This is a genomic window from Candidatus Brocadia sapporoensis, assembly GCF_001753675.2.
GTDB classification, from domain to species: Bacteria; Planctomycetota; Brocadiia; order Brocadiales; family Brocadiaceae; genus Brocadia; species Brocadia sapporoensis.
The window spans coordinates 1-50,446 of the sequence record NZ_MJUW02000044.1 but is presented as its reverse complement, the minus strand read 5'-3'; the positions used below and the strand labels follow the sequence as shown (position 1 = coordinate 50,446).

The following is a 50,446-nucleotide window of genomic DNA, read 5'->3' as shown; positions in this document are numbered from 1 at the left end:
CGATTCATGCCTAAAAATAACCTTTTTTCAGCTCGAATTGCGAAAGTCGGGTTACCTTAAGCACCCGGTTTGAGAAGTGGTAGTTCTGCAAAAGTTCTCAGACATCTGATCTTATCCGGTTGTTTGAGAATAAGAGCTACGGTTGAGGCAACAAGACTCATCGATAGGTGTGCAATGTCCATCTGATTTTGAACAATCCGCAGTTTATAATGGGTAGTTTGCTCGGCCCCCCGATCACCAAGACGGCTGAAATGCGAAGCTTACGAGTCTCTTTGAATAAGTCTGAGTTTCGTAACACCTGAGAGCGCGCATCCACGGATAATATCGAGATATTTAGTACAGCCGCAGGCCTTTGTCTGAATGAAATGAGGATGATGAATGTGACACCCCTGAGGATAGTTATCAGCGACCATGCGGTCAGTCTTGAGAGGGCATCGGAATTTGATGCGAACTCGTGATCCTTCAGTTCATAAGCCGGAGGATTTCATCTCCAGCCCGGCATCACACAAGGGACATCCGTGAGGTCCAAAGGTTTTATCTAGGAACGTTAAAAGAGGCAAACACTGAAAGATCAGAAAATACTTACGGCAGGAAAATGATGTTTCAACGATAACTTGCAGATTGTAGAAAAGTGGCAATTGGAATTTTTTTTATAGACTCTCCCCTCATAATTTATTTTAAGCCAGCCATTATCAAAAGGTTATAGTATAATCAGGTTGGGAAAAGGTTAACTGCAAAATACATATGAGTCACCTGTTATCAATAGCCTATAAATTTTGCGGAAGCCTTGCGTCAAGAAGAACAAAAGGAGATTCATTCATAAAATGTCGGCTGGCATAGTCACCTTCTGGTTGGCCATTGGATTATTTTTCACCTCCTCCACCTTCACAAACCAAAAATCTTTTTAGTGTTGCGGCTGCGGGGTGTAAATAGATGTACTCCAGGAAAGACCTGTGATACAAAGGAACGGGCAGATGCATAAGAAAAATATAATCGAGTTTTTTTCATTTTCTTCCTTCTTTAAATAGAAAGAACCTTTTTGGGTGTTTGCGTTCGGTATAAAATCCAAGGATTCGATCAAAAATGAAACGGCGGATAAGCGATCCATCAAACGCTGTAAAACTACGTCCATGATTCAGATCATTGCTCAATCAGTATATTACGCTAATAAGTTTGCTTGACATCTTGAACCCTTATTGATATGTTATCGCAATTCTTCTTCATCGTACTAGTATCACCCTGTAAAAACTTCTTTTTTTAAGAAGTTTTTTACCACTCCATTTTCCCCTCCATTGCAAGGAGGAGATGACGGGCTGGTTAATCCCGTCCCTGCGTGTATTGCACAGGGACTGGTTACAGCTATGCTGTGCTGTGTATCATGCGCCTTGTAGCTATTTTACCAAGATTAAGAAATACCAATGAAAAAAGAAACCATGGGTTTTAAAGGTGGGTTTCATCTGCTGGATGCTTACCCATTATCGGTTTGCAATATTATAGACGAGATATCCTCTGACAGCACGCCGGAAACGTTTCAGTTTCCAGTCTTCGGCCAGAAGATCAAGCATGTTATTGTGAATCTTTGCCCTACAGAACCGTGGGCATTGCCCAACTGGGTAATCCTGAAACATAAAACTATCGTATTCTTCAACATGATAAAAGAGATACAAAAGACGTATTTTTCGGATGCAAGGCTTTATCTTGCAATCACAGAGAAAGAAGACAGGGTTGTTGAGGAAGCAAGGAATTTTGCCGGTGGTGAAGATTGGATAAGGGTATTTTCGCTTTCTGCAAAATATCCCCAGGATGACCCCGTCATCCTGACAAAGATCGTTTTGGGTATGGATGTGAATTTTGGCCAGGATACGAAGCCGTTTGGAATCTTAATACTAGACCCACAAACCATATCAGCCATGCATGAGCAGGGTATTATGAGAAAAGACGTAACTTCTCGCTATCTTGCCCTATCGGGCACCGGTTTGCGGGAAAACGAAATTATTCACGTTGAACTGGGTACCTCTGTTGAAAAGATACTGAAAAATAAGGTCAGAGAGGCGGTTACGTTCCGTGTGTTCATAAACGGCCCCTTACGGGGTAAAGAAATAACCGATTTTTCGCAGAAAATTGACTGGTCTGTTAACAACATCGTAGTTTTGGAAGAGAAGAATCGGAAGGCACTGTTTCCCATGTTCAAGGCGGATGAGTTGGCATTTACGACAAACCTGATCGGGGAATCGCGACGGTGCGTCTATTGTAATTTCTGCGATGATATTTGCCCGGTAGATTTAGAACCTGCACTTTATTATCACAGTTATGTGCGAGGGGAAAAACACAAGGCAAGGCTTTATAATATGGGAAAATGTATTGAATGCGGACTGTGCAGTTTCATTTGTCCATCGAAATTAGAACTCCAGAAAATAATCATAGAGTGCAAGGCACTGGGTAAACACGAATGAAAAAGTTCCTTAAGCCAATAGAACCCTTCCTGGACAAGGGTCTTAACATAGCAGAGTCTTTTATCCACACCCATCGTACTGCTCATTTTCTTTTTGGAGGTCTTTTTGATGCATTTGACGGACTCCTTCGCAGTCCAAAGGAGACAACACAGACACTGCCCTTTATCAGAAACAATTATGACGTGAAACGGTTTATGGGCGCCGTTCTGGTGGCATTAGTGGGTGGCTGGGTATTGCCAGCAATGTATCTGTTCGGTTGGCAATGCGTAATCCCCAAACTACTCATTTCTTTTATTGCGGGTACTTTTATTGTTGATGTCCTTTGGGTAATCATTGCGCGGGAGGACCATATCAGCGAAGGAGGCTTTGTTACCTGCCTCTTTATTCCTGCTATTCTACCGCCTCAGGCGCCGCTTTGGCTGGTTGGTTTAGGGGCAGCACTGGCTATTCTTTTCAGAAATATTCTAGGTGGGGTAGGAAACAACCTGGTAAACCCGGCACTCTTCAGTCGTTTGTTTTTGACTATTTGTTTCCCCGCATTTCTGGTTACCGGTTATCAAATGCCACTTGCCGGCATGCAGGGGACGTATGCAGGGTTGGATGCCGTTACCCATGCCACCCCATTCACAGCATTTAAGACGAACGGAGAAATCCCATCATACCTTTCTCTGTTGTTGGGTACGGAAACAGGCTCTCTCGGCGAAACTTGCCGCCTTGCATTGATAATATCCGGATTGTGGCTGATGAAAATAAAAGTGGCGAATTGGAGAATACCGGTGTCCTATCTAGGAAGCGTATTTGTCCTTTCCGTATTTTTTTCCCTGATTATGGGGAAGACTGTTGCACCACCTCTCTTTCAACTCCTGAGCGGTGGATTAATCTTCGGGGCTTTTTTTATGGCTACAGACCCGATAACCACGACGTATAATCAAACGGCAAAATGGATCTTTGGAGCAGGGTGTGGATTTGTTACCGTGCTGATACGTGACTTTACCACATTGCCTGAAGGTGTTATGTATTCCATTTTGCTTATGAATCTTCTGGCTATCCCAATTCAATCGCTTATGGTAAAAATACGATATCGTCTATGAGAATACCATTGAAATATCCGGCAGAATTAAAAATAATTTTATCCCGGATCGTGTCTATCCTCTTCATTACCTTTTTACCCTGTGCGGGGCTTCTTATCGTATATGTTTTTACTGCCCCAAAAATTGCTGAATACTACGACACAAAGGAAAAAAAGGCAGTGTTAGATATTTTTAGTATACCGTATCATGTCAGAGAACGTAAGATTGCAGGTTTTACTTTCAAGAGCATTGATAAAAAAGACATCCAGGACGTTTTTCGAAAAAACATAACCGTTGAAGAACCAAAGGCAACATGGGAAGTTCAGCCGGCTGGAACACAGACAGTTGAAGGAAAACCGAAAGACGAACATGCGAGAAAATTTTACAAATATATGAAAGACGGACATTTGCAGGGTATTGGTTTTGTCGAATCCAAGATAGGATATGGTTATAATAAATCGAGCACCATGTCACTTTTTATCTGTGTTGAGCCCGATCTGGAAACGCTCAAGGGTATTGAGGTACTGGACCATAGCGAAACGCCGGGTTTGGGAGGAAGGATCATTGAAGATTCGTTCAAAAAGCAATTTATCGGCAAAAAGGTGCGACCCAGAATATTCGTTATAAAGGGGAAAAAGGCTGAAGGCGCTAACGAGGTTGAAGCGATTACCGGTGCTACAAATACCAGCAGGGGAATAGAAGAGTTTATTAACGATGCCATGAAAGAATTTTGGGAAGGTCAAAGGGACGTAAAATGGTAGGTTTAAAGCGAACCGCACGGAGAGTTTCCAAATATTTTATGAGAGACAATCTCATTTTGACTGCAGGTGCCGGTCTTGGATTTTGTTCTTCTCTGGCTGTAACGAACAAACTGGAAAATTCTCTGACTATGGGCATTGGTGTAACCCTGGTAACAGCTGGCAGTTTTTGCGTGGTCTATCCTTTCAAACGGCTGATATCTACCGCAGGAACGCATCATAAAATTTCCCTTTTAATGATTATCATCTCCGTCTTTGTAGCGATCTTTGGATTTTTTGCGCAGGCCTTTGTTCCTACAATTACAGCAAACATAAAGGCATATATCGACCTGATTACCACAAATTGTATCGTGCTTGCGGTAATCTCCGAGGGATTAACGATTGACTTTTGGGAAGCTCAAAAAAAGATTTTAAAGGCATGCCTCGGCTACTCAATCGCCCTGATCCTGCTGGCATTTTTAAGAGAGCCCTTGGGTTTTGGAGCGATCATGGGCTTTCCTGTACTGCCAGCCACCTTCCCAAAGGTGGTTCTTATGGTTACCCCCGTAGGTGGATTTTTTGCCCTTGCCGCTTTCAGACTCTTGCTTCGTCCGTTTCTCCTGAAGACAGGAATCGTATACCCGGAAGTTTCCTCTTGTGAGTGTGCTTCTGCCTCCAATTGCGAAATTCCTCTTGTCAGATCCCGCCCAAAACGGGGGATCTCCAGGGCATCCCTGGTTGCTTTAGGATTGGGTATATGTCTTTTTCTCAGCCTCGCTGTCAACATAAAAACCATTCCCTCTTTGCACCAGCAGTTTATCATACTTTTACCTGTGCTTCTGAATGCACTCTTTTTCGATGGAATTGTGCTGAGCAAGCTTTTAGGACTCTGCCCCCTGATCAATAAATCACGCCAGATAGATGCGGCGTGGAAGATGGGAATTGCAGTAATTATTGTGACAACGTTGTCCACTGCACTAAACTGGATAGTATATCAGTATATCCTGGTGCGATGCAGCAATTTTTTATCAAGATATTCTCCAATCCCCCTCCGGTTAGAAAATATCTTCTACTTAACCGTTTTTATTGTCACCATCGCCGTGTTCGTTCAAATCTTAAGCGTTCTTTTAAGAAAATTCGCTAAAAACATCTATGAACAAATGGGACAGTTTTTGGAACTTATCACGGTCAATTGCATTGTCCTTGCCAGTGCCACGTTTACGATACCTACAGGTGCAAAATTTCTCGTCACAACCGTAACGGCGTTTGGGTATGGACTTCACTGGATGATGGTTGTCGTGTGGCTCGCCTTGCTCAGGCGTCAGCGTCTTTTTGTCCCCACGACCGCCTGGGATGAAGATACAATCGCCATCCTGCTCCTTGGCATGATGGCGGCTATCTTTACAGGTATAGGCATGATTCATATTTTTTGAATGGGGCACAGAAATGAAGGCCATAGGAATAGATAAAAATGAAATTATTAATTTCGTGAGATTGGATCCGATCTCTGAAATTCAGACCATAAAAAAATCCTTAGAACTTTTTAAGAAAAAACATAACAACTCATTTAAAGAATTTGAGGATGAAAACGATTCATACCATTGGCAAGAAAAGGACGAGGCATTAAATGCCTGGCGGGATAATGTACCACACCAAAGGGTAAAAACATTTCCTCACTGCAAGCGTCTTTTTGAAGGAACGATGGTAGAATCATATGAAATTGTGCAGGAAGAAGAATTAAAAGGCATAGAAACGAAGCTTGGAGTAAACCAATGATCACATCTCTCCTCCTTGGTGCAGGTATCCTGTCCTTTTTAGTATTGCTGCTGAGCATCTTTAGCGAGATTATCTATCAATTTTTTGGCCGTGGTGAGAAACGCAAGATCACTGTTGTAAGCGATGATGAGTATAAAAAGGAACTCGATATCGAAGGCGGAGAAAAGCTGCTTTCACTCCTTCAGAACAGGGGATTTAACATTCCGGCAGCGTGCGGCGGTATGGCCACCTGCGGACAATGTAAGGTAAAACTCTACACGAATGTCGGAACTTATACTGCGGTAGAAACCCCCCATTTTGACATGCGTACGAGAGAGGCAGCCAGAAAATTTTTAGAACAGGGAACGGGCGATGGATATACGCGGTTGGCCTGCCAGGTTAGGGTAGACAAGGATGTAAGCCTTTATCTGCCGAAAGACACTTTGCATGTCAGGAAATACACCGCCAGGGTAATTAAGAAACGGGCGATTACCAGCGATAAGATGGAGATGTGGCTGTTACCATCAAGACCAATTCAATACAAGCCAGGCCAATATATCCAGTTGGCAATCCCGGAAGATTTTGTTGAAGAATATTATAAAAAATATGAGAGTTTCATTAAAGAGGCATGTAAGCTTTTAGGAAAAGAGTTTATTCCCTATGTACCCGGCACAACGTTGTACAGGGGCTATTCACTTGCATCTACAGAACCAGACCTTCTGAAGCTCATTGTTCGTATGGCCCCCTCTCATCCGAACATGTCGATAGAAAAGGGCGGTCCTCCCTGCATAGGACCCGCTTGTGTGCATAATTATCTTTTAGAAAAAAGTCTGTGGAATTTTTTCTGGGGTGAAAAGATCCGTTTTACGGGACCGTATGGCCATTTTACCCTGAAGGAAGAACCCCACACCGCCGTCTTTGTTGCCGGCGGCGCCGGTTTAGCGCCTATTTTAGCACTTTTAGAGCAATGGTTTCGTGAAGGCAGGCAGGATACCGCCATTTTTTTCCTGGGGGAAAGACGATTTCAGGATATTCCCATGGCCTATTTACCCAAGTGGTTAATCTGGCAGCAAAAAAATCCTCGGTTTAAACTGGTACCGGTGCTTTCCGGCGCATTTCGCGGCGATAACCCCGTCGAATTGAATGATATCGACAAGCAGTGTTATCATTCTCTTTCTTTGGAAGCCAAACTCCTCGTAAAGGAACGAGGATTTGTGGATAATCAGGAAAAACAATGGAAGGGTGAAATTGGATTCATTGGTCCTCTTCTGAGAAAATATCTCTCTCCGGACCAGGACATTGTGTTTTACCTCTGCGGGCCGTCACCGATGACCGTCACCGTCATTGACGCAGCGGCAAACCAGTTGAATTTAAAAAAGGAACATGCCCTGTTTGACGACTTTACCGGAACGCTCACCCCTTCGGTAGATCTGATCTATCAAAAGCTCGAAATCAAAGAAACCATTTCCCGTTTAAATTTGCTTGATGCCGATAAGCTCATCGAAAGAATTAGCCAAATCCTCATCATTCAATTGATACTCAAAGACAAGATCGAAGAAAGCTACCGCTTTCTTGAACAGGTAAGAGAATCACTAGGAAAATCTGTACAAGAACTCGAATCGGTGCTTTCCGTCTATAAGAGTTGAATGCAAATATCTGTGTCAACAGACAACCGACTGGAACGTCAGGCTTCTGACATTGAACTTTGATTGTATCCTTTCTCATAACAAAGCCCCCTCTAGCCCGACTTTCGCAATTCGAGGGGTATGCAGCCTGCGGAGCCAGCAAAATCAAGTGTTTGATACCCAAGCATTGCAATCTCGTTTTACATTTGGTATATTCTTTTTGGATAAGGCAATACTGAGAAGCAGCCTGAGCGACTTTGTTGAGTGGCTAAACGAATGGAGAGACCGTAAATTTGTTACGCGCACTCTTTTGTGCATTCGTTAGCCATCAATGCGATAAATCTTACCTGCGCATATTTCGTTCCACATAATTTTCTGAAGACTCTTTTCGTAAATTAAACATGACAAATTTTTGAGGTGTTATTTTCTCAGAAAAGCCTTATTTTTTGTGCCAAAGAGAAAGAACTATACTGATATTTACTCACACAAAACTTAGAAGACCCTTATCTTTTTGCTCAATATAAATTATATACGGTAATTTGAGCAATTCTTTTTTATTCAGCATTAAAATTATTTGCCCGGCAGAAGTACTAACAACGTTCAGGACATCATTCATAAAAGTACAGGAATCGTTTGCATCCAGGTGCAAACAAACATTAAAGGGATAAATCCCCACTCAAAACGTTAGCGGGTTTATATCATAACATCGCGAACTCCATCGAACATCGTCTAAACTTTCTCCCAAAAAATATTGAAGGAGGAAACGATGAAAAATCGAAGAGAAATTGCTTTACTTCCTTTTTTGCTCTTTTTTTGGACAGACATTCTCGTCCCCCCGATAACCATTTTTACCTTGTTTCGTAAATATATTGTGGTTATTATTCATTTTATGAAAATAATAGCGGGGATCGATATCGGTTCAACAACCACAAAAGTTGTGTTACTGCGCGAACAAACGATCATTGGGTCAAAAACGTCCTCAACAGGAACGAATTGCAAGAAAACGGTAAAACTCCTGCTCCATGAAATGCTCGAAGATTATGATCTATGTGAGGATGAAATCCAATACACAGTGACCACAGGATATGGCCGAAGGATAGTACCAGGGGATGAAATTATTACCGAAATTACGGCAAATGCGAAAGCAGCGATATGGCTCATGCGCGAGAAGGCAAACGTAAGAACCATAATTAATATAGGCGGACAGGACTGCAAGGTCATTGCACTTGATGAACGTGGCATCATGACAGATTTTGCGATGAACGACAAATGCGCCGCCGGGACAGGCAGGTTTTTAGAGGTTATGAGTCGTATCCTCGAAGTTGAACTGGATGAGTTGGGTATATTGTCGGAAAGAGCAGAAAACATTCCCCATATAAATAGTTTATGTACCGTCTTTGGCGAATCTGAGGTTATTTCGCTCCTCTCTCAGGGAAGAACGGTGGAGGATATTATTGCCGGCATTCACAAATCTATCGCCAAACGGGTAGGTGCTATGGTAAAAAAAATCGGTGTTAAAGACGCGGTATTCTTCGATGGTGGCCCTGCGTTCAACACCGGATTGAAAAGCGCATTAGAACGGGAATTGGAAACAGAAATTTATGTTCCTTCTGATCCACAGATCACAACTGCCCTTGGTGCTGCTATAGTTGCTTATGAGAACTATACAAAGAATCTATCAAAAGATTATTGCAAACAAAGAACGTTGCATCATACTGAATAAGAAACACGATTATTAATTTCTGACAAACACCAAGGTTTATCAGACAATATTACACCGCTACCCTCTACGTTTTTTTAAAAGCCTTTCTTCATATTTTATGATCGTGTCTTCTTGTTCCAGAGTTTCAACAGATCCCGGTCTTTTCCGACGCACCTCGGTCACAGCCTTTTGCGCACTATAGCCCTTACTTACAAGATAACAAGCTAACATCGTTCCAGTCCTTCCAATCCCGGCATCGCAATGTACAACGGTCTTTTTCTTGGAAGATGTCAGACTATTTATAAAAGCTACAAATTCATCAATTTGCCCTTGTGTTGGCGATGTGAGGTCAACTACAGGAATGTGTTTATACTCAAAGCCAAATTCTTCTATGAACGTTTTATGCAGTGGCAATTCGGTTAATGATACAATCGCCTCAATCCCATTGTCCTTTAGGAATTCAAGATCTGACACTAAGGATATGGGCCTTGCCATTCCTGCTATTTCACCTTCTATAACCCAACTAAAATTTCTTGGTATCTGCATCGTTGACAAAATAATAAAGCATTTCCTGGACAAGTTCCAAAGGTAAACCAACCGCATTTGAGTAGCTACCATCTATTTTTTCAACAAAATTTTTTCCTTCTCCCTGAATAGCATATGCTCCCGCCTTATCCATTGGTTCCCCAGAATCGACATACGCTTCTATTTCTTTTTCCGGGATATGTCTCATTGTAATACGCGTTCGTTCGTTTCGCAATAATTTCTTTTTTGAAGGTATATCTATCATGCACACCCCTGTAAAAATACTGTGTTCGGATTTACTCAGCAAAGAAAGGATTTTTTTGGCTTCAAGTGCATCTTTTGGTTTGCTAATAATATTATTGTTGTGATACACTACTGTATCTGCACCTACAATGATTGCGTTATTCACTTTTCCAGCAACATTATTTGCCTTTAGGAATGCCAGGTTCCGGACCAATTCCTCCGGAAACGCACTATCAGGAATACATTCATCTATGCTATGCGGTACAATATCAAAATGGTATCCAAGCATCTTTAACAAATCAATCCGTCTTGATGAGCCTGAAGCAAGGATTAAACGTTTCTTTGTCGTAGTTTCCATTTGGCAAAAAAACCCTTCTACTATGCTACAATAGTAGAAGGGTAAGCAAGAAAAGAATCAATTCCTTCAAAGTTTTTTCAACTAAACCGGAGTAACTGCTGGTTTAACTTCTTCAACAGGTTGAATTTCACCAAGACCATCGACCAACTCAAAGACCACGCGCGACGCATTATCATTAAGCCGTCGTCCTAGCAATCGTAATTTTCTGTCTCTGCCTTCCATTCTATATTCAAGTTCTGGTATTTTGCCAACATTATTCCCAGACAATACCCCCAGTCGAGTCCCTGACAATTTCAATATCCTCGTATAGCCACCGTTCCGATTAACAAATCGTTGAGCAATACCACCGGTTTCACGCCATAGACCTTCTCCTAACAACTTCCTTGCAACATCGGCATTTCTCAACCGTGCCAAAATCTGACGATAACAATGTACGTAACCGGGCTTATCACTTTCTTTTTTTAATAACCCTTTTTTCGCAATGGTAATGAGCTTTTCAGCAAAAGACTTTGTCTCCTTTGCTTTTTCCAATGTCGTAACAATCCTTCCGTATGTAAAAAGGCTATTCGTTATATTCTGTCTTAATGCCTTTCTATGTGCAGCAGTTCTTGATAAATGTCTTCCTCTCATTCTGTGTCTCATGGGATCATCCTTTCCCCTTTTCCATTTGTTTGATTGCTATAGGCATTCCAATCGTTAGGTTTAATTGTGCCAGCTTCGTCTTTACCTCTCTGAGAGTAGTTTTGCCAAAATTCTTTATCCCTAAAAGTTGATCTTCTGTCTTTGCAACGAGATCTCCAACCGTTACTATTCCTGATATTTCAAGGCAATTGGAAGCTCTAACCGACAAATCCAGCTCTGAAATATGTATACACATTTTTTTTGTCAGCTCTTCTTCAGATATCTCAGGAACAGATTCAATACCCATTCGTTTTTCTACTTGTTGCAACTCCCTGCCAATCTCAAAGTATTGAACGAAAGGATTCAGGTGTTTTCTCATAATTTTTGCAGCTTCAACCATGGCCATTTCAGGGGAAACAACGCTATTTGTCCATATCTCCATAACAAGTTTATCATAATTTGTACGCCTGCCAACACGTGTTTCCTCAATAGAGTAACGAACATTTCTCACAGGTGAAAAAATTGAATCTACCGCAACGAGGCCAAATTCCTGCTCTTCCAGCTCATTTTCTTCAGCAGTCACATACCCGCGGCCTTTCTTCACTTCCATTTCCACATTAAATTTTACATCGTCAGAAAGGGTCGCTATATGCAAATCCCCATTAATTATTTCTACGCTGGGATCGGCCACAATATCCTTTGCTTTTATCTCACCCTTTTTTCTTGCTTCAATTTTTATGACTTTGGGTTGATCGGTATTCAGTTTTACTACAAGATTTTTAATATTCAACATTATATCAGTCACATCTTCTACAATACCAGGAATACTGGTAAATTCATGACTAATCCCATCCATTCTGACTGCTACAACCGCACTGCCTTCCAATGACGAAAGCATAATCCTCCGTAAACTATTACCTATAGAGTGGCCAAAGCCACGCTCAAAAGGAGCCGCTATAAACTTCCCATAGGCATTGGTTAAAGTCTCTCTTTCCACATCAACACGAACGGGAAGTTCAAGACCTCTCCATCTTATTCGCATATTTTTCCCCCAAATTCAGTTAATAAGGGATCTGAAAATAAATTTATTTATCTGGACGTGTATTTTTCCACATCTAAGACAGACAAACGTCATGAAGTTGTTTTAAACCACTTGCTGGTTTTACATTTGCGAAATGATTAAACGAGCCAAATAAAATTATTTAGAACACAGCTCAACAATTAACTGTTCTTGTGCAGGAACTGAAATATCTTCTCGCGTAGGAAGCTGTGTTACCAACCCCTCCAATAAATCTACTCTCAGTTGCATCCAAGCGGGGACATTTCGACCTTTCACCATTTCTAGATTTGTTTTAACAATATTTTGAGTTATCTCCCCACTCCTAGGTTTTATAATATCACCCATTTTCACAAGGTAAGAAGCGATATCAACCTTTTTATTATTCACCATAATATGACCATGCAGAACAAACTGTCTGGCGCTTTTTCTTGAAGGGGCAAAAGAAAGGAGATGCACAACATTATCCAATCTTCTTTCTAACATCATCAATAGATTTTCTCCCGTATTTCCTTTTTGTCGTTCTGCCTTTTTAAAATAATTCTTAAATTGTCTCTCTAATATTCCGTAATAACGTTTGACCTTTTGCTTCTCCCTAAATTGAATACCATATTTTGATAATTTCCCCTTCCCCCACGTAAATTGTCCGGGCGGGTACTTACGCTTCGTAATTGCACATTTCACTGTATCACAACGTATTCCTTTCAGGAATAGCTTTTCACCTTCCCGCCGACACAATCTACATTGCGGACCTACATATCTTGCCATATTAATCCTTTCCCGAATCTATTATAACTTATTTACACCCTGCGTTTTTTTCTTGGCCGACAACCATTGTGCGGAAGCGGAGTAACATCTTCAATTGCCTTTATACTCAAACCAGCAGCCTGAAGCGCCGTAATGGCGGACTCACGGCCTGGGCCAGGACCTTTAACCCTGATTTCTATTTCCTGAATACCACACTTCTGTGCTTTATCTGCTGCATTAGATGCAGCCTTCTGGGCGGCAAAGGGAGTACTTTTTCGTGATCCCTTAAAGCCCACTGTACCTGCACTTGCCCAACATATCGTCTCTCCGTTAACATCTGAAATCGTCACATACGTATTATTAAACGTTGCCTTAATGTTTGCAATTGCCCGCGTAATATTCCGTCTTATCTTTTTTTTGATTCCGTTTGACATAATATTTCCCGCCCCAAACTAAAAAAATAAATTTTAGGATTCCTCAGAATAAAAATAATTTGTCTGAGTCATATCAGCTTCATGAAAATAATCTTTTAAAACGAACTTTGTATGAAACATTTTGTCTAATTTGTCATATCCATCCATACTGAGTTTCATATTGCCCTTTTTTTTTTCGTGCTATGATCATTAAATTTTTTGGAGTATCTTTTGGAGAAGCGACCTCAACAAGTTTTACAAAATAGCCTGCTCCCACCAGAAACTTTGACCTTAATGCCGTAGTTAAAATATCAGCGAAACGATACCGCAATAACCCAAATTCTGTTATTTCAATCAAAGGGTGCCCCTTTTTTAAGCGGCTTCTTATTTGATTCTCGCAACACGGAACTACGATTATATATTTTGCACCCAGTTTAATACCTTTGGCAATTGTCTCATCAGTTGCGGTATCGCATGCATGTAAAGCGATTACCATATCAACAGGTTTTTCAGGAAACACCTCAATAATTTTGGCACGAATAAATTGCATATTTTTAAAGCCAAGACCATCCCTAATCTGTTCACATTTTTCTAATAAGACAGGATTTATATCCACTCCATAAAAAAAAGTTTTAAAAAAATATTGTTTTGAAAGAATATTGTTTAAAGCAAATGATAAATAGGATTTTCCGCATGAACAGTCGAGAAACACTAGTTCTTTATTTTGTGAGTATGTTTCAACGATCCGTAGTATCTGTTCACAAAAACCGACTACTTCATTGAACTTTTTAAAATCACGACCGTCTTCCCTCTTTCCTATATCCAACGCTAACATCTTTAACAATTCTTTACAGGATATTAATTCTTCTGCAATATTTTTTTTAGTACTAATACAATTTGTCACAGAATGAACCATATTAAGTTTAAAAAATTTCCACCATTATCCTAGCTCTTTTACACCTTTTTTTCCTGCAACAGTTTTTTTACGACCCTTTCTTGTACGTGCATTTGTTTTCGTTCTCTGTCCTCGCACCGGCAGACCTACTTTATGCCGTATTCCACGGTAACAGTTGATACTTTTCAATCGTGAAATGTTTTGCATTTCCTGCCTGCGCAATTGACCTTCAACCGTAAAGTTCTTTTCAATATAAGCATTCAACATGCTCAATTGATCCTCATGCAGATTTTTTGCACGTATGTTTTCGTCGATATTCAGCTCTTTTAATATATTCAGCGATAAAGCCTTTCCAATACCATATGCATAGGTAAGCGCAACAACAATTCTTTTCTCTGAGGGAATGTCAATTCCGGCAATTCTCGGCATTTACTTATTCCTTTCTCATGTTATACAAATCAATTACCCCTGTCGCTGTTTGTGACGGGGGTTTACACAAATTACGCGAACAACATTTTTCCTTCTCACAATCTTACAATTCTCACAAATACGTTTTACGGAAGCCCTTACTTTCATAATAACGCCTCTTTTAGACCAACTAAATTTATCTTAAACTTGCCTATAAATAATTCTACCTTTATCAAGATCATAAGGTGACATTTCAATCGTCACCTTATCACCTGGCAATATCTTGATAAAATGCATTCTCATTTTTCCTGAAACATGCGCCAACACTTTATGTCCATTCTGTAATTCCACCCAGAACATAGCGTTGGGAAGTGCCTCTCTTACTGTTGCTTCTATGCGAATAGGCTCTTCTTTTGACATATACAATTAAAAACTAAAAATTTATTAAAAAGTTAAAATATCTGCGTTATCGTCAGTTACTACAATGGTATGCTCAAAATGCGCAGATAATTTCCTATCTTTCGTTACTACTGTCCATTTATTGCTTAACACCTCTGTGTCACATCTACCCAAACAAATCATGGGTTCTATTGCAATAGTCATCCCCTGTGCAAGAACTTCGTCTGCTTCCAACAAAGCTTTGCTCACAAAATTTGGTACTTGTGGGTCCTCATGCATGCATCTGCCAATTCCGTGTCCCGTATAATTCCTCACAACAGAATAGCCATTCCCTTCCACATAGTCTTGAATAGTCTTTGAAATCAGGGAAAGCTTTTTATTTGGCTTTATAACCTTGATTGCCAAATGAAGTGATTTCTCACAAACATCAATTAGTTGTCTTGCTTCGCTACTAACAGGGCCTATCGGTATGGTCACTGCAGCATCCGCTACATACTTCCTATAACCAACGCCTATATCGATGCTTAGTATGTCTCCGTTTTTTAATCGTCTCTGTCCCGGTATACCATGTACAACCTCCTCATTTACTGATGTACAAATACTCTTTGGAAATCCACGGTAGCCCTTAAATATTGGTATGCCACCTTTGCTTAAAATGTATTTTTCAATTTCTGTATTAAGATAATCTGTTGTTATATCTTCCTTAGCTATTTCTTTAGCCAATCTGAGGGCTTCTGCTGTAATCTTTCCCGCAATTCTCATCAACTCAATTTCACGGGGGGATTTCAGAACTATCAATTACACTACCCCGAGATTAACGAAAGATGCACTTTTAGAAGCATTATCGATGACTTTCAAAATATTTTCTGTTATTGATTCAACGTTTGATTCTGATTCAATCTCTTTTAATATTCCATTCTTTTTATAATAATTAATCAAATCTTCCGTCTGTTCATGGTAGACTTTTATCCTCTCTAATACTGTTTCAAGCTTATCATCTGTACGTTGATATAACTTTCCACCGCATTTATCACAAATCCCGTCTTCCAAAGAAGGAACGTATTTTATATGATAATTCGCACCACAGGTAGCACAGATTCTTCTCCCTGATAATCTAAGGACTATGCTTTCTTTAGAAATAGCGAAATAAAAGACCATATCCAATTTATTACCAAGATTCTTTAACATCTCATCCAAAACGATTGCTTGGGAAAGGGTTCTAGGAAAACCGTCCAGAATAAAACCGTTTTTACAATCGTTCTTCACAATGCGCTCCCGGATAATGTCAACTACAATTTTATCAGGAACTAATTGCCCTTTATTTATGTGCTGTTGGGCCTTTCTACCAGTTTCAGTGCCATTTTCAACAGCCTCTCTTAAAAGATTTCCTGAAGAAATATGTGACAGTTTTTTTTCTCTGCTCAGGGTTTCAGCCTGTGTACCTTTCCCAGCGCCTGGGGGACCAAGAAAAACAATCCTCATCCCATTCTTCCTCTAATCCTACTTCCACCATTCAGGAAACCACTATATTGCCTCATAATCATATGAGATTCTATTCTTTGTACCATATCCAATGCCACACCCACAATAATTAGTAAACCGGTACCACCATAAAAACCAGCTATAGCCCGATTAAGTTCAAAGCCGCCTGCCACAAGTTTTGGCAAAATTGCAATCAGAGCCAAGAAAGCTGCTCCAGCCAAAGTAATTTTTCCCATTATACCTTCCAAATATTCTGCCGTTCTATGTCCAGGCCGTATTCCTGGAATAAAACTTCCGTAGTCTTTCATGTTATTCGACATTTCTTTAGGATTAAACTGTATTGCTGTCCAAAAATAAAAAAAAAACGTTATAAGCAATACGTAAAGTATAACATAAACAACACCACCTTGCAAAACATCTGAAAGACGGGAAGTAATCCAATAGGATAAACTACCAGGCTCTAATCTCACTTGTATTCCCTGCATAATAGCCGCTGGAAAAATCAACAAGGATTGCGCAAATATGATGGGCATCACACCTGCCTGATTCACACGAAGAGGTAAAAAATGCCTTTGCCCACCATACACTTTTCTACCGCGCGTATGTTTAGCCTGCTGGACCGGTATTCGTCTTTGCCCCTGCGTAATGTATACAACCCCGCCAACTATGGTAAGAAACATACCTAAAAGTATGATTAATTTAACTATTCCGATTTGATGTTCAGCCGGAGTAACAGAAAAGGTGAAACTTTGCATTACTTGAGAAAAAGCCCACGGTAAACGATCTATAATACCAACCATAATTACAATTGAAATCCCACTTCCGATACCGTGCTCTTCGATTTGCTCTCCGATCCACATAAGCGTCATTGTACCAGTTGTTAAAAGAAGCGCAGCCATCATCTGAAAACCGATCCCCTGAATGTAGACAGGAATGACAGGCATTCCGTTAAACTCAACGGTATACAGAGTTCTGGTCATCACAAATGCCTGAAAAAGGCATAGCCCAACTGTAGCCAGCCTGGTATATTGATTAATTTTTTTTCTTCCGACCTCACCCTCTTTCTGCAGTCTCTCCAAGTAGGGCACGACACCAACCAATAGCTGAAAAATAATGGAAGCACTGATATATGGCATAACCCCAAGACCAAATATCGCTCCTGAAGTCAGGGCACCTCCAGCAAACATATCGACAAGTCCCAATAACTGGCCAACACCTGTTTGGGTAAACTGATGAAAGTATGATTTTAATACCGTAGTATCAATTCCTGGAATTGGTATATAAACACCAACACGACACAAAGCGATAAGTCCGAGAGTTATAAGCACTTTCTTGCGTAATTCCGGTATTCGAAAAATATTGCCAAATTGTTCTATCATAGCACAGTCTTTGCTTCTCCTCCAGCGGTCAGAATCTTTTCCTTTGCAACTTTACTAAATTTATGCGCTATTACGGTCAATGGATTTTTTATTTCACCATCACCAAGCACTTTTATACCATCTAATATCTTTTTAATTATTCCAGCATCCTTTAATTTTTCTGCATTTACCGTTGTTCCTTTATCAAAATGCGAAATATCTTTTATGTTGACTATCGCATAATTTTTTTTGAAAGGATTATTGAATCCTCGTTTTGGAAGACGACGAAAGAGCGGTGTCTGCCCTCCTTCGAACTGAATTTTTGTCTCATTACCCGATCGTGCCGTAGCTCCTTTCCCCCCCCTGCACGACGTTTTTCCCATACCAGACCCTCTTCCTCGCCCAACCCTTTTTCTCCGTTTTCTTTCAAAAGGCAAAGCCTTTATATCCATAAAATTCATTCTATCTTCACCCCCCTCAGCACTCCGACTTCTTCCTTTGTTCGTAAGGCTTTTAATCCCATCAAAGTTGCCTTGACCACATTGAGGGGATTTCTTTTTCCATAACATTTTGACAGGATATTCTTTATTCCTACAGATTCGAGAACTGCCCGCGCTGAAGCCCCTGCCTTTATACCTGTACCTGGCGATGCCGGTTTTAAAAATACATTTGCCGACTTAAACCTTCCCCAGATTACATGAGGTATCGTATCACCTCTTAATGGGATTTTGACCATTTGTTTTTTTGCCTCTTTAACTGCTTTGTTTACAGCATTAGGCACTTCTCTCGCTTTTCCAAATCCAATCCCAACACTCCCCTTTTTATCACCAACAACCACAAGAGCACTAAAACTCATCGATTTCCCGCCCTTTGTTACCGTGGTACACCGGTTAATCCTTACAACAGTTTCTTCCAAGTTCTTTGGTTCTTCCAAACGCGCCAAATCAATCTCCTTGTATGAATCAGCTTTTTAAAAACTCAAACTATGCTTTCTTGCACTTTCTGCTAAGGCCTTTATCCTGCCGTGATATTTAGATCCACCCTTATCAAATACAACTTTAGTAATGCCTTTTTTCTTCGCCTCTTCCGCAATTTTTTTTCCTACGATTTCGGCAGCTTTCACATTTCCCCCATAAGGAATCTGTGCTCGGATGTCAGGAGATTGTGTAGATGCGGCCGCCAGCGTTCGCCCTTCCATATCATTTATGATTTGACAATAAATATTTTTTAATGTTTTACAAACACTTAAACGAGGCCGCTCCGTTGTACCAAATACTTTCATTCTGAGTCTAAGATGACGCCTCGTTCTTTTACGTAATTTTTCTTTAATATTATTCATAATGAACCTCCTTAAAATAGCTACGCTGCACCTGACGTGAATGCCTTTCCGGCCTTTCTTCTGATAACTTCACGCTCATATTTGATCCCCATCCCTTTGTATGGCTCCGGTGGTTTTTTGCCTCTTATCACCGCAGAAAATTGTCCGACCATTTGTTTATCTGCACCAGAAACCGTAAGCTTTGCAGGGTTTGTAGGATTCGTAATGTCAACTTTAATTCCTTGCGGAATTGCCAAGTGGACCGGATGGGTATATCCAAGTGATAACAGCAGCTCTTTACCCTGGACTTTAGCATTGTATCCGAGACCAACAATTTCCAGATTTTTAGAAAACCCCTTGGTAACACCCACTACCATATTTGCAATCAGTGCGCGGGTTAAACCATGCAAGGCCTTTTGATATTTTTCATCTAAGGATCTTTTCACTGCAATTTGTCTGTTTTGTTGATCATACTCAATTTTAATATCAGGATGATATGAATGACTCAACTTTCCTTTTGGTCCTTCAAGATTGATCGTGTTCGCTGCTAAAGAAACTTTTGCCTCGTTTGGTACTTTAACAGGTTGTTTTCCAATCCTCGACATACTTTATACCTCAATTTTTACAGAGCTAATTACGATACTATACCAATAAGTTCACCACCGATGTTAAGCTTCCTGCATTCCTTATCACCTACAACACCTTTTGAAGTAGAGTAAATCGCAACACCGATCCCTCCACAAATCTTGCCTATTTCGTCCGTTTTTTTGTAAATCCTCCGGCTCGATTTACTCACGCGCTCAATTTTATTTATAATCTGTTGCTTTAACGGACCATACTTAAGATAAACCCTAACAAGACTTCCCTCACCTTCGTTTGGCACCTCTTTAAATTCTTTGATAAAGCCCTCTTCTCTTAATATTTTTAAAACAGACAACTTCATTTTTGATAAAGGGATGTCTACGCTTTCGCGTTTAATTGCATTTGCATTTCTGATTCGCGTAAACATATCAGAGATAGGATCTGTCATACTCATTATTCTTTTCCTTTACTGTGTAGAGATCTTTTCATTCTTATCAGTATCAAAATTTATTCTACCAACTGGCTTTCTTTACTCCAGGAATCTCCCCCTTTGAGGCGAGTTTTCTAAAGCAAAGTCTGCAGATCTGAAATCTGCGAAAATACGCCCTGCGTCGTCCACATAACTTACATCTGTTATATTGTCTCGTTTTAAATTTTGGCTCTTTTTTTGACTTTTCAATTAGACATTTTCTTGCCATTCATACTCCCTATTCTGCCTTAAAAGGCATCCCCAATAATTTCAATAGTGCGCAAGATTGTTCATTCGAATTGCCAGTAATAACTATGGTAACATCCATCCCCTGAACAAATTCAACAGATTCAATTGTTATTTCAGGAAATACAATCTGCTCTGTGAGTCCAACTGTATAGTTACCACGTCCATCAAACGATTTTAATGATAGTCCACGAAAATCTCTGATTCTTGGTAATACAATACTAATTAAACGATCTAAAAATTCATACATTCTTCTGCCACGAAGCGTTACCTTACATCCGATAGCCTGATCTTTTCTAAGTTTGAAACCGGAAACAGCCTTTTTCGCTTTTGTGATAAGAGGCTTCTGACCGGTAATAATCGTAAGATGTTTTGTCGCTTCTTCGATAAGTTTTTTATTTTCTGTAGCTCTACCCACCCCCATATTAACAACTATCTTTTGAATTTTCGGTACAGATATTTTGTTTTTATACTGAAATTTTTCAATGAGTTGAGGTACCACTTGTTGTCTATATTTTTCTATCAATCTCGTCATATATTTTAAATCCTAAAACTTCATTCAGCCGTTATAATTTCTGCACCACAATATGCACACGTACGAAACTTTACACCATTTTCCAGTATTTTTTTCTTTGTTCGCACTCCCTTATTGTTTTTTTTACAATTTTTATTCTGACACACCGGCAGCACGTTTGAGATAGCTATTGAGGCTTCTTTTTGTATTCTTCCTCCTTGCGGATTCACTTGACTTGGTTTTGTATGTTTATAAACTAAATTTACTCCTTTTATCATTACCCGTTTTTTATCCGTTAATATTTTTATTATTTTCCCCGTTTTGCCAGCTTCGTTACCAGCCATTACCGCAACAAAATCATTCATGCGAACGTGCATAATTCTCTCCAGAAATTTGTTATTACATTTTCTATCCTTAATCGGTTTACACTACTTCAGCAGCCAGAGATATAATCTTCATAAAATTTTTTTGTCTAAGTTCTCTAGCAACAGCACCAAAAATACGGGTTCCTTTAGGATTACCATCATTGTCAATGATAACTATGGCATTCTTATCAAATTTCAAATACGACCCATCATCTCTGCGAATGTTCTTTTTAGTTCTGACAACAACACCTTTCACGACTTCGCCCTTTTTTACAACCCCTTCAGGAATTGCCTTCTTAACCGCTGCAACAATTACGTCACCAACTGTTGCGTACTTTCGGCTTGTCCCGCCAAGTACCTTAATACACGTAGCCCTTTTGGCACCACTATTATCAGCAATCTCAAGCTTTGTTTGTTCCATTATCATTCTGAAACTCCACTTCTTTTTAACGTTTAGCTTTTTCGATGATGCGAACCAATTGTGTAGTTTTTGTTTTACTCAGCGGCCTAGTTTCGATAATTTCTACTTTATCACCAACTCGCGCCTGTTTGTTCTCGTCATGGGTTTTGTATATGGTAGACCTTTTTATATATTTACCATATTTCGCATGCTTTATAAGACACGCTACTTCTACAACGATTGTTTTCTGCATCTTATCACCAATTACCATTCCTATTACCCTTTTTCTCCTGCCCCGTACATTTCCTGACCTCATCTCTTATCGGCTCCTTGAACCTGCGATATGGAATTAATACCCAATGTCATCTCTCTAAGTACCGTATTCAATCGTGCAATATTTTTTTTGATTTCCTTTCTTTGGGCAGAGTCCCTTGTTTCACCAGACAACCATTGAAACTGTATGTTTAACAATTCACGCCTGCTAGCATCAATTTCATTCATAAGCTCCTGCCTAGACTTGCTTCTCATTTCATCAACTTTCAAAGTACTCTTCTCCTTTGAACAAGCCTTACTTTAATAGGCATTTTATGAGCTATCCTGTTAAACGTTTGTCTTGCCATCTCTTCATTTATCCCGCTTATTTCATACAGCATTGTACCAGGCTTTACAACGGCAACCCAAAATTCAGGTTCACCTTTTCCTTTACCCATACGGGTTTCTATTGGTTTCGACGAAACAGATTTATGTGGAAATACTCTTATCGTCAATTTACTCTCTCTTAGAAGAGACTGCGATGCGGATACCCTACCTGCCTCGAGCTGTTGTGCAGTTATCCAACCTGGCTCCAGAGATTGTAAACCAAACTCCCCAAAAGCAACCGTATTACACCTAGTAGCATTCCCTTTAATTTTCTGCCTTTGCGACTTCCTGTACTTCACCCTCTTTGGCATCAGGCGCATGTCTTTTCTCCTTCTCGGAACTTACCAAACCTTTATAAATCCACACCTTCACTCCAATGACTCCGTATGTGGTTTTTGCTTCGGCAAAACCATAATCAACATCTGCCCGCAACGTATGTAACGGAACACTTCCAAAGGACATTTTTTCAGTTCTGGCAATTTCTGCCCCTCCCAACCTGCCTGCAACCTGCATTTTTATTCCTCTTGCACCAGCATCTACTGACGCATCCATTGCCTTTTTCATCGTCCTCCTAAATGCTGCCCGTTTTTCTAATTGTTCTGCTATATTCTCCGCAACCAGCTGAGCATACAGCTCAGGTTTTGTTATTTCTTTTATTTTTATGACAACTTCACGTCCTATTAATTTCTGTATTTCTTCTTTCAGTTTATCAACCTCTGCACCTTTCCTGCCAATAATCAAGCCAGGACGCGCTGTGTGCAGGGTTACTTTTGCATCCTGCCGAGTTCTTTCGATTGCTATACATGGAATACCAGCAAATCCATAACTTTTTTTAATAATTTTTCGTATCTTTTGGTCTTCGACAAGTAAAGTGCCAAAATCTTTTTTTTCTGCATACCAAAGGGATTTCCACCCTTGAGTAATTCCTAAGCGTAAACCAATTGGGCTAACTTTTTGACCCATCTCGTCTCCTTACTTATTCCATAATATGAGTGTTCTTTTTTTCAGATAATACGACCGTGATATGACTGGTACGTTTTAATATTCTCGCTGACATACCACGAGGTCGTGGGCGTTGCCCTTTTCTTGTCGGTCCGGCATCGATAAGAGCCTGCGCCACATAAAGTGAATCAATGTCAACATCTAAACTCTCATTAGCAGCAGCTATTGCAGCCCTTATTACTTTGTCAATCATATAGGACGATCGTTTATGCGTTATTCGCAAAATCCTTAATGCATCGTTTACAGATTTCCCGCGGACAAGATCGATTACATACCTTGCTTTTCTGGGAGAAATCCTTGCATATCTATAGCTTGATCTGAATTCCATTATTAGAAGACCTTTCCTTGCGACATTTAAATAAGAATCAACACCAACGCATTACCCATGAGGAGTTTCTTTTTTCTTCACACCACCATGCGCCCTGAAAATTCTTGTTTGTGCAAATTCACCAAGTTTGTGACCTACCATGTCATCGGTAACAAATAGTTTCTGAAAAATTTTACCGTTGTGAATCATAAATGTATGAGATACAAATTCCGGTGCAATCGTGCAACTTCTCGACCATGTCTTTAACGGTTCACTGCTACCGGATTCTTTCTGTCTGAGCACCTTTTTCATTAATTTTTCATCAAGATACGGCCCTTTTTTAACTGAACGACTCATATCATCTCCTGCAAAGTAGCGTAAATTTAACCATTAGAGATTACCCCTTGCACCTATTCTTCTTCTCCGAATAATAAACTTATTACTCAACGCCTTCTTTTTTCTTGTCTTCCCGCCTTTTGCCAATAATCCCGTTTTGGAACACGGATGTCTTCCGCCACCACTCCTACCTTCTCCGCCACCCAACGGATGCGATACCGGATTTTGAGCAACCCCTCTCACATGAGGCCTTCTTCCTTTCCATCTCTTTCTACCAGCTTTTCCCAAACGAATATTTAAATGCTCAACATTTCCAATCTTTCCTATCGTAGCTCGGCAGCCGAAAAAAACTTTTCTCACTTCTCCGGATGGGAGCACAATGTGTGCGTAATTTCCTTCCTTAGCCATCAGCTTTGCCGTTCCGCCAGCAGAACGAACCAACTGCCCTCCCTGCCCAATGCGCATTTCTATGTTATGAATTTCCAAACCTAAAGGGATATTTTTGAGAGGCATACAATTGCCAACTTCTGGCTCGACTTTCTCACCTGACATTAATGTCTGCCCGACACGTAAATTATCCGGCGCAAGTATGTATCGTTTTTCACCATCTGAATAATGCAAAAGAGCAATGCGTGCAGACCTGTTAGGATCATATTCAATACCTGCGACTTTTGCAGGAATATTATCTTTTTTTCGTTTAAAATCGATTATTCTGTAATGACGCCTACTTCCACCGCCAATATGCGCTGCCGTTATTTTGCCTTCGGTGTTTCTACCGCCTGTCTTTTTTTTTTGTTCTAATAATGATTTTTCTGGCCTTGCTTTGGTAATTTCTGAAAAATCAGAAACACTCGCAAACCGTCTACCCGCTGTTACTGGCTTATAATAAATAATACCCATAAACATCAATTCCTTTTATTTGAATTTAGCCGGTCACTAATAGCCAAGATCTATACTATTCCCTTCCTTTAGAGTGACGATAGCTTTCTTATAATTTTTTGTTCGCCCAATTTTAAATCTCACCCTTCTTTGCTTGCCTTTTTTAATTAAGGTTCTTACATCTTCAACCTTAACATTAAAAAAAATTTCGATTGCATGCTTTATCTGAATTTTATTTGCCTTTAAATCGACTTCAAAATGATAAGAATTTGTCGCCTCACCATCTGCAACACTCTTTTCAGTGCGTAAAGGCCTTTTAATAATATGATATGCATCCATTTTCGTAAGTAAACTCCTATTGTATTTTATCTAAAGCATCACGCATTATCAGTATTTTTTTCGGCTTAAGAACTTCATATGCATTCAAGGCTGAACTCGTCATAACTTTTACATAAGGAATATTCCGAGCCGATTTCCAAATCACTTCATTCGCTTGCGGTATAACAATTAAACAACTTGTACCATAGATACCAAGAGCTTTTAATGTAGTAGCCATTTCTTTAGTCTTCGGCACAACCAACTTGAAATCATCCACCACAATCAGTTCATTATCCCGCGCACGTACTGCTATAGCAGAATATAGCGCAGACTTCTTTGCCTTTTTTGTAATTGTAAAAGAATAATCCCGCGGTTTAGGGCCGAACACAATCCCGCCACCCTTCCAAAGAGGAGAACGAATACTGCCTGCCCTTGCCCTACCAGTATGTTTTTGAACCCACGGTTTCTTACCTCCGCCCGCTACCTCAGCCTTTGTTTTTGTCGATGCGTTTCCTTGTCTCTTATTTGCTTCGTACATTATGATGGCATCGCGCAACAACGTCGTACGAATAGGTGTACCAAATTTTTTTTTGTCGAGTTGTACACAATCAATCTTTTCTCCCTGTTTACTATATACCGGTATTTCCATGATTTTTATTTACTGACCTTCTCCACTCTTGCCTTATTTAATATAAGATAACTTCCTTTATGTCCAGGTACAGCACCTTTAAGAAACAATAGACTTCTATTAGCATCTATTTTAACCACATCAATATTTTTTATCGTTACACGTTCTCCACCAAGCCTTCCTGCCATTTTCTTTCCTCGCATCACTCTTCCCGGATCGGTATTAGAACCGATTGAACCTGGCGGACGATGTCTTGTCGATCCATGAGTATTAAGACCACCCTTAAAATTCCATCTTTTCATAACGCCGGCATATCCCTTTCCTTTCGTCACGCCAATCACATCAACCATTTTAACGTCTTGAAATATATCCACCGTAATGCTTTGTCCTATTTTAAGCTCCGCACCCAACTCAGGTTTTATTTCACGAATAAATCTTTTTGGTTCTAAAGATAATTTCGATACATGCCCGATCTCTGGCCTTGTCGCACTTTTCTTTTTTTTATCATCGAATCCTATTTGAATCGCAGAGTATCCGTCATTTTCGAGCGTTTTAATTTGTATTACACTGCATGGCCCAGCCTGAATCAGGGTAACCGGTAGCAACTTACCTTCGTCTGTATAGATCTGCGTCATACCTATTTTCTTACCAAGAAAACCGTGTAGCATTCTTATCCACCTCAACCTGTTAAATTTATGCTTTTATCTTAATCTCAATACCAGCCGGCATGTTTATTTTATTCAGCGCATCCATTGTTTTTGCCGTGGGCTCGAAAATATCGATTAATCTTTTATGTGTACGAATTTCAAACTGTTCTCTGGATTTTTTATCAACATGTGGCGATCTCAGCACCGTATATCGTTCAATACGCGTGGGCAAAGGAACAGGGCCAAATACCTTTGCGCCAGTGCGCTTTGCTGTTTCCACGACCTCCAAAGATGATTGATCTAATATTCTATGATCATATGCTTCCATGCGAATTCTTATTTTCTGATCCAGCACTATAACACTCCGATAAACAAAACAATAAAACCAAATTACAAAAAAGTACTATGTTATCACGCAATTTACCAAAGTCAACATCAAAAAGATATTTATTCAATAATTTTAGTAACGACACCTGCGCCGACAGTCTTTCCACCTTCCCGAATGGCAAACCGCAGCCCCTCATCCATCGCCACCGCCGTCAACAACTCCACATTTACCTTCACATTGTCTCCAGGCATCACCATCTCAGCACCCCCCGTCAAACTCACCACTCCCGTCACATCCGTTGTTCTAAAATAAAACTGCGGCCGGTACCCGTTAAAGAACGGCGTGTGCCTTCCCCCCTCTTCCTTCGTCAAAATATACGCTTCTGCCTCATACTTCTTATGCGGCGTTATACTCCCAGGCTTCGACAACACCTGACCACGCTCCAAATCCTCCTTCTCCACACCTCTCAGCAATACCCCTAAATTGTCACCAGCCTGCCCCTCATCCAACGTCTTGTTAAACATCTCAACCCCTGTCACTATCGACTTCTTCACATCGGGCTTGATCCCCACTATCTCCACCTCATCCCCAACTTTCACACGACCCCTCTCCACCCTACCAGTTCCTACCGTCCCACGACCCTTAATACTAAATACATCTTCCACAGACATCAAAAACGGCTTGTCTATCTCTCTCACAGGATCAGGGATATACGCATCCACCGCATCCATCAGCTTCAACACCGGACCACAATTCGCGCACGACGCACTTCCACACCCACACTCATTCGCCTTGAGCGCAGAACCCCTTACCACAGGGATCTCATCCCCAGGAAAATTATACTTACTCAACAACTCCCGTACCTCCAACTCCACCAAATCCAGCAACTCCTTATCCTCCAGCATATCCACCTTGTTCATGAATACCACAATCCGCGGCACCCCAACCTGCCTTGCCAAAAGTATATGCTCCCGCGTCTGTGGCATCGGCCCATCTGGCGCACTCACCACCAATATCGCACCATCCATCTGCGCCGCCCCCGTTATCATGTTCTTCACATAATCCGCATGACCAGGACAATCCACATGCGCATAATGCCTCTTCTGCGTCTCATACTCCACATGGGATATCGCTATAGTTATTCCCCGCTCCCTCTCCTCCGGCGCCTTGTCGATCGAATCGTACGGCCTCTCCTTCGCTAACCCCTGCTTCGCCAATACATGCGTGATCACCGCTGTCAACGTCGTCTTCCCATGATCCACATGCCCTATCGTCCCTACGTTCACATGCGGCTTCGTTCGCTTAAATACCTCTTTACCCATCGTTTAAACCTCCGATTGTTTTGAAAATGCATTATGCTACACTACTGAATACCTTAGCAGGCGCTGGTCTGTATTCTAATGGTTCCATAGTAAACGTACCTCTACCCTGCGTAATAGACCGTAACACGGTCGAGTACCCAAACATTTCCGCAAGAGGAACATCACCCTTGATAATTCTTAAATTCCCTCGTGAGCCCATCTCATTTATACTAGCCCTGCGACTGTGGATCTCGCTTATAACGTCTCCCATATACTGCTCGGGAACGGCAATTTCCAATGACATGATTGGTTCCAACAATATCGATTTTGCCATTTCCACTCCTTTTCGCAACGCAATACTGGCAGCGGTATAAAATGCTAAATCAGACGAGTCTACCGGATGCGTCGAACCGTCTGTCAAGGTAACTTTAATATCTATTAATGGATAGCCGCCAGCTACACCAGTTGCAGCAGTCTCCCTGATTCCCTTTTCCACTGATCGTATATATTGCTTAGGGATTTTCCCTCCTACAATTGCGTCTTCAAATTCCACCGCTTCTTCGCCCTTAAAAGGTTCCAAGGTAATCCAAACATGCCCATACTGCCCGTGCCCCCCTGTCTGCTGTATGAATTTACCCTCAACCTCAACCTTCTTCCCAATAGTTTCTCGATACGATACTTTTGGTGCCCCTACATTAGCGTCCACCTTATATTCACTAAGCATTCTGTTTTTAATTACTTCCAAATGCAATTCTCCCATTCCGGAAATGATCATTTGTCCAGTCTCTTGATCCATACGAACTTTGAATGTTGGATCTTCTTTTGCTAGCTTTGACAAAACAACCCCCAGTTTTTCTTTTTCTGCATCCGTTTTTGGTTCAATTGCCATGGAAATCACCGTATCTGGAAACTCGATTTTTTCAAGAACGATCGGATTGTCTGCATCACACAGGGTATCACCAGTAACCGTATACTTTAAGCCAATTACCGCCCCGATGTCACCTGCTGAAAGCATCTCTACCTGTTCTCTGGTATTTGCATGCATTTTATAAATACGACTGATCAATTCCTTCTTATCTTTACCAGAATTTATTACCCGTGCACCGGCATTTATCTTTCCCGAATAAACCCGGATAAATGTCAAATCACCATGTTTATCGGATGCGATCTTAAAAGCTAGGGCACTAAAGGGTTCTGCAGGAAGTGGTTTTCTTGATATTTCTTCGTCCGTATCAGGATTCGTACCAACAATTGATTTCCGATCAAGCGGAGACGGTAGATATTCGCAAACAGCATCCAGAAGCGGTTGGATCCCTTTTTTCTTAAAAGCAGAGCCACACATAACTGGTACAAACTTCAAACTGATCGTTCCTTCCCTGATGGCTTTTTTAATTTCTTCATTCGTTATCGTTTCGCCATTTAAAAATTTTTCCGTTAACCAGTCAATTTGTTCTGCCAATCCCTCAATCATTTTCTCGCGTTGTGCAACAGCTTTATCCTTATATTCTTCCGGAATTTCTTCAACAGAAAAATTCACTCCCAGTTTATCAACATCATCTGAATAGACCATGGCCTTCATATTTACCAAATCAATAACACCCTTGAAGCCTTGCTCTCTTCCTAAAGGCAATTGAATGGGAATTGCTTTCATTCCCAACCGCTCGTTAATCTCACCAACCACTTTATCAAAATCCGCACCAACACGGTCCATTTTATTCACAAAACAAATTCGTGGCACATCGTATCTGTCGGCTTGACGCCAAACTGTCTCTGACTGGGCTTCAACCCCGCCTACCCCGCAAAAAACACAAATAGCCCCATCAAGAACACGAAGTGATCGTTCAACTTCTATAGTAAAATCCACGTGGCCTGGTGTGTCTATTAAATTAATATGATAATCATTCCACGAACAGGTAGTTGCCGCTGCAGTAATCGTAATCCCGCGTTTCTGTTCCTCTTCCATCCAGTCCATTGTTGCGGTACCTTCGTGGACTTCACCCATTTTGTATGATTTACCTGTATAATAAAGAATGCGTTCCGAAGTTGTTGTTTTACCGGCATCGATATGTGCGGCGATGCCAAAATTTCTCATTTTTTCAATATTCATAAATTACACTTCCTGTGCTAATCACTAAAATTTTGACCAAGCAAAATGTGCAAAGGCCTTATTGGCTTCAGCCATTTTGTGCGTATTTTCTCTTTGCGTTATTGCCAATCCTTGTTTTTTATATGCATCTAACAATTCATCTGCCAATCGTTGAAACATAGGACGGCCTTTTTTTCCTTTTGCAGCGTCGATAATCCAACGGAGGGCAAGCGATTGCTGTCTTTGTTTTGGCACTTCTACCGGTACCTGATAGGTTGCTCCACCCACACGTTTTGAACGAACTTCCACTAATGGCTTTACATTATTCACTGCAGTTTCGAATATTTCCAATGGTTCAACATCGGTAATCTTTTTTTCAATCACTATCATTGCCCCATAGAACACTTTTTCGGCAACGCTTTTTTTACCTTTTCTCATAAGAGAATTAATAAATTTAGAGACCATTTTACTTTTATACTTTACATCTGGTAGTAAATATACCTCTGTACTTCTATATGCAAGCGCCATACGTTACTTTCTCCTTGATGAAAACTTATTTGGGCGTCTTTGTCCCATATTTAGACCGAGACCGTCGCCTACCGTCAACACCTGCGCAATCTAACGTCCCACGGATGATATGATATTTAACGCCAGGAAGGTCACGAACACGCCCCCCCCTTACCAATACAATAGAATGCTCTTGCAAATTATGTCCCTCGCCGGGAATATAGGCAGTTATTTCCCGCCCGTTTGATAGCCTGACTCTGGCTACTTTTCGCAATGCAGAATTTGGTTTTTTGGGCGTTCTTGTCATCACCTGAAGACAGACTCCCTTTTTATGAGAGCACTTTTGCAAATCAGGGCTCTTACTCTTATTTTCAACTTTCTTTCTTCCATTTCTGATCAATTGATTTATCGTCGGCATATATCCTCCCACTCAGCACTATATTGACGGAACAATTTCTTTCTCTTCATATTTTTCTCCTTCTTCAGGAGCAGGTACTTCCACCGGCACGGCGGAAAGCGAACAATAAGTTTTATAACCCGTTCCGGCCGGTACGAGATGTCCAAGTATAACATTTTCCTTTAATCCAACTAGGCCGTCAACCTTACCTTCAAGTGCAGCTCTGGTTAACACTTTCGTTGTTTCCTGAAACGAAGCTGCAGATATGAAGCTATCCGATTGCAAAGATGCCTTTGTAATACCCATCAATAAAGGCTTTGCAGTTGCAGGTTTCCCACCTTTTTCTATAATCTTTTTATTTTCTTCTTTAAATCTAAATTTATCAATAATTTGTCCTGGCAACAAGCTCGTGTCACCCACATCGTCCACCTTTACTTTTCTGAGCATTTGCGCTATAATGATTTCTATATGTTTGTCATCAATGGGTACATTCTGTGAACGATAGACATTCTGGACTTCTTTCAACATATATGTTTGCAACTCTTCCTCTCCGCTTATTCTTAAAATGTCTTGCAGAATAAGAGGCCCCTCCACCAACGGATTTCCAGCCTTAATGCGGTCTCCTCTATGTACCTTTAAATGTTTCCCTCTCGGAACAAGATGCTCTATTTCCATTCCCGTTTCACTTTTGACCAGTATGGTACGTTTTCCTCTCCTTTTTTCACCCACTTCCACGGTACCATCTATTTCGCTCATTACTGCCGGTTCTTTAGGTTTTCTTGCCTCAAATATTTCAGCGACTCTGGGCAATCCTCCAGTAATATCTTCAGTTCTTGAAATTTCTCTTGGTGTTTTAGCGAGCAGCGTACCGGCAGTAACACCATCACCTTCCTCCACTTCAATGTGTGCTTTTTCCGGAATTGGATAGAGTCCCAAAATTTTCCCCGTCTCATCTTCGATAATGATCTGAGGGTGCAAATCCCCTTTATGCTCCATGATTACTTTCCGCTTCACCCCCGTAGAAATGTCAGACTCCTGTCTCATCGTTTTACCAATTACAATGTCTTCAAAACGAATTTTACCAGCCATTTCTGTCAATATTGGTATCATATGAGGGTCCCATCTCGACAATACCTGGTGAGCAACAACAGTATCATTTTCGCGAACTAACACCTCCGCCCCAAGTACAATGGTATGCTTATCAATTTGTCTCCCCTTAGAATCAATGAGCAAGATTTCTCCATTTGCATTAATGGCAACATTCTTCCCCTGAGGATTTTTCACCACCGTCAAATTATTATATTTTACGCTTCCCCCACGTTTAGCTTTTATCTCAGACTCTTCCACGGAACGAGTTGCAGTTCCCCCGATATGAAATGTTTTCATGGTAAGCTGCGTCCCGGGCTCACCAATTGACTGAGCTGCAATAATCCCCACCGCCATACCTTCTTCCACCTGCCGTCCTCGCGATAAATCCATTCCATAGCATTTCATGCAAAGCCCTAACGACATTTCACAGGTTAGCGGAGATCGCACTTTAATCTTCTCATATCCTAAAGCTTCTATCTTCCTTGCCTTTTCCTCCGTGATCAATTCATTTTCTCTTACAATTACTTCGTCTTTTACCAAATCTACAATGTTGTTTCTTGCGACACGCCCCGTAATTACCTTACTGAGCGGCACCTCAACTTTTTCTCCCCGATAAACTACGCTCTTCGTGATACCATTGGTAGTGCCGCAATTATCAGCCGTTATAACCACATTTTGGGCAACATCAGCTAACTTTCTCGTTAAATAACCAGAGTCTGCAGTCTTTAATGCCGTATCCGCTAAACCTTTTCGCGCACCGTGTGTGGAGCTAAAATATTCCAACACACCTAAACCTTCTCTGAAATTTGCCTTAATCGGAGCTTCTATAATCTTGCCGGAAGGTTTTGCCATCAACCCACGCATTCCGGCCAACTGCCTTAACTGCTGCGAGCTACCTCTTGCACCTGATGAAGACATCAAATACACGGGGTTCAAATATGATTTTCCCTCACGCACATCATGCTTCAGTTCATTCAGCATTTCCTCAGCAACCCTTTCACCAGCGTATGTCCAAGCATCAATGATCTGGTTATATCGTTCACCTTCCGTTATAATACCCTTTCGATATAACTTTTGTATCTTCTCAATTTCTTCCTGAGTCTTGTCTATAATTTCCTGTTTCTTCGTTGGCATTTTTACATCGGTTACAGCAAAAGAGAGTCCTGCTTTTGTGCATTCCTTGAAACCTATCTCCTTAATATCATCCAACAAAACAATCGTTTTTTCTCGCCCGAGAAGTTTATAACAATCCTGAATTATCCGACTGATACCTTTCAAATCGAGAGTGTAATTATAAAAAGGCATTCCGTCAGGTAGTATATTGTTAAATATGACGCGCCCTACTGTTGTTTTGCATAAACCATTTTTTGGTTCCTCAGTTCCAAATTTGTCCTTGATAATTTTTGCCCGCTTTATTCTTAACTCAATCTTCGTATGCAAATGTACGCTTTTTAATGCCAACGCATAAACAACCTCTTCAGGGCCACTAAAAATTTTTAACTTTTCTTCAGCACTATCCTGCAAACTTGTCGTAAGGTAAGAGCAACCAAGCACAATATCCTGGGTAGGAGTTATGATCGGCTCACCAGAAGCTGGCGAAAAAATATTATTGGTGGACAACATCAGAGTCATTGCTTCAACCTGAGCTTCAATGGAAAGAGGGAGATGAACCGCCATCTGATCTCCATCAAAGTCAGCATTGAAGCCACGGCAAACCAAAGGATGTAATTTGATTGCGTTTCCTTCAACCAGTATTGGCTCAAAAGCCTGAATTCCCATTCTATGTAAAGTTGGCGCTCTGTTGAGTAATACCGGGTGTCTCTTTACCACTTCTTCGAGAATATCCCATACTTCGTTGTCCTTACGGCCCAACATCTTTTTTGCACTCTTAATCGTATCTGCCAGTCCCAACTCTTTCAATCTCCGTATGATGAACGGCTGAAACAACTCAAGGGCTATTTTCTTAGGCAAACCGCATTGATGCAATTTCAATTCCGGTCCAACCACGATTACTGAACGTGCCGAATAGTCTACCCTTTTTCCAAGCAAATTTTCTCTGAAACGCCCCTGTTTCCCCTTTATCATATCGGTTAATGATTTTAAAGGTCTGTTACTACTACCTAACACAGGACGTTTTCCTCTGGTATTGTCAAATAGGGCATCAACAGCCTGCTGCAACATCCTTTTTTCGTTTCTTATAATTACTTCCGGCGCGTTTAAGTCAATCAATTTCTTTAGACGATTGTTTCTATTAATAATCCTTCGGTAAAGATCATTTAAATCTGATGTTGCAAAATTTCCACTCTCCAAGAGTACCAGTGGTCTTAAATCGGGAGGAATAACCGGAACGACACTCAAAACCATCCACTCCGGCTTATTCCCAGAATCCCTGAAAGCCTCGACAATTTCTAATCTCTTAATTATCTCTTTTGCTCGCTGCTTGGACTTCGTTTGATTAAGCTCTTCACGCAGTTCTTTTGACAAGGTTACCAAATCGAGTTTTTGCAACAATGCACGTATCGCCTCAGCTCCCATCCCCGCCTTAAATGATTGCTCTCCATATTTCTCCCTATTCGCCTTGAATTCTTCCTCGCTGAGCATTTGATATTCAACCAGAGGCGTACTTCCCTGATCAATTACAACATAATCCTGGAAATAAATAATCCGTTCCAAAGAAGTCGTTTTCATCCCCAGAAGAGTACCTAGACGGGATGGCATTGCCTTAAAGAACCAGATATGCACAATCGGTGCAGCCAAATTTATGTGACCCATGCGCTTTCTTCTAACGCGGGAGTGGGTAATCTTTACTCCACACCGATCACAGATTATCCCTTTATGCTTTATTCCTTTGTATTTACCACAAAAACATTCCCAATTTCTTTCCGGACCAAAAATTCGTTCGCAAAAGAGGCCATCTTTTTCAGCCCGGTAGGTACGATAATTAATCGTTTCCGGTTTCTTAACCTCTCCGTAAGACCAGCTTCTAATGTCCTCTGTTGATGCAAGAGATATCTTCACCGAACTATACTCGTTGATTTTATCGTACATTATATCTGCCATATCAAAAACCTTTTAAGAAGATTTTATAAAAATCTATATATTATTTTTACTTACACTGATTATAATAAAATGGTATAATCACACTTTCAGGACTTCCGTCTTTTTCTTTTCCAACTTTAAACTCAGACCCAATCCAGCAATTTCATTCGCAAGCACTTCAAATGATGCAGGAGTTCCAGCCTCCAGAGTATTTTCACCCTTTACCATCGATTCATAGATTTTTGTTCTTCCCTCAACATCGTCACTCTTTACCGTAAGCATCTCTTGTAGATTATGAGCCGCACCATAAGCCTCCAGCGCCCATACTTCCATTTCACCAAATCGCTGACCGCCAAACCTTGCTTTACCACCTAATGGTTGCTGGGTAATTAACGAGTAAGGCCCTGTCGCCCTTGCATGTACTTTTTCATCTACTAAATGATGGAGCTTTAACATATACATATATCCTACCGTAACCTTCTGCTCAAAAGGTTCACCAGTACGTCCGTCATACAAAACCAATTTCCCATCCTCCGGTAAGTCCGATTCCTTTAAAGTAGATCGAATCTCCTCTTCCGTAGCGCCATCAAATATAGGGGTAATCGCTCTGAATCCCATTTTTTTTGCTGCTAATCCTAAATGGGTTTCCAGTATTTGACCAACATTCATTCTTGAAGGCACTCCCAATGGATTTAATAACATTTCTGCCCGCCTCCCATCGGCTAAAAATGGCATATCTTCCTCAGGAAGTATCTTCGAAATAACACCCTTATTGCCATGTCTACCAGCCATCTTGTCACCCACCGATAATTTTCTTTTTGTAGCTATCGATATCTTTGCGAGCTCTAAAACCCCCGTAGGCAGTTCATCACCTCGTTTTAGGTTGTTAATCTTTCTATCCCTTTCGTCTTTCAGGGATTCTATTTTTTCACAAAACTCTTTACTTATCTCACAGGCCTTTTCCTTTTTTTTCTTATTACTAAATTCTATATTTTCAATGTCAAATTGTTCTTCTAAAATCAGTATCGACTTTAGCGGTGCCCCACGCTCAATCGCATATACCTGACCTGTTTGGACATCTACCATAGGTTCCTTAATTTCTTCATCTACAGCCTTCAGCATTTTGACAAATTCTTTAGTTATATTTTCATCATATTTCAGCTCTATTTCACTTATATCATGTAAAATTTTTTGCCTTTTATCATCGGACAAATAGGATTTTCTCGAAAACACTTGAGTATTTATAACTATTCCTTCCATTCCTGATGGGACTTCCAAGGATTCGTTCTTAACATCTTCGCCTGCTCTTCCAAAAATGGCATGCAGTAACTTTTCTTCAGGGGATAATTCACTTCGGCTCTTTGGGGCAATTTTACCAACCAATATATCACCAGGCTTTACTTTTGTTCCGATTCTGATTACCCCATTCTCATCAAGATTACTTAATGCCTTCTCTGATACATTTGGGATATCACGCGTGAACTCCTCCCTTCCAAGTTTGGTTTCCCTGATTTCTACTTCAAACTCATCTCTGTGTATAGAAGTAAATCGATCATCTTTCAGCAACGCTTCGCTAATAACAATAGCATCTTCAAAGTTGTATCCATCCCACGTCATAAAGGCAACCAAAACGTTCTTCCCAAGACTTAGTTCACCATTACACGTAGCCGCCCCGTCTGCTATAACCTCTCCTTTTTTTACTTTCTGACCATATGCAACTATTGGCTTTTGATTCAAACAGGTGCCTTCATTCAAACCGACAAATTTTCGCAGTTTATACGTATCCCTGTCGTCGATTATAATTTCATCAGCTGTTACCATTGTAACCGTGCCAGCATTAGCTGCTTGTACGGTCATACTTGAATTTTGAGCTACAAACCGCTCCATTCCTGTTGCTATTATCGGCGGTTCCGTTCTTAATAAAGGGACTGCTTGTCTTTGCATATTTGACCCCATGAGTGCCCTGTTTGCATCACTATGCTCAAGGAACGGTATTAAACTTGCGGACACACCAACCAATTGTTTTGGAGAAACATCCATGTAGTTTATGTCTTTAAAATTCTCCTGATGGAAGTCACCATTATATCGACATAGCACACTTCCTTTTTCCATCTTTTCTTTTCCCTTAATCAGCACATCTGCAGGGGCTATTATCTTATTTTCTTCTTCATCTGCACGAAGATAAGTAATTTTTTCAACAAGCTTTCCTTTGTCAATGATGCGATAGGGAGTAATTAAGAAACCATATTCATCGGTTGTTGCGTATATACTCAATGAAGCAATTAAACCTATGTTTGTACCTTCAGGAGTTTCAATGGGACAAACCCTGCCATAGTGCGATACGTGAACATCTCTGACTTCAAACCCAGCCCTTTTTCTATTCAAGCCCCCGGGGCCTAAAGCACTCAATCTTCTTTCATGAGTCAATTGGGCCAAAGGATTCGTCTGATCCAATACCTGCGACAGTTCACTTCTGCTGAAAAAATAGTCTATCGCTGAAAAAATTGCTTTTGAATTTACCAACGAACGCGGAGTCATTTGATCAGAATCTTTCACACTTAATCTCTCCTGTACCGTTCTTCGCAATTTTAAAAAACCCTTACGCAACTCTTCACCAGCCAACTCATCGATAGTACGTAGCCTTCTGTTCCCCAAATTATCAATATCATCGACGGACGCTCCCATCTCGCCTTTTCTCAACTTCATAATATACCGAATTGCCTCCACATAATCTTCCTTTTGCAGAGTCATCTCGGCTTCGTTAATAGCATGCCCCATCTTCCGATTTAATCTGAATCTTCCAACGGCACCCAACCTATATCGTTTTATATCAAAAAACTTGTCGTAAAACAATTGACGGGCCTTTTCCACTTGCTGAGGATTTCCAGGACGAAATCGGGCATAAATTTTTAGCAGTGCATCTTCGTGTGATTTCGTAAAGTCAGATTCTAATGAATTTAAAATCAGCAAATCTTCCATCTTTTTAATTACTTCTATTTTTTTTATTTCCATATCGACAACCGCCTTGATTGTGGTATCTGACATCTGCCTGCCAGCTTCAAGCACAATCTCCCCAGTCTGCGGATTTACGATCTTTTCAACGGTATATTTGCCTCTTAATTTTGTGGCAGAGGCGAAATCTGAAATCTTCACGGTTTCCGTTTCATAAAAAAGCCTGATAATATCTTCATCATTTGTGTATTTTTCAGACAGCGCTCGGAGGAAACACGTGGCAGGCAATTTCCCGCTCTGGTCTATTTTAACCGTCAGTATATCTTTTTTACCAACCTCCAACTCAATCCAGCTCCCTCTCTCAGGGATGATCCTACAGGAATGCAATCTTTTTTCGGCATGAAATTCTTCAATAAAATCAATACCAGGCGAGCGGTGCAACTGGGTCACAATTACCCGTTCAGTTCCGTTGATAATAAATTCTCCTCCGCCAACCATGACAGGTATTTCGCCCACGTACACTTCTTCTTCAATAGGTTCTGCTTTATTCAAACGCAGCCATATTCTAAACGGACAACCGTAGGTCAACCGTAATTGCCTGCACTCGTCTTGTGTATATCGCGGCTTTCCAAGCTCATATTTAATATAATCTAAAGACATTGTTCCGTCGTAATTACTGATCGGAAATATCTCACGCAGGATTGCTTCGACCCCCTGATTCTTCCTTTTGGAAGCGGGCACATCCGCTTGCAAAAAATTCCGGTAAGCCCGAGTTTGTATTTGTACGAGATTCTGAATCTCTACTACATCATTAACCTTACCATAATTTCGAATTTCCATAGCATTCCTGTATTTTCAAGCCCAAGATACTGTAACGATTATTTTATTTCTACCTTCGCACCAGCCGCCTCAAGTGATTTCTTAATCTTCTCTGCGTCCTCTTTAGTTACCCCTTCTTTTACCGTCTTTGGAGCGCCTTCTACGAGGTCTTTCGCTTCTTTTAACCCCAGGTTTGTTTCCGCACGAACGGCCTTGATAACCTGGATTTTATTCGCACCGCCATCCTGTAAAATCACATCAAATGATGTTTTTTCTTCTACCGCGGCAGCCTTACCTTCCGCTGCAACCGATACACCGACCGGCATTGCAACAGCGGCAGCCGCAGAAACGCCAAACTTCTGTTCAAACGCCTTTACTAGTTGCGATGCCTCCAGCAATGTCATCCCTGCAACCAAATCTAACACCTGCACAATTTTGCCTGAAGGTTCAACTGCCTTTTCTTCACTAACCTGAGTCATTTTATCCTCCCACCTTAATAGGAATCCTACAAAAAACTATACACCACTTTTTTCTTTCTTATCCTTAACAGCCTGGAATACCGTCACCAGACCGCGCAAAACAGCATGAAACGCGCCCGCAACTCCAGCAATGGGGGCATGAATACCCGTAATTATTTGAGCACGAAGTACTGGCATTGATGGAAGTTTTGCCAAGTCATTGATATCATGAACAGAAAGCATCGCACCATCAACTAATCCGCCTCTTAAACTTAAAAATGGTATTTTTTTTGTCCATTCAATTGTTTCCTTTGCCATTACTACAGGATCACCTCCACCTGTAACGATGGCTGTTGGACCTTTTAAAAGGTCTACAACCCCATGGACTCCGATTTCTTTAAATGCAATTCCCGCTAACGAATTTTTAACAATTCCTATGCAGATTTTCTTTTTTCGTAAATCTTTTCGCAATTGATCAAATTCTAATGCCTTAATCCCCTGATAGCCAATTACCAGATAATTATTTTTATCACGATAGTTGGAAATCAATTCTTTCACGACAGATTGTTTTAATTCATTTGTCATTGTTTTATCTTATTCCCTTCATCTTTGTTTCTCATCTTAAACCTCTATCATGATTCCGGGGCTCATCGTAGAAGAAACTGATACTTTTTCAATAAATATCCCTTTGGCAGAGGCTGGACGAGAGTTAACTATCTGCTTCACAAACGCATTAATGTTATCCTCAAGATCTTTTTCAGAAAAAGAGACTTTTCCAACAATACTATGTACATTCCCCCCAGCATCAGTCCTGTATTCTATCTTACCCGCCTTGAATTCTTTAACTGCAGTACCGATATCATCAGTAACCGTACCAGATTTTGGAGAAGGCATCTTGCCCTGAGGACCAAGAACTCTTCCTAATTTACCAACGAACCTCATCATATCAGAAGTTGCAATCGCCACATCAAAGTCAGCCCATCCTCCCTCAACCTTTTTCACGAGTTCTTCTGCGCCAACTTCATCAGCACCTGCATTTTTTGCTAACACTGCCTTCTCACCGGCAGCAAAAACAATCACCTTAAGACTCCTGCCTATACCCTTAGGCAACGAAACAGAACCCCGAATAAGCTGGTCAGACTGCTTTGGATCTATCCCCAATTTCATAGCAACCTCTACGCTCGCGTCAAATTTCGTTCGCTTAAAAGACTTAAGCAGCTTTACGGCTTCTTTTAATTCGTATTTTTTCTCTGAATCAACTATTTTTTTTGATTCTACATATCTTTTACTTCTTTTTGACATCTGAGTGCTTTCCTTTCAGACAACCTGACGGTCTCATTCTCAATCAGAGGAGGTCAATCCACTACTTTAATCCCCATGTTACGAGCGGTTCCTTCAATTACCTTTGCAGCTGCATCTAAATTATCAGCATTCAAATCCGCAAGCTTCTTGCTTGCAACTTCTCTTAACTGCTGCCGGTTTATCTGCCCAACCTTTTGCTTATTCGGCTCAGCAGAACCTTTTGCAACGCCCGCCAACTGTTTGATAAGCACAGATGCGGGAGGAGATTTTAAAATAAAGGTAAATGATTTGTCTTTAAAAACCGTAATTTCTACAGGGGTTAGTATCCCTTGCAACTCCTTTGTCTTATCATTAAATTGTTTAACAAATTGCCCTATATTTACCCCATGCTGACCTAAAGCAGGGCCAACAGGCGGAGCAGGAGTTGCCTGGCCACCTAGACACTGCAATTTAATTTTTGTTAAAATTTCTTTCGCCATGTTCTACTCCTGCTGTCAAATTGCTTCAACCTGCCAATATTCTAATTCAACCGGTGTTGCCCTTCCAAAAACCGTAAGCATGACTTTTACACGACCGCTAGCCGGCAACACCTCCTCAATGATTCCATCGTAATTCTCAAAAGGGCCTTCTTTCACCCTCACCTTTTCACCTTCACGAAACTCAATCTTTGCACGAGGCTTTTCTTCTTTATGCTCTATTTCTGATAATAATTTTTCAACTTCATAACTTGCCATCGGCACCGGTTTGCTTTGTCCTCCTATAAAATCTCCAGCGCCAGGTGTTTCGCGGATCAAAAACCAAATCTCTTTCGGTATTTGCCCCAAATCGTCTACTTCAACCTCTGCCATTATGTAACCAGGATAGATTTTTCTCTCTGTGATTTTTTTCTTGCCACCTTTAATCTCTGAAACTTTTTCACTAGGCACCAATACCTTCGATATCATTCCTTCCAGACCACGCGCCTTACTAAGCTCGACCAAACTATTCCGAACTTTGTCCTCCCTATTGCTCTGAACGCGCAATACAAACCATTGCTTAGGCATCTAACTACCTATAAAAAAATCTTATAAAACTTTTTGTTACCGTTATAACAAAAAAATACACTTGTGTTTATCTCTCATCGGGAAGGAATTAAAAGAGTTGAAAATTCTGAGGGATCTCTTTAATTCAATAATAACGAGACGCGCAGCATATAATACTCGTCTTCTCATTTATGTCAGTAACACATAACTCAAAGCACGTCTATATATTCCATTATCATAGACACAACCCAATCAATACCCAATACAAACAGTCCAATTACAACAACCGATATAAGCACAACTGCCGTAGAACCAACCAACTCGTACTTTGTCGGCCACGAAACCTTTTGAAGCTCACTTTGGGTATCAATTAAAAAATCAACGGTCTTTTTACCAGCACTATCGAGAGGCATAATCCCCGTAGTAAGGCCAGCAACAAAAACACAAATAAAAAATAAAAAAAATACAAAAAGCGCAAAGGCACACACCAGTCCCCACGTCAAACCAATGTCAATAAGAGGAATTTTAGCCCCTTCCGCAATAGGAGGCATGTCTATCAACGCATTGTATAAAGAAACCGATGCAAACAAAGCAAGAATACCCAAAGCTATTCCCACTGCGATCCTGCTATACAAACCTAAACCTTTTCTATAAACCTCAAAAAACGGCATTTTACATCTTTCTATTGTATGGCAGGTCTGGAGGGACTCGAACCCACAACAGCCGGATTTGGAGTCCGGTGCTCTACCAATTAGAGCTACAGACCTTTATTTTCAAATCAAAATTAAAAATAAGACCGATATTCGAATCTACTTTTTGTATTCTTTATGATCTGTATGCTTTCTACAATGCCTGCAAAACTTTTTCAACTCCAACTTCTCTGTTTGCTGCGTTTTTTTAGGTGTCCTATAATTCCTATTCGAACACTCTTTGCATACCATGGTTATATATTCACGCATCGTGCTTTCCTGAGTATTTATTCAATAATTTTAGTAACGACACCTGCGCCGACAGTCTTTCCACCTTCCCGAATGGCAAACCGCAGCCCCTCATCCATCGCCACCGCCGTCAACAACTCCACATTTACCTTCACATTGTCTCCAGGCATCACCATCTCAGCACCCCCCGTCAAACTCACCACTCCCGTCACATCCGTTGTTCTAAAATAAAACTGCGGCCGGTACCCGTTAAAGAACGGCGTGTGCCTTCCCCCCTCTTCCTTCGTCAAAATATACGCTTCTGCCTCATACTTCTTATGCGGCGTTATACTCCCAGGCTTCGACAACACCTGACCACGCTCCAAATCCTCCTTCTCCACACCTCTCAGCAATACCCCTAAATTGTCACCAGCCTGCCCCTCATCCAACGTCTTGTTAAACATCTCAACCCCTGTCACTATCGACTTCTTCACATCGGGCTTGATCCCCACTATCTCCACCTCATCCCCAACTTTCACACGACCCCTCTCCACCCTACCAGTTCCTACCGTCCCACGACCCTTAATACTAAATACATCTTCCACAGACATCAAAAACGGCTTGTCTATCTCTCTCACAGGATCAGGGATATACGCATCCACCGCATCCATCAGCTTCAACACCGGACCACAATTCGCGCACGACGCACTTCCACACCCACACTCATTCGCCTTGAGCGCAGAACCCCTTACCACAGGGATCTCATCCCCAGGAAAATTATACTTACTCAACAACTCCCGTACCTCCAACTCCACCAAATCCAGCAACTCCTTATCCTCCAGCATATCCACCTTGTTCATGAATACCACAATCCGCGGCACCCCAACCTGCCTTGCCAAAAGTATATGCTCCCGCGTCTGTGGCATCGGCCCATCTGGCGCACTCACCACCAATATCGCACCATCCATCTGCGCCGCCCCCGTTATCATGTTCTTCACATAATCCGCATGACCAGGACAATCCACATGCGCATAATGCCTCTTCTGCGTCTCATACTCCACATGGGATATCGCTATAGTTATTCCCCGCTCCCTCTCCTCCGGCGCCTTGTCGATCGAATCGTACGGCCTCTCCTTCGCTAACCCCTGCTTCGCCAATACATGCGTGATCACCGCTGTCAACGTCGTCTTCCCATGATCCACATGCCCTATCGTCCCTACGTTCACATGCGGCTTCGTTCGCTTAAATACCTCTTTACCCATCTCCCCAAACTCCTCTTATTTCATTCTTAAATTTATATTTAAATTTTTATTTTTTGTTTTTTATGGAGCTGCTGATGGGATTTGAACCCATGGCCTCGTCCTTACCAAGGACGTGCTCCACCACTGAGCTACAGCAGCAAAAGATCTCACGAAATACAATCGTTAATCATAAAAAAAATAATATTTCAATACAACTTGTCGACATAATACATGAGCGTAGAATTTATTAATTATAGCAATAAAAAAACAAAAGTCAAATATAAATATGCATTTAATACATATTTTATCATATCATAGCAAAAACGTACTAAAGCGGGCGATGGGAATCGAACCCACATGACTAGCTTGGAAGGCTAGGGCTCTACCATTGAGCTACGCCCGCAGAAACAGAAAAAAATTCAAAGCTTTGCAGATATGGTGGGTGGAGGAGGATTCGAACCTCCGAAGGCTATGCCAACAGATTTACAGTCTGTCCCCTTTGGCCACTCGGGAATCCACCCTTTTGTAAGCCCTTCTTAACTGTATAAAAACGACCTCATGGAGCTAGCGGTGGGACTCGAACCCACAACCTGCGGTTTACAAAACCGCTGCTCCGCCGTTGAGCTACGCTAGCTCAGAAAAGGGATTATGTTATCAAATCATTACAATTATTCAAGTAAATTCCATTATCATATTCAAATACTAAAAAGATAACCTTCATAATTCCGCTTAACCTCACATATACTGTCTGTTCCAAATTTATCTAAAAATGCCCTTGCGATCTCAAAAGCAACCATGGCTTCACATACAACAGAAGCAGCGGGAACAGCACACACATCGGATCTTTCATACGCGGCAGCAATCGGTTCTTTTGTCAATAAATCCACGGATCTTAATGGCTTTTTCAGTGTCGGTATAGGTTTCATGTATGCCCGTACCGTGATCGGTTCTCCGTTACTTATTCCACCTTCTATCCCTCCGGCATTATTGGTCAGCCGTTTAAATCCGCCTGTTAACGATTTGCCCTGCTGCGGCTTCTCATAAAAGATTTCATCCTGTACTTCTGAGCCAGTTTTATTGGCTGCGTTACACCCCAAACCCAGCTCAACTCCTTTGATAGCCTGAACAGACATCAGGGCATAGGCAAGCCTTGCATCCAATTTCAGATCCCACTGGGTATGGCTTCCTAATCCTACCGGCAATCCATAAGCAATCACCTCAATGATCCCCCCAAGGGAATCTCCATTTTCCGCCGACTGTGCGATTTTTTCTATCATTTTACCTTCAATTTCCTGATCAATGCAATACAGAGGACTTTTATCGCGAATGGTTTTTGCAACATCCATATCTTTCTTATGAAGAGATTTACGTGATATTATCCCCCCGATCCCCTGCACATAGCCAAATACACCTATTCCAAAGGAATTGAGTAAAATCTTTGCCACCGCGCCAACCGCTACCCTTGCAGCAGTTTCTCTTGCGCTTGCCCGTTCCAAAATGTTTCGCGCATCCTTTTCATGATATTTTAAAACGCCGGATAAATCAGCATGACCAGGACGAGGACGGGTAACAGCCGGCAACTCATCAATTTTGTCATCACGGTTTCTGATCATTAAACAAATGGGGCCCCCTAAGGTTACTCCTTTCCTGATTCCACAAAGAATTTCCACGCGGTCATCCTCGATTTCCATCCTTCCGCCTCTGCCAATCCCTCCCTGCCTTCGCTTCATTTCCTGATTGATAACCGAGGTATCAAGGAATACCCCTGCTGGAAATCCTTCTATAATCGCTATCAAACATTTCCCGTGAGATTCACCAGCGGTTTTAAAATACAGCATCCATCGTCTCCACAACAGTAAGTTTATTATTTAATTGCCTAAAATAATTCAGATATGCTAGAATTGGAAAATTATATATTTAACCATAGAAAATAACAATGTAAATCCTTCCCATGTACAATCTCTTCATTAGTCTGCGATATTTACGCAGCAGAAAGATATCATTTTTTGCCATTGCCGGAGTTGCCGTGGGAGTAATGACCCTGATCGTTGTACTTTCCGTGATGAACGGCTTTGATCGGGAACTCCGCAGCAGAATAAGAGGCACGCTGGCACATATTATCATTTTAAAAGGCGGTATGTATGGATTGGAAGATTATAAACAAGTCATCGAAAAGGTAAAGACCGTTGAACATGTCATTGCATGTGCACCCTATGTTGAGGGACCTGCGCTCATCAAATTGAGAAATAGAAGAGAATTCGTTTACTTTAAAGGGATTGACCCTCTTGCAGAGTCGCGCGTAAGCGATTTTCAGTCATATATCGCACCCTTTGGGAGTCGGCCGGAGGACTTACTGATAACCCATGGCGAAAAAAATATCGCAAGCATCTTTGGCGGTTCGGAATTATTCAGAATTGGCCCTGGTGAACCAGAAAAAGACCCGGGAAGCTTCATTCAAAACGGCGAGCAGGTCGTGCTCGTCACCCTGAAGGAATGGGACAAAATAAGCGTAAAGGCATTTGAAGTTGTTGGAAAATTCAAATCAGGCATGTATGACTTTGATAAGAATTATGTGTATATTCCCCTTTCAGTAGCACAGGAGTTAACCGGTGCAAAAGAAAAAGATGCCGTCTCCGGAATAAGCGTGAAACTAGATGATTATCATTATGCAAACGAGGTTCGGGATAAACTACAAGCCACATTGGGTTTTGAATATTATGTTCAAACATGGGAGGACGCCAGAAAGACGTTTTTAACTGCAGTAATGATGGAAAGACATGTCATGGCTCTCATTTTGTTCTTTATTCTCGTAGTTGCAGGATTCAATATCCTCGCCATCCTCACGATGATCGTTCTTGAGAAATCCAGGGACATTGGTATTTTAAAAGCGCTCGGCTCAACTACTCGGGGGATTATGTCTATCTTCCTTTTACATGGGTTGCTTATTGGCAGTACGGGTGCGTGCTTAGGCGTTGCCGCAGGATTGACAATTGTATTACGGATAAACTGGCTGGAAAATGTGCTCTATCACACTACGGGCTGGAGACCATTTCCCCCCGAGGTTTACTATTTTAACCAGATTCCTACCGTAGTAAGCCCGATGAGCATTGCTATCACTGCGGCCATTGCCATCTTTTGCAGTGTGATTTTTAGTATCTATCCGGCATTACGCGCTGCGAGACTGGACCCGGTAGTAACATTGCGCTATGAATAAGCCGGTAACAGTTTTTCCTTCTGACAAAACAGAAAACCTAATCCGACCACATCAGCATGCATAGCGCGGGTGGTTTATCCGCACTACGATTTTGTCAAATGTGCTCAAATATCTTATTAGTTACTATTGACAGGCTGCAAGATAGCTGGTAGCATTTTTTGCAATTATTTTTTGTCTCTTAACAGAGAAGACCTACGAAAAGATTACGGAAATTTTTTGCATGGTAAATTATTACGAAGTTCTCGAAGTGCATTATGAGGTAAGTACCGACGACCTGAAACGTTCGTTCAGAACCCTTATCAAAAAATACCACCCTGATATCCACGGCCAAAACAAACTCTGGGCGGAATCCAAAACGAAGACTATTATCCAGGCGTACAAAACGCTTTCCGACTCAACATCCCGCAAGCACTATGACAGACAGTACAGACATCTTCTACATACGAACAGCAAACAAAAACCCAGAAAAAGAACTGAAACAGCCGCATCATCGGAAGATGCTATTCAGGAACACGTCCGGATAATTTTTACGGACCTTTTAAACGGCAATATACACCATGCTACAAATAATTATGAACACCTTTTAAAAAATTATGCCGGTATTGATTTTTGCATCTATTTAAATAAAAGGGACTACATAGACTGTAAATTTCTCCTTGCAGAGGCATTCGAAAAACTCGAAAGATATGATACGGCCATTAACCTTTACGAATTGATCCTTGAAAGGGGAAAAAGCGACACACACCGCAGCCACTTGCTCCACGAGATTAAAGAACGAATGCGAAACATCTATTGCCGCAATCTGGCGCGTAATGCCCCTCCGGAAAAGGCGCTGAGTTATTATGAAAAGGTGCTAAGACTGAATTTATATAAAAATGAAAATGCCTTTATTTATAAAAAAATAGCTGAATGTTACCTCAAATTAAAAGAATATGAAGATGCCTTACAGCATCTCACTCTTGCCCTGACATTAAAGCCGAACCTTCAGGGCGCTCAAAAACTCAAGACAAAACTTAAACAGCATATCTCAAACTTTGCCATATAACCATGAAGAAAGACATCGTCCCGATCCTTACGACACACATTCCCGAACTCAAGTTATGTAACCGCGGCAAAGTCAGGGATGTCTATGAAATAAATGATACCTTATTAATTGTAGCAACGGACCGCATCTCGGCCTTTGATGTTGTTCTGCCAAGCGGCATTCCTTACAAAGGACACGTGCTTACCGGACTTTCCGAATTCTGGTTCAAATATACCTCCAGCATCATACCAAACCACCTGATCACCACCGAAATTGAACACATGGGTAACCCCATTCTATTACAATACAAAGATACCCTGATGGGCAGATCCATGCTGGTAAAGAAGGTAAGGGTCGTTCCCGTGGAATGTGTCATTCGTGGCTATCTGGCAGGTTCCGGCTGGAAGGAATATCAAAAAACCCATACTATTTGCGGCATAAAATTGCCGGGAGGACTTAAGGAATCTGACCGGCTCCCCGAACCCATCTTCACTCCATCCACCAAGGCAACTGTCGGACACGACGAAAATATCACTTTTTCAAGAGTTGTCGATATGGTCGGCAAGAAACTTGCCGAAGAATTGAAGGAAAACAGTATGAAAGTGTATCTGCGTGCCTGCGCGTATGCCCTTGACCGGGGCATTATCATCTGCGATACCAAGTTTGAATGGGGCATTACTGCGGATAACAAAATGATACTGATCGATGAAGCGCTCACCCCGGATTCATCGCGCTTTTGGCCATGCGACGGCTATGAACCGGGAAAACCTCAACACTCTTATGATAAACAATTTATTCGCGACTATCTTGAAAACATCCGGTGGGACAAGAAGCCTCCGGCACCAGTCCTCCCACCCGAAATCATCCAAAAAACTTCTGAAAAATATCTCAGCGCCTACAAAACCCTGACAGGGAAAAACCTGTTTTAGACCGTTTAGAGAGGAAGAACCCTGCACATGCCAATAAAACCGATCGATTTACCTGAATATCTTGACGTTGCGCGTGAGGCCGCTCTGAAAGCAGGAATTATTTTAAAAGAGCACTTTGGAAAGGTAAGCACTTCCATGATCAGCGAAAAGGCCAAAAACGATTACGTCACTGAAGTGGACAAAAAATCAGAAGACAGTATTAAAAGCCACATCAAATCTCATTTCAAACACCATGGCATCATGGCAGAAGAATCTCCGGCAGAAAGGAACTCGTCCGAGTTTTTGTGGATCATCGACCCCCTGGATGGCACCTTAAATTATATTCATGGATTGCCGAGTTTCGCCATCTCCATCGCCCTGGAGATTAAAGGGAATTTAGCAATGGGTCTTATTTATGAGCCACTGAGAGAAAATATCTATTCTGCAATAAAGGGGCATGGCTCTTTTAAGAATAATAAACGTATCCATGTCTCTCCTGCTGAAACTCTGAGTACAACCTTGATTGCAACGGGTTTTCCTTTCAGAATAAAAGACATCATTGATTCCTATCTCAAGGTATTTAAAGATTTCTTTATGCAGGTCACGGGTATCAGAAGGGGTGGTTCTGCCTGCCTTGACTTAGCGTATACCGCGGAAGGCATCTTTGGAGGTTTTTTCGAATGTGCCCTCTCGCCCTGGGACATGGCTGCAGGTGCACTTCTGGTGGAAGAGGCCGGCGGTACGGTTACGGATTTTGAAGATACTAACCAATATCTAAAAACGGGCAGCATCATCGCTGGTACGAAAGAAATTCACCGTGAGATGCTCAAGATCATCCAGTCAACCTTTAAGAACCGATAAACACCCCGAGTCTATAATCCCACCAAAGAAGCAAGAGAACAATCTTTTCCCCATTTCCCAGTTCACATAATCACGGAGATTGAAAATATGGGAAACGTGACATATACGTATGCATAAGAGCATTGCTATGAGGACGACAGCCCGAAACACCATATTCTTAAATCAGCCCTTGGGTTGGTATTATTCCTAGATTTTGTTAAAAGCTTCATAAGTATATTGGGAAGACATTCAGTGTTGTCCGGTTAGAAATTTGCATGTCTTGTTTTATTGCTCTCGAGATGTCATTCCCGCATGTTTTTAGCGGGAATCCAGGAAGTTCAGGGTTCACTGGATACCCGACACAAGCGTTCGGGTATGACAAAAACGTACCCGCAAATTTCTACCCGGACAACGTTGGAAGACATTACTACCAATCATCCTGAAATTTGGTAACTATTCAGCGAAACGGATGGTGAGAGAGAATATTTTCTCAGAATAGTTAGG

59 protein-coding genes and 5 tRNA genes are annotated in these 50,446 nt (G+C 41.2%); 11 read left to right on the top strand and 53 right to left on the bottom strand.

Features of this window, described 5'->3' with window-relative positions:
- Positions 1 to 1,418: 1,418 nt before the first annotated feature.
- The 7 genes from BIY37_RS04165 (at position 1,419) to BIY37_RS04135 (ending at position 9,363) form a co-directional block, all read left to right on the top strand.
- A complete protein-coding gene (locus tag BIY37_RS04165; protein WP_070066573.1) occupies positions 1,419 to 2,453 on the top strand; it encodes a 4Fe-4S dicluster domain-containing protein in 1,035 nt (344 codons plus the stop codon).
- Positions 2,450 to 3,544 (top strand): RnfABCDGE type electron transport complex subunit D, encoded by a 1,095-nt coding sequence (locus BIY37_RS04160; protein ID WP_070066572.1) that lies wholly within the window; start codon positions 2,450 to 2,452, stop codon positions 3,542 to 3,544. The genes BIY37_RS04165 and BIY37_RS04160 overlap by 4 nt, the downstream gene beginning before the upstream one ends.
- Positions 3,541 to 4,284 (top strand): RnfABCDGE type electron transport complex subunit G, encoded by a 744-nt coding sequence (locus BIY37_RS04155; RefSeq protein ID WP_070066571.1) that lies wholly within the window; start codon positions 3,541 to 3,543, stop codon positions 4,282 to 4,284. Before BIY37_RS04160 ends, BIY37_RS04155 begins: the two co-directional genes overlap by 4 nt.
- Positions 4,278 to 5,693, top strand: coding sequence for an Rnf-Nqr domain containing protein (locus BIY37_RS04150; protein ID WP_070066570.1), 1,416 nt, complete (start codon positions 4,278 to 4,280; stop codon positions 5,691 to 5,693). Before BIY37_RS04155 ends, BIY37_RS04150 begins: the two co-directional genes overlap by 7 nt.
- A 13-nt stretch (positions 5,694 to 5,706) precedes the next feature.
- A complete protein-coding gene (locus BIY37_RS04145; RefSeq protein ID WP_070066569.1) occupies positions 5,707 to 6,036 on the top strand; it encodes a toxin-antitoxin system TumE family protein in 330 nt (109 codons plus the stop codon).
- Positions 6,033 to 7,661 carry an NADH:ubiquinone reductase (Na(+)-transporting) subunit F gene (locus BIY37_RS04140; protein WP_070066568.1) on the top strand — a complete coding sequence of 543 codons (1,629 nt, stop codon included), beginning with the start codon at positions 6,033 to 6,035 and terminating at the stop codon, positions 7,659 to 7,661. The genes BIY37_RS04145 and BIY37_RS04140 overlap by 4 nt, the downstream gene beginning before the upstream one ends.
- A gap of 745 nt (positions 7,662 to 8,406) precedes the next feature.
- A complete protein-coding gene (locus BIY37_RS04135) occupies positions 8,407 to 9,363 on the top strand; it encodes an acyl-CoA dehydratase activase (RefSeq protein WP_201789384.1) in 957 nt (318 codons plus the stop codon).
- A gap of 57 nt (positions 9,364 to 9,420) precedes the next feature.
- On the opposite strand, the gene BIY37_RS04130 is transcribed toward BIY37_RS04135, so the two are convergent.
- From BIY37_RS04130 to aroC, 53 genes are all read right to left on the bottom strand, one after another.
- Entirely contained in the window at positions 9,421 to 9,888 is a 468-nt protein-coding gene (locus BIY37_RS04130) for a dual specificity protein phosphatase 23 (RefSeq protein WP_230402431.1), read from the bottom strand.
- The gene (locus tag BIY37_RS04125) at positions 9,866 to 10,468 is read right to left on the bottom strand and encodes a Maf family protein (protein ID WP_070066567.1); all 603 of its coding nucleotides are present in this window, start codon (positions 10,466 to 10,468) and stop codon (positions 9,866 to 9,868) included. The genes BIY37_RS04130 and BIY37_RS04125 overlap by 23 nt, the downstream gene beginning before the upstream one ends.
- Positions 10,469 to 10,549: 81 nt before the next feature.
- Positions 10,550 to 11,110 (bottom strand): 50S ribosomal protein L17, encoded by a 561-nt coding sequence (rplQ, locus tag BIY37_RS04120; protein WP_080324839.1) that lies wholly within the window; start codon positions 11,108 to 11,110, stop codon positions 10,550 to 10,552.
- A gap of 4 nt (positions 11,111 to 11,114) precedes the next feature.
- Positions 11,115 to 12,131, bottom strand: coding sequence for a DNA-directed RNA polymerase subunit alpha (locus tag BIY37_RS04115; protein ID WP_070066565.1), 1,017 nt, complete (start codon positions 12,129 to 12,131; stop codon positions 11,115 to 11,117).
- A gap of 156 nt (positions 12,132 to 12,287) precedes the next feature.
- The gene (gene rpsD / locus BIY37_RS04110; protein WP_070066564.1) at positions 12,288 to 12,914 is read right to left on the bottom strand and encodes a 30S ribosomal protein S4; all 627 of its coding nucleotides are present in this window, start codon (positions 12,912 to 12,914) and stop codon (positions 12,288 to 12,290) included.
- 32 nt (positions 12,915 to 12,946) lie between these two features.
- Positions 12,947 to 13,327 carry a 30S ribosomal protein S11 gene (gene rpsK / locus BIY37_RS04105; RefSeq protein ID WP_070066563.1) on the bottom strand — a complete coding sequence of 127 codons (381 nt, stop codon included), beginning with the start codon at positions 13,325 to 13,327 and terminating at the stop codon, positions 12,947 to 12,949.
- Between the two features lie 133 nt (positions 13,328 to 13,460).
- Entirely contained in the window at positions 13,461 to 14,210 is a 750-nt protein-coding gene (locus BIY37_RS04100) for a class I SAM-dependent methyltransferase (RefSeq protein ID WP_179129277.1), read from the bottom strand.
- Between the two features lie 36 nt (positions 14,211 to 14,246).
- The gene (gene rpsM, locus BIY37_RS04095) at positions 14,247 to 14,630 is read right to left on the bottom strand and encodes a 30S ribosomal protein S13 (protein WP_070066561.1); all 384 of its coding nucleotides are present in this window, start codon (positions 14,628 to 14,630) and stop codon (positions 14,247 to 14,249) included.
- 33 nt (positions 14,631 to 14,663) lie between these two features.
- Positions 14,664 to 14,777 (bottom strand): 50S ribosomal protein L36, encoded by a 114-nt coding sequence (rpmJ, locus tag BIY37_RS04090; RefSeq protein ID WP_080324838.1) that lies wholly within the window; start codon positions 14,775 to 14,777, stop codon positions 14,664 to 14,666.
- Between the two features lie 33 nt (positions 14,778 to 14,810).
- Positions 14,811 to 15,029, bottom strand: a complete 219-nt coding sequence (gene infA, locus BIY37_RS04085; RefSeq protein ID WP_070066560.1) for a translation initiation factor IF-1 — start codon at positions 15,027 to 15,029, stop codon at positions 14,811 to 14,813.
- Between the two features lie 24 nt (positions 15,030 to 15,053).
- Complete coding sequence (gene map / locus BIY37_RS04080) at positions 15,054 to 15,806, bottom strand: type I methionyl aminopeptidase (RefSeq protein WP_070066559.1); 753 nt, start codon at positions 15,804 to 15,806, stop codon at positions 15,054 to 15,056.
- A complete protein-coding gene (locus tag BIY37_RS04075) occupies positions 15,807 to 16,490 on the bottom strand; it encodes an adenylate kinase (RefSeq protein WP_070066558.1) in 684 nt (227 codons plus the stop codon).
- Complete coding sequence (secY, locus tag BIY37_RS04070) at positions 16,487 to 17,869, bottom strand: preprotein translocase subunit SecY (protein WP_070066557.1); 1,383 nt, start codon at positions 17,867 to 17,869, stop codon at positions 16,487 to 16,489. The genes BIY37_RS04075 and secY overlap by 4 nt, the downstream gene beginning before the upstream one ends.
- Entirely contained in the window at positions 17,866 to 18,309 is a 444-nt protein-coding gene (gene rplO, locus BIY37_RS04065) for a 50S ribosomal protein L15 (protein WP_070066556.1), read from the bottom strand. Before rplO ends, secY begins: the two co-directional genes overlap by 4 nt.
- On the bottom strand, positions 18,306 to 18,791 hold the full coding sequence (rpsE, locus tag BIY37_RS04060) for a 30S ribosomal protein S5 (RefSeq protein WP_070066555.1): 486 nt from the start codon (positions 18,789 to 18,791) through the stop codon (positions 18,306 to 18,308). The genes rplO and rpsE overlap by 4 nt, the downstream gene beginning before the upstream one ends.
- A 27-nt stretch (positions 18,792 to 18,818) precedes the next feature.
- On the bottom strand, positions 18,819 to 19,187 hold the full coding sequence (rplR, locus tag BIY37_RS04055) for a 50S ribosomal protein L18 (protein ID WP_070066554.1): 369 nt from the start codon (positions 19,185 to 19,187) through the stop codon (positions 18,819 to 18,821).
- Between the two features lie 20 nt (positions 19,188 to 19,207).
- The gene (gene rplF, locus BIY37_RS04050) at positions 19,208 to 19,771 is read right to left on the bottom strand and encodes a 50S ribosomal protein L6 (RefSeq protein WP_070066553.1); all 564 of its coding nucleotides are present in this window, start codon (positions 19,769 to 19,771) and stop codon (positions 19,208 to 19,210) included.
- Between the two features lie 29 nt (positions 19,772 to 19,800).
- Positions 19,801 to 20,202 carry a 30S ribosomal protein S8 gene (gene rpsH / locus BIY37_RS04045; RefSeq protein WP_070066552.1) on the bottom strand — a complete coding sequence of 134 codons (402 nt, stop codon included), beginning with the start codon at positions 20,200 to 20,202 and terminating at the stop codon, positions 19,801 to 19,803.
- Between the two features lie 58 nt (positions 20,203 to 20,260).
- Positions 20,261 to 20,446, bottom strand: coding sequence for a type Z 30S ribosomal protein S14 (locus tag BIY37_RS04040; protein ID WP_080324837.1), 186 nt, complete (start codon positions 20,444 to 20,446; stop codon positions 20,261 to 20,263).
- A 9-nt stretch (positions 20,447 to 20,455) separates the two neighbouring features.
- Positions 20,456 to 20,998, bottom strand: coding sequence for a 50S ribosomal protein L5 (gene rplE / locus BIY37_RS04035; protein WP_070066551.1), 543 nt, complete (start codon positions 20,996 to 20,998; stop codon positions 20,456 to 20,458).
- Positions 20,999 to 21,018: 20 nt separating this feature from the next.
- The gene (rplX, locus tag BIY37_RS04030) at positions 21,019 to 21,354 is read right to left on the bottom strand and encodes a 50S ribosomal protein L24 (protein WP_070066550.1); all 336 of its coding nucleotides are present in this window, start codon (positions 21,352 to 21,354) and stop codon (positions 21,019 to 21,021) included.
- Positions 21,355 to 21,400: 46 nt separating this feature from the next.
- Complete coding sequence (gene rplN, locus BIY37_RS04025; RefSeq protein ID WP_070066549.1) at positions 21,401 to 21,769, bottom strand: 50S ribosomal protein L14; 369 nt, start codon at positions 21,767 to 21,769, stop codon at positions 21,401 to 21,403.
- 19 nt (positions 21,770 to 21,788) lie between these two features.
- On the bottom strand, positions 21,789 to 22,058 hold the full coding sequence (gene rpsQ, locus BIY37_RS04020) for a 30S ribosomal protein S17 (RefSeq protein ID WP_070066548.1): 270 nt from the start codon (positions 22,056 to 22,058) through the stop codon (positions 21,789 to 21,791).
- A complete protein-coding gene (gene rpmC, locus BIY37_RS04015; protein WP_070066547.1) occupies positions 22,055 to 22,285 on the bottom strand; it encodes a 50S ribosomal protein L29 in 231 nt (76 codons plus the stop codon). Before rpmC ends, rpsQ begins: the two co-directional genes overlap by 4 nt.
- Positions 22,282 to 22,701 (bottom strand): 50S ribosomal protein L16, encoded by a 420-nt coding sequence (gene rplP, locus BIY37_RS04010; RefSeq protein WP_070066546.1) that lies wholly within the window; start codon positions 22,699 to 22,701, stop codon positions 22,282 to 22,284. The genes rpmC and rplP overlap by 4 nt, the downstream gene beginning before the upstream one ends.
- The gene (rpsC, locus tag BIY37_RS04005; protein ID WP_070066545.1) at positions 22,646 to 23,344 is read right to left on the bottom strand and encodes a 30S ribosomal protein S3; all 699 of its coding nucleotides are present in this window, start codon (positions 23,342 to 23,344) and stop codon (positions 22,646 to 22,648) included. The genes rplP and rpsC overlap by 56 nt, the downstream gene beginning before the upstream one ends.
- Before the next feature lie 13 nt (positions 23,345 to 23,357).
- Positions 23,358 to 23,711, bottom strand: a complete 354-nt coding sequence (gene rplV, locus BIY37_RS04000; protein WP_070066544.1) for a 50S ribosomal protein L22 — start codon at positions 23,709 to 23,711, stop codon at positions 23,358 to 23,360.
- Positions 23,712 to 23,762: 51 nt separating this feature from the next.
- Positions 23,763 to 24,047, bottom strand: coding sequence for a 30S ribosomal protein S19 (rpsS, locus tag BIY37_RS03995; protein WP_070066543.1), 285 nt, complete (start codon positions 24,045 to 24,047; stop codon positions 23,763 to 23,765).
- A 33-nt stretch (positions 24,048 to 24,080) separates the two neighbouring features.
- On the bottom strand, positions 24,081 to 24,926 hold the full coding sequence (gene rplB / locus BIY37_RS03990) for a 50S ribosomal protein L2 (protein ID WP_070066542.1): 846 nt from the start codon (positions 24,924 to 24,926) through the stop codon (positions 24,081 to 24,083).
- A 36-nt stretch (positions 24,927 to 24,962) separates the two neighbouring features.
- Positions 24,963 to 25,244, bottom strand: coding sequence for a 50S ribosomal protein L23 (gene rplW / locus BIY37_RS03985; RefSeq protein WP_070066541.1), 282 nt, complete (start codon positions 25,242 to 25,244; stop codon positions 24,963 to 24,965).
- A 16-nt stretch (positions 25,245 to 25,260) separates the two neighbouring features.
- Complete coding sequence (gene rplD, locus BIY37_RS03980) at positions 25,261 to 25,872, bottom strand: 50S ribosomal protein L4 (protein WP_080324836.1); 612 nt, start codon at positions 25,870 to 25,872, stop codon at positions 25,261 to 25,263.
- Positions 25,873 to 25,877: 5 nt separating this feature from the next.
- Positions 25,878 to 26,519 (bottom strand): 50S ribosomal protein L3, encoded by a 642-nt coding sequence (rplC, locus tag BIY37_RS03975; RefSeq protein WP_070066539.1) that lies wholly within the window; start codon positions 26,517 to 26,519, stop codon positions 25,878 to 25,880.
- Between the two features lie 25 nt (positions 26,520 to 26,544).
- The gene (rpsJ, locus tag BIY37_RS03970; protein ID WP_080324835.1) at positions 26,545 to 26,856 is read right to left on the bottom strand and encodes a 30S ribosomal protein S10; all 312 of its coding nucleotides are present in this window, start codon (positions 26,854 to 26,856) and stop codon (positions 26,545 to 26,547) included.
- An 89-nt stretch (positions 26,857 to 26,945) separates the two neighbouring features.
- Positions 26,946 to 28,148 carry an elongation factor Tu gene (tuf, locus tag BIY37_RS03965; RefSeq protein WP_070066529.1) on the bottom strand — a complete coding sequence of 401 codons (1,203 nt, stop codon included), beginning with the start codon at positions 28,146 to 28,148 and terminating at the stop codon, positions 26,946 to 26,948.
- A 31-nt stretch (positions 28,149 to 28,179) separates the two neighbouring features.
- Positions 28,180 to 30,234 carry an elongation factor G gene (gene fusA / locus BIY37_RS03960; protein ID WP_070066538.1) on the bottom strand — a complete coding sequence of 685 codons (2,055 nt, stop codon included), beginning with the start codon at positions 30,232 to 30,234 and terminating at the stop codon, positions 28,180 to 28,182.
- A 24-nt stretch (positions 30,235 to 30,258) separates the two neighbouring features.
- Positions 30,259 to 30,741, bottom strand: a complete 483-nt coding sequence (gene rpsG, locus BIY37_RS03955; RefSeq protein WP_070066537.1) for a 30S ribosomal protein S7 — start codon at positions 30,739 to 30,741, stop codon at positions 30,259 to 30,261.
- Between the two features lie 25 nt (positions 30,742 to 30,766).
- A complete protein-coding gene (gene rpsL, locus BIY37_RS03950) occupies positions 30,767 to 31,138 on the bottom strand; it encodes a 30S ribosomal protein S12 (protein WP_070066587.1) in 372 nt (123 codons plus the stop codon).
- Between the two features lie 18 nt (positions 31,139 to 31,156).
- The gene (gene rpoC / locus BIY37_RS03945) at positions 31,157 to 35,266 is read right to left on the bottom strand and encodes a DNA-directed RNA polymerase subunit beta' (protein ID WP_070066536.1); all 4,110 of its coding nucleotides are present in this window, start codon (positions 35,264 to 35,266) and stop codon (positions 31,157 to 31,159) included.
- Positions 35,267 to 35,344: 78 nt separating this feature from the next.
- The gene (gene rpoB, locus BIY37_RS03940) at positions 35,345 to 39,037 is read right to left on the bottom strand and encodes a DNA-directed RNA polymerase subunit beta (protein ID WP_070066535.1); all 3,693 of its coding nucleotides are present in this window, start codon (positions 39,035 to 39,037) and stop codon (positions 35,345 to 35,347) included.
- A 38-nt stretch (positions 39,038 to 39,075) separates the two neighbouring features.
- Complete coding sequence (rplL, locus tag BIY37_RS03935; protein ID WP_070066534.1) at positions 39,076 to 39,495, bottom strand: 50S ribosomal protein L7/L12; 420 nt, start codon at positions 39,493 to 39,495, stop codon at positions 39,076 to 39,078.
- 36 nt (positions 39,496 to 39,531) lie between these two features.
- Entirely contained in the window at positions 39,532 to 40,059 is a 528-nt protein-coding gene (rplJ, locus tag BIY37_RS03930) for a 50S ribosomal protein L10 (protein WP_070066533.1), read from the bottom strand.
- A gap of 36 nt (positions 40,060 to 40,095) precedes the next feature.
- A complete protein-coding gene (gene rplA / locus BIY37_RS03925; RefSeq protein ID WP_070066532.1) occupies positions 40,096 to 40,776 on the bottom strand; it encodes a 50S ribosomal protein L1 in 681 nt (226 codons plus the stop codon).
- A 53-nt stretch (positions 40,777 to 40,829) separates the two neighbouring features.
- Complete coding sequence (rplK, locus tag BIY37_RS03920) at positions 40,830 to 41,255, bottom strand: 50S ribosomal protein L11 (RefSeq protein ID WP_070066531.1); 426 nt, start codon at positions 41,253 to 41,255, stop codon at positions 40,830 to 40,832.
- A gap of 15 nt (positions 41,256 to 41,270) precedes the next feature.
- A complete protein-coding gene (nusG, locus tag BIY37_RS03915) occupies positions 41,271 to 41,819 on the bottom strand; it encodes a transcription termination/antitermination protein NusG (protein ID WP_070066530.1) in 549 nt (182 codons plus the stop codon).
- Positions 41,820 to 42,007: 188 nt separating this feature from the next.
- Positions 42,008 to 42,469, bottom strand: a complete 462-nt coding sequence (secE, locus tag BIY37_RS13645; RefSeq protein WP_201789383.1) for a preprotein translocase subunit SecE — start codon at positions 42,467 to 42,469, stop codon at positions 42,008 to 42,010.
- Positions 42,470 to 42,488: 19 nt separating this feature from the next.
- A tRNA-Trp gene (locus BIY37_RS03905) sits at positions 42,489 to 42,565 on the bottom strand.
- 42 nt (positions 42,566 to 42,607) lie between these two features.
- Complete coding sequence (gene rpmG, locus BIY37_RS03900; protein ID WP_080324834.1) at positions 42,608 to 42,757, bottom strand: 50S ribosomal protein L33; 150 nt, start codon at positions 42,755 to 42,757, stop codon at positions 42,608 to 42,610.
- A gap of 17 nt (positions 42,758 to 42,774) precedes the next feature.
- On the bottom strand, positions 42,775 to 43,977 hold the full coding sequence (gene tuf / locus BIY37_RS03895) for an elongation factor Tu (RefSeq protein ID WP_070066529.1): 1,203 nt from the start codon (positions 43,975 to 43,977) through the stop codon (positions 42,775 to 42,777).
- 63 nt (positions 43,978 to 44,040) lie between these two features.
- Positions 44,041 to 44,115, bottom strand: a tRNA-Thr gene (locus BIY37_RS03890).
- A gap of 173 nt (positions 44,116 to 44,288) precedes the next feature.
- A tRNA-Gly gene (locus BIY37_RS03885) sits at positions 44,289 to 44,359 on the bottom strand.
- A gap of 33 nt (positions 44,360 to 44,392) precedes the next feature.
- Positions 44,393 to 44,477, bottom strand: a tRNA-Tyr gene (locus BIY37_RS03880).
- A 38-nt stretch (positions 44,478 to 44,515) separates the two neighbouring features.
- Positions 44,516 to 44,590: transfer RNA gene (locus tag BIY37_RS03875), tRNA-Thr, on the bottom strand.
- Positions 44,591 to 44,651: 61 nt separating this feature from the next.
- Complete coding sequence (gene aroC, locus BIY37_RS03870) at positions 44,652 to 45,794, bottom strand: chorismate synthase (protein WP_070066528.1); 1,143 nt, start codon at positions 45,792 to 45,794, stop codon at positions 44,652 to 44,654.
- Positions 45,795 to 45,907: 113 nt separating this feature from the next.
- On the opposite strand from aroC, the gene BIY37_RS03865 reads away from it, so the two are divergent.
- The 4 genes from BIY37_RS03865 (at position 45,908) to BIY37_RS03850 (ending at position 49,963) form a co-directional block, all read left to right on the top strand.
- On the top strand, positions 45,908 to 47,170 hold the full coding sequence (locus tag BIY37_RS03865; protein WP_070066527.1) for an FtsX-like permease family protein: 1,263 nt from the start codon (positions 45,908 to 45,910) through the stop codon (positions 47,168 to 47,170).
- A gap of 220 nt (positions 47,171 to 47,390) precedes the next feature.
- Complete coding sequence (locus BIY37_RS03860; protein ID WP_070066526.1) at positions 47,391 to 48,215, top strand: J domain-containing protein; 825 nt, start codon at positions 47,391 to 47,393, stop codon at positions 48,213 to 48,215.
- A 2-nt stretch (positions 48,216 to 48,217) separates the two neighbouring features.
- On the top strand, positions 48,218 to 49,123 hold the full coding sequence (locus BIY37_RS03855; protein ID WP_070066525.1) for a phosphoribosylaminoimidazolesuccinocarboxamide synthase: 906 nt from the start codon (positions 48,218 to 48,220) through the stop codon (positions 49,121 to 49,123).
- A 27-nt stretch (positions 49,124 to 49,150) separates the two neighbouring features.
- On the top strand, positions 49,151 to 49,963 hold the full coding sequence (locus BIY37_RS03850; protein ID WP_070066524.1) for an inositol monophosphatase family protein: 813 nt from the start codon (positions 49,151 to 49,153) through the stop codon (positions 49,961 to 49,963).
- Positions 49,964 to 50,446: the final 483 nt, after the last annotated feature.

What these genes read in the sequence shown, in the direction of transcription:
- BIY37_RS04165 (WP_070066573.1), top strand. Translation starts at nt 1,419, where the DNA reads ATGAAAAAAGAAACCATGGGTTTTAAAGGTGGGTTTCATCTGCTGGAT.
- BIY37_RS04160 (WP_070066572.1), top strand. Translation starts at nt 2,450, where the DNA reads ATGAAAAAGTTCCTTAAGCCAATAGAACCCTTCCTGGACAAGGGTCTT.
- BIY37_RS04155 (WP_070066571.1), top strand. Translation starts at nt 3,541, where the DNA reads ATGAGAATACCATTGAAATATCCGGCAGAATTAAAAATAATTTTATCC.
- BIY37_RS04150 (WP_070066570.1), top strand. Translation starts at nt 4,278, where the DNA reads ATGGTAGGTTTAAAGCGAACCGCACGGAGAGTTTCCAAATATTTTATG.
- BIY37_RS04145 (WP_070066569.1), top strand. Translation starts at nt 5,707, where the DNA reads ATGAAGGCCATAGGAATAGATAAAAATGAAATTATTAATTTCGTGAGA.
- BIY37_RS04140 (WP_070066568.1), top strand. Translation starts at nt 6,033, where the DNA reads ATGATCACATCTCTCCTCCTTGGTGCAGGTATCCTGTCCTTTTTAGTA.
- BIY37_RS04135 (WP_201789384.1), top strand. Translation starts at nt 8,407, where the DNA reads ATGAAAAATCGAAGAGAAATTGCTTTACTTCCTTTTTTGCTCTTTTTT.
- BIY37_RS04130 (WP_230402431.1), bottom strand. Translation starts at nt 9,888, where the DNA reads ATGCAGATACCAAGAAATTTTAGTTGGGTTATAGAAGGTGAAATAGCA.
- BIY37_RS04125 (WP_070066567.1), bottom strand. Translation starts at nt 10,468, where the DNA reads ATGGAAACTACGACAAAGAAACGTTTAATCCTTGCTTCAGGCTCATCA.
- rplQ (WP_080324839.1), bottom strand. Translation starts at nt 11,110, where the DNA reads ATGAGACACAGAATGAGAGGAAGACATTTATCAAGAACTGCTGCACAT.
- BIY37_RS04115 (WP_070066565.1), bottom strand. Translation starts at nt 12,131, where the DNA reads ATGCGAATAAGATGGAGAGGTCTTGAACTTCCCGTTCGTGTTGATGTG.
- rpsD (WP_070066564.1), bottom strand. Translation starts at nt 12,914, where the DNA reads ATGGCAAGATATGTAGGTCCGCAATGTAGATTGTGTCGGCGGGAAGGT.
- rpsK (WP_070066563.1), bottom strand. Translation starts at nt 13,327, where the DNA reads ATGTCAAACGGAATCAAAAAAAAGATAAGACGGAATATTACGCGGGCA.
- rpsM (WP_070066561.1), bottom strand. Translation starts at nt 14,630, where the DNA reads ATGCCGAGAATTGCCGGAATTGACATTCCCTCAGAGAAAAGAATTGTT.
- rpmJ (WP_080324838.1), bottom strand. Translation starts at nt 14,777, where the DNA reads ATGAAAGTAAGGGCTTCCGTAAAACGTATTTGTGAGAATTGTAAGATT.
- infA (WP_070066560.1), bottom strand. Translation starts at nt 15,029, where the DNA reads ATGTCAAAAGAAGAGCCTATTCGCATAGAAGCAACAGTAAGAGAGGCA.
- BIY37_RS04075 (WP_070066558.1), bottom strand. Translation starts at nt 16,490, where the DNA reads ATGAGGATTGTTTTTCTTGGTCCCCCAGGCGCTGGGAAAGGTACACAG.
- secY (WP_070066557.1), bottom strand. Translation starts at nt 17,869, where the DNA reads ATGATAGAACAATTTGGCAATATTTTTCGAATACCGGAATTACGCAAG.
- rplO (WP_070066556.1), bottom strand. Translation starts at nt 18,309, where the DNA reads ATGAATTTTATGGATATAAAGGCTTTGCCTTTTGAAAGAAAACGGAGA.
- rplR (WP_070066554.1), bottom strand. Translation starts at nt 19,187, where the DNA reads ATGAATAATATTAAAGAAAAATTACGTAAAAGAACGAGGCGTCATCTT.
- rplF (WP_070066553.1), bottom strand. Translation starts at nt 19,771, where the DNA reads ATGTCGAGGATTGGAAAACAACCTGTTAAAGTACCAAACGAGGCAAAA.
- rpsH (WP_070066552.1), bottom strand. Translation starts at nt 20,202, where the DNA reads ATGAGTATGACAGATCCTATCTCTGATATGTTTACGCGAATCAGAAAT.
- BIY37_RS04040 (WP_080324837.1), bottom strand. Translation starts at nt 20,446, where the DNA reads ATGGCAAGAAAATGTCTAATTGAAAAGTCAAAAAAAGAGCCAAAATTT.
- rplE (WP_070066551.1), bottom strand. Translation starts at nt 20,998, where the DNA reads ATGACGAGATTGATAGAAAAATATAGACAACAAGTGGTACCTCAACTC.
- rplX (WP_070066550.1), bottom strand. Translation starts at nt 21,354, where the DNA reads ATGCACGTTCGCATGAATGATTTTGTTGCGGTAATGGCTGGTAACGAA.
- rplN (WP_070066549.1), bottom strand. Translation starts at nt 21,769, where the DNA reads ATGATAATGGAACAAACAAAGCTTGAGATTGCTGATAATAGTGGTGCC.
- rpsQ (WP_070066548.1), bottom strand. Translation starts at nt 22,058, where the DNA reads ATGAGGTCAGGAAATGTACGGGGCAGGAGAAAAAGGGTAATAGGAATG.
- rplP (WP_070066546.1), bottom strand. Translation starts at nt 22,701, where the DNA reads ATGCGCCTGATGCCAAAGAGGGTGAAGTACAGGAAGTCGCAAAGGCAG.
- rpsC (WP_070066545.1), bottom strand. Translation starts at nt 23,344, where the DNA reads ATGGGTCAAAAAGTTAGCCCAATTGGTTTACGCTTAGGAATTACTCAA.
- rplV (WP_070066544.1), bottom strand. Translation starts at nt 23,711, where the DNA reads ATGGAATTCAGATCAAGCTATAGATATGCAAGGATTTCTCCCAGAAAA.
- rpsS (WP_070066543.1), bottom strand. Translation starts at nt 24,047, where the DNA reads ATGAGTCGTTCAGTTAAAAAAGGGCCGTATCTTGATGAAAAATTAATG.
- rplB (WP_070066542.1), bottom strand. Translation starts at nt 24,926, where the DNA reads ATGGGTATTATTTATTATAAGCCAGTAACAGCGGGTAGACGGTTTGCG.
- rplW (WP_070066541.1), bottom strand. Translation starts at nt 25,244, where the DNA reads ATGGATGCATATCATATTATTAAAAGGCCTTTACGCACTGAAAAGAGT.
- rplD (WP_080324836.1), bottom strand. Translation starts at nt 25,872, where the DNA reads ATGGAAATACCGGTATATAGTAAACAGGGAGAAAAGATTGATTGTGTA.
- rplC (WP_070066539.1), bottom strand. Translation starts at nt 26,519, where the DNA reads ATGCTACACGGTTTTCTTGGTAAGAAAATAGGTATGACGCAGATCTAT.
- tuf (WP_070066529.1), bottom strand. Translation starts at nt 28,148, where the DNA reads ATGGGTAAAGAGGTATTTAAGCGAACGAAGCCGCATGTGAACGTAGGG.
- fusA (WP_070066538.1), bottom strand. Translation starts at nt 30,234, where the DNA reads ATGAATATTGAAAAAATGAGAAATTTTGGCATCGCCGCACATATCGAT.
- rpsG (WP_070066537.1), bottom strand. Translation starts at nt 30,741, where the DNA reads ATGGCGCTTGCATATAGAAGTACAGAGGTATATTTACTACCAGATGTA.
- rpsL (WP_070066587.1), bottom strand. Translation starts at nt 31,138, where the DNA reads ATGCCGACGATAAATCAATTGATCAGAAATGGAAGAAAGAAAGTTGAA.
- rpoC (WP_070066536.1), bottom strand. Translation starts at nt 35,266, where the DNA reads ATGGCAGATATAATGTACGATAAAATCAACGAGTATAGTTCGGTGAAG.
- rpoB (WP_070066535.1), bottom strand. Translation starts at nt 39,037, where the DNA reads ATGGAAATTCGAAATTATGGTAAGGTTAATGATGTAGTAGAGATTCAG.
- rplL (WP_070066534.1), bottom strand. Translation starts at nt 39,495, where the DNA reads ATGACTCAGGTTAGTGAAGAAAAGGCAGTTGAACCTTCAGGCAAAATT.
- rplJ (WP_070066533.1), bottom strand. Translation starts at nt 40,059, where the DNA reads ATGACAAATGAATTAAAACAATCTGTCGTGAAAGAATTGATTTCCAAC.
- rplA (WP_070066532.1), bottom strand. Translation starts at nt 40,776, where the DNA reads ATGTCAAAAAGAAGTAAAAGATATGTAGAATCAAAAAAAATAGTTGAT.
- rplK (WP_070066531.1), bottom strand. Translation starts at nt 41,255, where the DNA reads ATGGCGAAAGAAATTTTAACAAAAATTAAATTGCAGTGTCTAGGTGGC.
- nusG (WP_070066530.1), bottom strand. Translation starts at nt 41,819, where the DNA reads ATGCCTAAGCAATGGTTTGTATTGCGCGTTCAGAGCAATAGGGAGGAC.
- secE (WP_201789383.1), bottom strand. Translation starts at nt 42,469, where the DNA reads ATGCCGTTTTTTGAGGTTTATAGAAAAGGTTTAGGTTTGTATAGCAGG.
- rpmG (WP_080324834.1), bottom strand. Translation starts at nt 42,757, where the DNA reads ATGCGTGAATATATAACCATGGTATGCAAAGAGTGTTCGAATAGGAAT.
- tuf (WP_070066529.1), bottom strand. Translation starts at nt 43,977, where the DNA reads ATGGGTAAAGAGGTATTTAAGCGAACGAAGCCGCATGTGAACGTAGGG.
- aroC (WP_070066528.1), bottom strand. Translation starts at nt 45,794, where the DNA reads ATGCTGTATTTTAAAACCGCTGGTGAATCTCACGGGAAATGTTTGATA.
- BIY37_RS03865 (WP_070066527.1), top strand. Translation starts at nt 45,908, where the DNA reads ATGTACAATCTCTTCATTAGTCTGCGATATTTACGCAGCAGAAAGATA.
- BIY37_RS03860 (WP_070066526.1), top strand. Translation starts at nt 47,391, where the DNA reads ATGGTAAATTATTACGAAGTTCTCGAAGTGCATTATGAGGTAAGTACC.
- BIY37_RS03855 (WP_070066525.1), top strand. Translation starts at nt 48,218, where the DNA reads ATGAAGAAAGACATCGTCCCGATCCTTACGACACACATTCCCGAACTC.
- BIY37_RS03850 (WP_070066524.1), top strand. Translation starts at nt 49,151, where the DNA reads ATGCCAATAAAACCGATCGATTTACCTGAATATCTTGACGTTGCGCGT.